Below are 57671 nucleotides of genomic sequence, written 5' to 3' on the forward strand. Positions count from 1 at the left end.
TTTCAGATTCCCGCGACTAGTGCGGTCCAGATTGTGGTCCATGCATTGGGAAAATTGCGATGATGCAACGATTGCTGACATTGGTTTTGGTTCCATTTATCGCCAGTTTGATGCTTTGCCACGCCGTGCAGGCGCAGGCCCAGACCGGCGGGCCGACGCCGTCGCCGCCCGGGGCTGCTGTTTACTTCATCGGGTTGAAAGATGGCGACACGCTGCCAACCAAGGCGACCCTGCATTTCGGGCTGCATGGAATGGGCGTGGCGCCGGCGGGTTCCGACCGCGCCAATAGCGGTCACCATCATCTGATCATTGACGCGCCGACGCCGCCACTGAATGCCGAAATTCCAAACGACTTCCAGCACCTGCATTTCGGCGCGGGACAAACTGAGGCAGAGATTTCACTGACGCCCGGCGAGCACACCTTGCAGCTCGTGTTCGGCGACAAGAATCACGTTCCGCATTCGCCGCCGGTGGTCTCCGAGCGGATTAAGGTCAAGGTGACTGACCAGACCACCCCCGCGGCGGCCCAAGCCGCTCCTGCGACGGTTCAAGCTCCGGCCGGCGGACGTCACCCGTCACCGAAGGATGCCAAAGTTTATTTCATCTATCCAAAGAACGGGTCCTATATTTCTCCGAACCCAGTGATCCGTTTTGGCCTGTTGAATATGGGCGTGGCTCCGGCGGGCTACGACAAGCCCAACACTGGCCATCATCATTTGCTCGTCGATGCCGAGCTGCCTCCGCTCGACCAGCCGATCCCTAACGACTTCAACCACCTGCACTTCGGTGCCGGCCAGACCGAAGCGAAGATCACCCTTCCGGTCGGCCAACACAAGCTGCGCCTGCTGTTCGCCGATTTCGCCCACGTGCCGCACGATCCGCCGGTGTACTCCGACGTCATCAACGTCACCGTGACGGAGAGCGGCCAGCCACCGAGAAAGCGCTCCAAGTACCGCCATCGCTCATGGCGGAGTTATGGATATTGATGCAGCGATGAAACTGCGCCACCTCTTGATCTGCGGCCTCTGCCTTGTCGGCGCAACGTTCGCCAATGCGGCAGCAGCGGAGCGTCGCGTGGCGCTGGTGGTCGGAAATTCCGCCTATAAAAACGCGTCCACGCTGTCCAACACCATCAACGACTCAAATGCGATCGCCGCGTTGTTCAAATCGATCGGCTTTGAAGTCGTTATTTCGCGCAACGATCTTGGCGTCGTCGAGTTCAAGCGCACCGTGCGGGAATTCCTCATCACGGCGGAGAACGCCGATATGGCGGTGGTCTACTACGCCGGCCACGGCCTTGAGATCGGCGGCACCAATTATCTTATCCCGGTGGATGCGCGGCTGAGCCGCGATTACGACGTCGACGACGAGGCTATCGCGCTCGACCGCATCATCTGGGCGCTGCAGCCGGTGCGCCGCCTGCGCTTGATCCTGCTTGACGCCTGCCGTGACAACCCCTTTGCAGCCAAGCTGCGCTCAGCGGGCCGCACACCGGCCAGGGGCGGACTCGCAAAGCTTGATGAAGTCGGGGCCGATACGCTGGTGGCCTACGCCGCAAAAGCCGGCTCGATTTCCTACGACGGCGACGGCGTCAACAGTCCCTATGCAATTGCGCTGCTGAAGTACCTTGCCGAGCCCGGTGTCGACATTCGGATCGCACTTGGTCGTGTCCGCGATGCGGTGATCGCCATGACTGGCGGACGTCAGGAGCCGTTCATCTATGGCTCCCTCGGCGGCGCGACCATCTCCTTGGTGTCACCGTCGGACGCACCAAAAGTCGCGCCGGCGCCGCCCGTCGCGGCTGCGCCAGCGCCACCGGCGGGTGTGCCGACCCTGCCGAAGCCGCCCATGGTCAGTCCAGCGCCGGTACCGCCAACCACGCCGCCAGCCGTAAACGCAGAGCTCTCAAAGCCGCCGCCTCCGGCGCCGGCGGCCTCCCAGATCACGGACCCATGTGTCCGCGACGAAGCGAGGCTGGCGCGTCTGCGCGCCAACCCCACGCCAGAAGAAATCATCAACTTCCAACGTGAGGTCGCATGCAGTCGGCTGCGCCCCCAAGTGCAGCGCTTGTTCGAAAGCTACGTCGGCGATGCTGCTCTGCCTGACGGGACTTCGGCGCCGCAAACGGCTCCGAAACAGCAGGCGCAGAATGAGCCTACTCGTTCCGAAGACACTTGCACACGTGACATGGCGCGTCTGCTGAGCGTGCGTGCTGAACCTACGCTCGAGGCGATCACCAGGTTTGAGAAAGAATTGGGCTGCGAGCGGCTCCGCTCCCAGCTCCGCCGACTGCGCGAGAGCGTCGCACCTTGATCTTGACTGAATCGCTTCGGTTCCTAGCCCGGAAGAATCCTCCTCCTAAGCGCGCAAATCCGCCGCGACCCAATCCGCGAGCACCTGCGAGCGGTTAAAGTTCAGGCCTTGTGATGAACGGTCTGCAGGCCATAGACCGGCGTCGGGATGCCCTCGGAGCGTGCCTTCAACTGCAGAGAAAGGAATTGCGAGTAGTGGCGCGACTGATGCAGATTACCGCCGTGGAACCATAAGCCTTCCTGCTGTGTCGGCTTCCACATGTTGCGCTGTTCGCCTTCCCATGGGCCGGGGTCCTTGGTCGTGCTCGACCCGAGCCCCCAGACCTTGCCGACCTTGTCGGCCATGTCCCGGCTGATGAGGTCGGCAACAAAGCCGTTCATCGAGGTGTAGCCGGTCGCATAGACGATCACATCGGCGGGCAGTTCCTTGCCATCGTCGAGCCTGACACCGTTAGGCGTGATTTCCTCGACCTGACCTGCAGCCAGCTTGACCTTGCCATCGATGATGAGCTGCGAGGCGCCAACATCGATGTAATAGCCGGAGCCACGCCGCAGATATTTCATGAACAGCCCGGACTCATCGTCGCCGAAATCGAGCCGAAAACCGGCTTTCGTTAGCCCCGCATAAAATTCGGCGTCGTCCTCGCGGATCTTGTCGTAGACCGGCTTTTGAAGCCCAGCCAGGATCCTGTAGGGCAGCGAGGCGAAAATCAGATCAGCCTTCGCCGTGGTCATGCCGCCGCGGACGGCACGCTCGGAATAGAGATCCGCTATCGATGCCATCAGCGAATCCGAGCGCACGATATGGGTGGTCGAGCGCTGCACCATGGTCACGTCGACGCCGGCCTCGTACAGCGCGGCGCAGATGTCATGCGCCGAATTGTTCGAGCCGATTACAACTACCTTTTTCCCCTTGCAACGGTCGGCACCTGGATGACGCGAGGAATGGTGTTGCTCGCCCTTGAAAGTGTCCATGCCTCTGAACTGCGGCATGTTCGGCTTGGCCGACATACCGGTCGCAAACACGAGCTGCTTTGGCTTCAGCGTGATTTCCTTGCCATTCCGCTCGACCGCGACGGTCCATTCCTTGTGGGCGTCGTCCCAGTCGGCGTGCTTGACCGTGGTACCGGTCCAGTAGTTCAGCTCCATGACCTTGGTGTACATCTCCAGCCAGTCGCCGATCTTGTCCTTCGGCGAAAATACCGGCCAGTTCTTCGGGAAGTCGATGTATGGCAAATGATCATACCAGACCGGGTCATGCAGGCAGAGCGACTTGTAGCGGTTGCGCCAGGAATCGCCGGCACGCTCGTTCTTCTCGACGATGATGGTAGGCACACCAAGCTGGCGCAACCGGGCTCCGAGCGCGATGCCTCCTTGGCCGCCGCCTATGATGAGCACGTAGGGCTGGGTCTTGATGCCGAGTTGCTCGGTTTCCTCGTCGCGCAACTCTTTCCACGTTTTGGCGCCAGGATTGAAGCCGTGCCGGGCGCCGAGCGGCCGTGTGAAGCCCGCCTTTTCCTCGTGACCTTTCAGCTCGACCATCGTCGTCAGCAGCGTCCAGATCTGGCCGTTCTGGAGGCGGACCAAGCCGTAGCCGCGTGCGACTTCAGTCTCGAACGAGATCCAGCACTCGGTTACGCCGCCGGCTTCAGTCGCGCTTTCCCCATCGGCGATTTTCCAGTTGCTCGGCTTTGTGCGCGCGAGGCAAGAGCTGAGCATCTCCCGCACCTGATCGCGGCCTTCCATGGTCTTTATGTTCCATGTAAAGGCAACGAGGTCGCGCCAGTAGCATTCCGAAGCGAACATCGCTACGGCCGCGTCGAGATCACTTGCCGCAAGAGCCGCTTCGAATTTGTCAAGAAAGACCTGGACGCGCGCGTTGAGCGTAGTGTCGAGCATGACTTTCTCCCGGCGGGGTCGATTTCAATCCTTCTGCAAATTGCCGAAACTACCATATCCGAACTATCGAACGAATCCACACTCGCGCGGCCCGATTTCCCGGGCAACCCCATTGGCGCGCGGTGCCCTCAATCCTTGCTACCGAAGATAGTACCTGCTTGTGTCCCCTAAAAGCGGGCTATTGGTCGTTCACTGAACTTGACTTGCGCTTTGCGCCAAGAGGGTGCTGCAAAGAAAGCGTGGCCCGCCAAGTTCAAGAGGTTGGTTCGTCTTGCCGGGAACGCGCCAAGATGAACGGTCGTGGCGTGGGGACGGCGTGTGCCGAGGATGTGGCTTTTGCGGCCGCAACGATTCCACAAATGATGGTGATGTTCGGTTGGAAAGACACGAAAATGCCGTCGACCAACATCGAAGGACGGCCGCGAGCGGCACGGATTCGACGGCATGAACGAGCCGATCGCTCAACTGCAGAACATCGCCGATTTGGCAATGTCGGAAGATAAAGAACAGAATAGTAACTTCTGAGAGCAATTGGCAAAAGAAATCCTGAGATTTCAACGCCCAAGCGTGAAAATGGTGCGCTCGGAGGGCGGTCGCATTTGGTGTGATTTCAACGGGTTACGAAGGTGGCGACGAGTTTAGGTGCATTTCACCCACAAAAGTACCTTTTCTTCTCTACACCTAGTCCCACGGATCCTCGCGACACCCAGAGCGGGCAATAGATGCTGTGGAAGAACCCGCCCTATGGCAGGTCAGTAACCCGACGGCTCGTAGCGTCATAGTTGTCGATTTTCGCAAGCTCAATCTTAACTCGATAGCCTAACTGGCCGACACCAAGGCAGCTGCGGAAGAGTTTTCTAAGCTCGCGCTGAATTGCGGAACTATCAAAGCCATGCCGCTGCGGTCCGGGACGCGTGAAAATCCATGAAAGGACGGACGATAGCAGGGATCGGCCAGCTACGGCGCGTTCAGGCGGCTTGCCGTCGACATTAAGCGGGCCCAGCCACGACCGCGTACCATCCATCGCTATTGAGCGAGTATTCCAGAATTCTCGCGCCACGAAAAACCGCGTCGAAGGAAGCAATTCCGCAGGAGGTCTTCTGCTCCTGCACTTTCTTGAATGCTTCCCCGACGAACGCGGACGCCTCCCGCCCGCCTTCATCAGTATCATCCACCTGCCCATAGGCAACAGCGTTTATCGTGAATAGATCGATTGCGATTTCTTCCCTTCTTTCTGCGCTCTCCAGTGCTTTGTCGGAAAAGAATTGGTCATCGTGATCTTGATCGATCTGCATGGCCAACCTGACCCTCGTCACATCCTTCCCGTTCGTTACGATCTCGAGAAATCCCCGTCGTCCACTTTTCAGGCGACCGACAAAACACTCTCCAGCAGGACAATTGACAGCATCTTCGAACACGAACAATCGTCCCATGACATCAACCAACTCATCCTTCTTGATGCCAAGGCTCGTCCCTTGTACCAATGATGCGGGAGGGCGCATCTTGAGAGGGTCATTGCTCTTCACCGCATCTAAGATCTCGATAGCCTGATTGTAGTATTCTCCCCGCCATTCTTTGAACTGGGCTTGCTGCGAAGCAGGGTCGGACTTTTTGTCGAATGAGAGCACGTCGGCCAGTTCGGAAAATGCCTCAGATCGAAGAAAGTTGTGAGGATGGGACTCGTCGGAAGCAGATTTCCCTACTTTCTTGACAAGGTCTGAAAATTCCGATGCGGTGATCGGAAATAGATCCGTACTGACAGCCGCCTTCATCAGAAATGGATTGATGAAGTTTAGATACTCCTCATCTCTCACGACCATCTGTTCGCGTATTGCGTCAGCCCCTTCTTTGTCTGAGAGTGAACTCACGATAGCGTCGAATTTCTGCCTGACTTCCTTCAAGTGCGACTTCCATTGATCGCATGGAAAATGATCGAAAATCACTCCTAGGTCCGCAGCTCCGAGGGACCGAATACCCTCCGTCGCTTCGGCTAGGATGCTCAATGCGAGGTAATCAGACAAACCAGCTAGGCCAGCGGCTTGAGCCAGTCTGGATTTTCCTTTGCCCTTCTCGATGTATCGTTTGAATAAATCGATCGCGACGCGGTCGGCCGCCTCTTCCCTGGATCTTACGGAAGGCCCAAACAAAAGTTTCGAAACCCACTCCGATAGGAACCCTCCAAGATCTCCGCCGGTCAAATGCGCGCTTTCATGCAAGAATATAACTGCGAGCGTAGACCTGTATGCTTCCTCGGAATCGCTATGCGGGCCTGTCGATTTCCACCCGTCCAAGAGCTTCTTCATGCCAAGCTCGTAGCCTTCTTTGGTACTCAGCTTATCGCCAAATAGAGCAAGCAACCAAGATCGCCTCAACATGTTCGCCATGGCGCTGGCGTAGACTTGAGGCGCCTCGTGCAACGGATTTTCGATATTGCGATAAAGCACCGAAAACAAAATGCCATTTTGCTCGGAAGTCTGACCGCCTAAAGATGACAGCAGCAACTGTTCCAGAAGGTACTCATCCACGAGGATGGTATCCGGAGGAAGTGCTATGATGTTGTGACGCACCGCGCTCACGCATTCGCTAAGGCGCCCCTTCGGCAAGCTGTTGAGCTCAAGATCGCCAAAGTCACTTGGTTTCAAAATGTATACGTTCACCGATTTCGGGTCATGCGGTTGGTTGACGATATAGCGGCCAGGGAGGATCGTGACCGACAATATCTCCGGCAGTATCGCCTCGAGCATTGGCTTGTACGAATCGGCTAGGAGATTTCGCTGGCGAAGAAATTCGAATATTCCGTCGCAATTTAAGGCCCAGGCAGTTGAGGGGCTCAGCAACCAAAGCAATATGATCAAGCATCGAATGGAAGCCATGCCGACCTCACGTTTTGAGGAGAGTCTTCCAGAAAAAGCCGTTCTGAAACGAGGTAATCAGTATGAAGAAGGTATCGTTGGACGAACGAATGGTTTCGTAAAACAGCGCTATGAGAACGGGAGAGATGACAAGAGCGAGGAGCGTCTTCCCAGGCGCGAGCGCGGCGACGAAGATCGCCGCGTAGGATGTTGGTGGGTGGTCCATCGTCACGACTTCGTAGATGGAACGCGCGAGGACGCCAAGGAATGTCGAAACGGTCACAACCAAGGGGACCACCCAAGGCGCTATCTGCGAAACGGGTTCTGCCCCCAATACAATCCTGTAGCGAAACTCAAGCACAATAAGAACAATAAACGCCACTAGCACAGTCAATATTGCGAATATGACGCGAGTATTGCGTGATGTCAGCATCGGAAATACCTTGTGATGATCCCGCCGAAGGATAGTTGGCTTCGAAGGCTAGTTGCAACACCCATCGGCGAAGTTGCCCGTTGGACGTGTCTTTCTGATCCGATTGCCGGACTTGGCTAGATCTTACGGCCCGTTACGGCTTCTGCCGTCAGCCAACCGCACCAGCGCGAAATCGCCTTCTCATCAAATATCCCGAGACTGGCGGTACAGCATAAAGTGGCCGTGGGGACGCTACCGCGTCCCTGATTTGATTGGCCGCCTGAAGGCGGCCTTAGCGCCACATATTCAGTTGGTCGAGACGAGTCTCCGAACGCACAGTTTCGCTCCTCCCGTCACGCCAGTTACATTGAAGACGCTTAATGGCGCTGCCTTCACGCGCCCGACAAAATCCATGCGAACCTGAAGGATGCAATCCGGCTCGACGGCGCCTCGTCCACACAACCTTTGGATAGAAACGCTGTTGCGAGACCGTATAGCGCTCACGCGTGACAGACCGCCGATTTGTACGCTGGGTGCCGCGGACCGAGAGCCGCTAACTAGCCGCGCGCGCGCCGCAGCGCAGCTTCCAATCGCATCTTTTCTTTATCCCAGCTTGTTTCTTCGGCCCGCGATCTCTTCTCAAGAGCCTCGACCTCGGCTTGGATGACCGCAGCCCGTTTCGCGTGCTGCCGCTCGGCCTTGTCCAACGCAGCCTGCGCCTTGTCGACCGCCTGCTGACGACGTTCACGCTCCTTCTGCCTGGCCGCCTCCCCTCTTGCTCGTTCAAGCTCGCGACGCCTCCGTTCCCGGTCCTGGTCAAGAGCGGTCTGTCGCTCTGCAGCCTTGTCAACGGGGCGAGAGGAAGGCTTCTTCGCCTTGGAGCCTTCCAACTTGCGGGCAGCTTTCGTTGGTCTGCCGTCGCCAAGATCGGTGGGCAGCTCGGCATGTTCTTTGAAAAATCCGTCGGATCCGACCGGGCGCCTGAGCACCACGCCGGGCCTTGCCATGGTCGCGGTGACGACGTCCGGATCATCGCTTTCCTTCGCCGCGCCTTGATGAAAGAGATTGCTGTCTGCACCCCACGCTTCGAGCGCAGCCCTCATAGAAGGAGCCGCTATCGCCAGATCGAAGAAACCGAGCGACGTCCGGTAGGTTTTCAGCTTTCTCGCCATGACGCGCACCCTGCCCACCGACGTGACCGCACGATTCCGTCGTTTCGTCTACGCCGCAAGCAGGGATTTCCCAAACCAGGTGAACAGCGCGGCCGGTTCGACGACGGGACCGAGGTTTGCTATCCGTCAAAGCCAGCCGCAGACGACGAAGCAGCCGCCGTCCGTCGTCACTTGTGACAACACCTAAGCCGACTTCCGCTGGGGTTTCGCCGCCGGCCTCTTCGCCACGGCCTCTTTCGCCGGCTTCTTGCCTGCGATCGGCATAAGCATTTCCTTCTGCCCGGCCGCCGCCTTGCGCGGCTTTTTGCTTGGCTTCCTGGGTGCCTCTGTAGCGGCCCCCCCTTCTCTTCCAATGCTCTTGCGCAGCGCGTCCATCAGGTCGACGACGTTCTCGCCTCGAGGGCGCGCCTTCGCGATGATGGGTTTGCCCGCGCGCTTCTGGTTGATGAGATCGATGAGGGCGGTTTCGTACTGGTCTTCGAACTTGTCCGGCTCGAAATGGCCTGCCTTCTGATTGACGATGTGCCTAGCCAGGTCGAGCATGTCCTTGGTGACTTTGACGTCCTGTATATCGTCGAAATACTCGTCGGCCGACCGGACTTCGTAGGGATAGCGCAGCAAGGTCCCCATCAGACCCTTGTCCAGCGGCTCCAGCGCGATGATGTGCTCGCGATTGGTCAGCACCACGCGACCGATTGCGACCTTGTTCATTTCGCGGATGGTTTCGCGGATAACGGCGAAGGCGTCGTGCCCGACTTTGCCATCTGGAGTCAGGTAGTAAGGGCGGATCAGGTAGCGTGGGTCGATCTCGCTGCGGTCGACGAACTCGTCAATCTCGATCGTTCGCGTCGATTCCAGCGCGACGTTTTCGAGTTCCTCCTTCGTCACCTCGATGAATGTGTCGGTGTCGACCTTGTAGCCCTTGACGATGTCCTCGTTGTCGACCTCCTCGCCGGTATCTGCGTCCACCTTGGCGTATTTGATGCGGTGGCCGGTCTTTCGGTTGAGTTGGTTGAACGAGACCTTTTCGGATTCCGACGTGGCCGGGTAGAGCGCTACCGGACAGGTGACGAGGGAAAGACGCAGGAAGCCTTTCCAGTTAGCGCGGGGGGCCATCGCGGGGAACTCCATTACTCGTACCGGATTCAAGACGAACGACCCGGCCTGGTTCCGACACGGCGCCCTTCCAAACAGGACGATTTTTTCACAGCTAGGGTCCGTGCGGACTCGACATTTGTTCTTGTTATGTTCTAATTCGGAATGACCGATCGACCCGCGAGCTGGCGCATCCCCACCCCAAAGCAGATGGAAAAGCTGGCCGCCGAAGCTGCCCGTAGACCGGCCCCCTCCTCTGCGCCTCCGGATGCGCCGCTCCCGGCGGAATATTGGGAATCAGTCCTGAAAGACCCGCGCGCCGACGAGAGCGGAGTCCGGAAGCAACAGCGACGTCTTTGCGAGATTCAACGCCATGTCCTGCGCATCTCATGCCGCCGGTGCGAAAGGACCGTGGAAATCCAGAAGGCCGATGCAGTCCGATTGTATGGTGGCAACGCGGTCTGGAAGGACGTAGCGCAGCGGTTGCTCGACAACACCTGCCAGCAGCGCACCGGCAGGCATGAAGAAGACGGGTGCTGGCCGGCATTCGAGACGCCCTAGCCTGTTCCGGATCGCGATCCGGTCTTTTTTGCGCCTGGATGTCTGGATGGGCCCGAAGTATCACCCCACGCCGCTGTCGGGCGGCGATCGCAAGGCTCTGTCGAAGGAGCTCGGCAAGGCGCGCGCGATGGCCACCATCCTGGCCGCCCAATCGGCGGAGATGCGGGCCAAGGGCGAGACCATGATCCAGCAGGCTGACAAGCTGCTTTGCGAAAGCTGGAATGAGCGGATGTGGAGCGATGGCGAACCGATCGATCCGTCACCCACCATCGACCAGGCCGTGAATGGAGGCTTCCCTTGGCTCGAGATCAGGTGCACGCGCTGCAAGACGCCAAGCGACGTCGACCTCGCGGTGATGAAGCACCCGCCAACCACCTTCGTGCACGATCTCGCCAGCCGGCTGCGCTGCCGCAAATGCGCGAAGGCGGGCCGGCGTCCATCCGCGACTCTGCTACAGTTGGCTTGGCAACCTCGCCACCCCAAAACCGAAGCCTGATTGATGTGCAATCTCTATTCGATCACGACAAATCAAGCTGCCATTAGCGCGCTATTCCGCGTCGTGAACCGATACGTCGGCAATCTTGCACCCATGCCCGGCGTGTTTCCCGACTACAAGGCACCGATCGTGCGCAACGGAGCCGAAGGCCGCGAGCTCGCCACGGCGCGGTGGGGGATGCCATCGTCATCAAAGGCGCTGATGGACGCCACCAAGAAACGAGCCGAGAAGCTGCAGGCCAAGGGCAAGACGGTCGATTTCAAGGAACTGCTCAGCATGGAGCCGGATGGAGGCACGACCAACATCCGGAACGTGAAGAGCAAACACTGGGCGCGCTGGCTCGGCGTCGAAAACCGCTGTGTGGTGCCGTTCAACTCTTTCAGCGAGTTCAACAAGGCCGAAGGCGGCGACATCTGGTTCGCGCTCGACGAGTCGCGCCCCCTCGCCTGTTTCGCTGGGATATGGACCAACTGGACCTCTGTCCGGAAGGTCAAGGAGGGCGAGACCACCAACGACATCTTCGCGTTCCTGACGACGGAGCCGAACGCCGAAGTTGGCGCCATCCACCCGAAGGCGATGCCGGTGATCCTGACGACGCTCGACGAGGTCGATACCTGGTTGACCACCCCTCCAGACCGGGCTCTGAAACTACAAAGGCCGCTTCCGGACGGGACGCTCCGGGTCGTCGCCCGGGGCGTCAAGGAGGACCCGGGACCGACGACGTGACCAAGGACATAGATGATTCGGCGGCGCCGCCCCCGGTCAATTAGATCGGCCCATTCGAACTCCTCGGCTGGCTCGAAATCCAGACGGGAAAGCGTCTGGACATGTCCACACCAAAGCGTCGAAATTAACCGTGGCGGCTCGCGCATTGCACGAAATTTGTTCATAGTGCGCGCAATCCTACGTACCTCGGGACCAAACAAGGGCTTATGAACATCCGATCCGACACAGCACATCGGCCGGTCGCCTTACGACGCGCCATCTACTTGGACCATCACGCGACGACACCCGTCGATCGCCGGGTGGCCGACGTGATGGTCCGGGTGATGACCGAGCAATTCGGCAATCCCAATGATCGCGGTCACGTATACGGCGACGAAGCGCGACGGATTATCGATCGGGCACGCGTTGCCGTCGGCGAACTCTTCAACGCCCCCGCGAATCAGGTCTTCTTCGCCGGCAGCGCGACGACCGCGGTAAACAGGCTGCTCGACCGCCTTGCAGCGCCGGACCGACCGCGTCCGATGAGGGTCGCCACGACGACCATCGAACATCATGGCGTTCTTGACGCGCTCGCTCGGCTGGAGAGGACGGGTCGGTGCGAGATCCGCTGGCTCGAGGTGGACCAGCAAGCGCGGATCACCCCTGCGCAGATAGAGACGGCACTGACCGACGGGTGCGATCTGCTGTGCGTCATGGCGGCAAATAACGAGGTCGGATCCGTCAATCCGATCCGGGCGATCGCGAGGCTGGCCGCCGACCGGAATGTTCCCCTCCTCGTCGACGCGTCCCAGGCCGCGGCCCACGTTCCCATCGACGTTTCGGACTGGGAGATCGGTTACCTGCTTGTGTCCGCCCATAAGATGTACGGCCCAAAGGGTATCGCGGCGGTCGTGACCAGCGCCGAACGCGAGGCCGCCTTGCGCGGCATGGAATCCGAAGAAGGTACTCCGAACGTCCCTGCAATTGCCGGTTTCGCCGAGGCGTGCCGGCTGTGCGCGCTGGAAATGGCAGCGGAGAGCGCTCGGCTTGGATTGCTCCGCGACAAGCTCGAAGCTGTTCTCCGCCGGGACGTCGATGGCCTCATCGTCAACGGTGATGCGTCAAACCGGCTGCCGCACAATCTGCACGTATCCGTGCCCGGCGTTCCCAACGAAGCGGTCGTCGCGCGCTTGTTTCGTTCGGTGGCGCTCTCTACCGGGTCGGCATGCCGATCGGGGACCGACCTGCCGTCCCACGTCCTCCAAGCGATGCGGCTACCTCAGGACGTCATCGAGGGCGCACTCAGAATTGGACTTGGTCGGGCGACTTCAGAGGAAGAGATCGAGGAGGCAGCCGTGCTCATCACCGCCGCCGTTTCGGCCGTCCGGCTCGCCATGCGGGGAGAAGCACCACGATGACGCGTTCAACGGGCGCCGCCGCGCGCAAGCCGAAACACGAGGTGGATACGCCGGCTCAATTCCGTTTCTCTGGCCACGAGACGTTCGCGTGCAGGTTCGCTTGGCTGCCGAAGGCCTGCCAAATGCTCCGGCAGGAGCCGGAACTCTGGTCGAGCGACGAAGATGCTATGGTGAGGCTCGGGCTGGGTAAGAACATGGTCCGCTCTCTCAGATTCTGGGCAGCGGCCATGGGCGTCGTCACGCCGGGAACGGGACGGACGCCGGCGATCACGGAATTCGGCGCAAAGGTCTTCGCGCCCAACGGATACGATCCCTACATCGAGCATTCGTCCACGCCTTGGCTGCTTCACTGGGCGTTGGCCTCGAACACGGCGATGCCGCTGTTCTCGTGGCACACGCTCTTCAACCGCTGGCCCTATCCCGAATTCAGCAGAAGCGACGTTCTCAAGACGCTTGCTCGGGAGAGCCGGATTCTAGGCTACGACCATTCAGAGATCACGCTGTCGCAGCATTTTGACGTGCTGCTCCATACCTATCTGCCTTCGCGGGCCAACGTAAACCTCGAAGACTCGCTGGACGGACCTCTGACAGATCTACGCCTACTCGAACATGTGGGCGATCGAAAGGGCGACGGGGGCCGACGCGAGCCGATCTATTCGTTCAGAAGAGGCCGAAAGCCTGAAGTGTCCGACGCAGTGTTTGATTTCGCGCTGCACGACTTCTGGCGGCGTCGGCACGACCAGGAATCGACCCTCTCCTTGCGCGAAATTTGCGTCGGAGATGGCAGCCCTGGACGCATCTTTCTTCTAAGCGAGGACGACGTGCGTCAGCGTCTCGAGCAGAACGTCGGCGGCACGTTCGAGTACCTACCTTCCGCAATCAGCGGCAGGATCGTCCTGTCGGCCGACCGTCCCATTTTCTCCGACCTGCTCGGTCGGGCCTATTCGAAAGCACGATCCTGATGCCGCAAGCCGATACAAGGATCCGGGAAATCTTCAAGACGCCGGGAAGATTCCTGCGCTCGACCAATCTCGAGCGCGATTTCAACGATCTGCGCGCATTAGATTCCTACGCGCTTACGCAGTTTGTGATCGACGCCTTCGAGCGCATCGCGGAAGGCGCATCCGACGGATCGGGTCGGCGGGCCTGGCGCATCACGGGCGACTACGGCGTCGGAAAGTCCTCGTTTGCGCTGTTTCTGGCGCGCCATCTCGCGGACCCCAAATCGCGGGCGACCGCAAACATGCTGAAGCAGGCCGGCGTGGCCAGGCCGGGAAAATACCGCCCCTTCATCCCGGTCCTTGTGACCGGTGATAGGGAGGGTCTGGCAGGCTCCATATCTCGGGGAATCCGTGCAGCGTTTTCGAGCGCAGGCCGGGGTAGGCCTTCGAAAGCTGTCGTGACTCTTCTATCCGCAAGCGAGAAGGCGGCCAGATTGGGGACGGTCGCCTCTTTGAAGACTGTCTTGGATATGGCCTCGGCGGTCGCGGACCAACGTGGATGCGGCCTGCTCCTGGTTCTCGACGAAATGGGGAAATTCCTCGAGCACGCGGCGAACCATCCCGAAACTGAGGACATCTTCTTGCTTCAAGTGCTCGCGGAGCGTGCGGTCAGGAGCGGCGGATCTCCGTTCATGATCGTGGGACTGCTGCATCAGGGGTTCCAAGCATACGCGGAGCGCCTTCCCTTCGCCCAGAAGCACGAATGGGAAAAGATAGCCGGAAGGTTCGAAGAAGTCGTATTCGACCAACCGCTGGTCCACACCGCCACCCTTACTGCCCACGCGCTCGGGATTGGAGTGGGCTCTCTTCCGAAAGCGGTCACTCTCGAAGCAAAGCGCATCTTGAGCGCATCCAAGGCACTCGGCTGGCTCGGGCGGACTTCCATCGTCGATAGTGCTTCGATCTATCCGCTGCATCCGATGGTGCTACCGGTTCTGGTGCGCTTCTTCGCGCGCTTCGGTCAGCACGAGCGTTCGCTTTTCAGTTTCCTGCTTTCGAACGAACCGTTTGGACTGCAGGCGTTCGCCGACTCGTCGGTGTCGACGGACAATTGGTATCGACTCCATCACTTTTTCGACTACGTCCGCGCGGTATTCGGACATCGCCTGAGCGGAGAGAGCTACAGAAGTTCCTGGCTGCGCCTCATTGAGATCGTCGACCGCGCTCACGAACTCTCAATGCAGGAGTTGTTCGCGATAAAGACGGTCGCTGTGCTCAACCTTCTCGACACTGATGACCTCGCCGCGTCAGGCGAAGCGTTAGCGGTCTCACTTGGATTGGATGAGAAGCAGACATCGTCCCTGCTGAAGGGGCTTGGGGATCGGGGCCTTCTATTCCGCAGGGGCCAGGGCGGCGATTACCGACTTTGGGGATCCTCAAGCGTCGATCTTCGGGCCGCCTTTCAGGAGGCACTTGCGGCTATCGGAGAGCAAGGCGACTTCGCGGCGGGCGTCTCTCAGTATCTCGACAAACGGCCGATCGCCGCGCGTAGGCACTATCTGACCACCGGTACTCTGCGCTATTTCGATGTCCACTATATCGGTGCCGCGTCCGTCGAGGCTGCTGCCGCCAGGAATCCGGATGCGGATGGCTCGGTCATCGTTGTTCTGGCAGAGAACGAAGGCGAACGTTCTTTGGCGAACATCGCCGCACAGCGATCCGCCCGTCCAGACGTCATCGTCCTGGTTTCTGACGTCTTATCAGGTTTGACGCCCGATCTTCGCGATGCGCAGGCCTGGCAGCATGTGATCGCTAATACCGCGGAGCTTTCGGACGATCCCTTTTCGCTGGCAGAAGCCGACAGACAGTTGAAGCGCTGCGCTGCCAAGCTATCCATGGGCCTGGAGGAAGCGATTGGACTAAGATCGACACTCTCACGGGCGTCGACTATCCATCGATGCGGCGGAAAGCCAGCACTGCCCTCGGATCGGCGCCTGGCGCCGCTGCTCTCTGACGTCTGCGACGAATTGTATGCGCAGGCGCCAATCGTCATGAACGAGCTTCTCAACCGCAATTCCTTGAGCTCCGCCGCCTCCGCGGCACGCATGAGGCTCATTGAGGGCATCTTCGTGTCTCCGCAACTACCGTTGTTGGGGATCGACGAGGTGCGCGCGCCGCCTGAAAAATCGATGTACCTGTCGGTCCTAGCGGCGGGCAGAGTGCACAGGACCAAAGGATCGCGTTCGTTTATTGAGGATCCTCCGAAGGAGGACGACCCGCTTCGACTGCGTCCGTCATTGGGCCGACTCATGGGTCGGCTCGAGGATTCCAAGGGTGCTCGCATATCCGTCGAGAGCCTGTTCTCGGAACTGCGCGCCGCTCCCTTCGGCATCCGAGACGGCGTCATACCGTTGCTGCTCGCGATCGTCGTCAGCACCCATGCGCACGAGATCGCGTCATACGAAAACGGCACCTTCCTTCACAATTTCGGACCGGCCGACTTCCTCCGTCTCATCAAGCAACCAGAAAGCTTCGAACTCCAACTTTGTCGTGTCGCGGGCGTCCGCGCGGAGGTGTTCCGCCTGCTGCTCGAATGCTTCGCGACAGAAACCCCGACGGATCGGCAGTCGGATCTGCTAGACGTCGTCGCCCCTCTTTGCAAGTTCGCTGCGAACCTTCCCGAATACACTCGCCGCTCCACTTCGCTCGACGCCGAATCCGGTCGCGTCCGCGATGCCCTTCTGAAGAGCACCGATCCTTCGCGCCTGTTGTTTCACGAACTTCCGGAAGCGTGCGGCATTCGACCGTTCGACATCGATGGACGACGGGATCGCGCCAGGACGGAAGCGTTCGTGACGGCCCTGCACGACGCCACGCAGCGGCTCCGAGACGCATATCCCACTCTGCTGACGGACATCGTCGCGGACGTCGGTCGGGCGCTCGATGCCGGCGGTGGCAGCATGGACCGCACCAAGTTGGCTAGCCGAGGCTCACGCGTCGCCCTTGCTGCAAAGGAGCCGCGGCTCCGAGCGCTGGCCCAGAAACTGCGCGACCCCGGCCTATCGGAAGACGGTTGGATCGAATCGATCGCAAGCTTCGTCGCCAGCAAGCCGCCCGCTAGGTGGACGAACCAGGATGTAGAGAAGTGGAGAGCAGACATCGGTGCGCTCGGCCGTACCTTCCTTGGAGTCGAGGCCGCGGCCTTCTCCGCGGGCTCCGAGCCGGTCCCCAGTGCCGTCAGGCTCGGTCTCACTCGCGCCGACGGAGCGGAGCGAGCGCGCGTCGTCGACGTCGCGGCGGCCGAGGGACCGGAGGCGGCACCACTTATCGTCGAAATCGACGCGATTTTGGCAAAGTCCAAGAATGCGCGCGTCGCGATCCTTTATAGACTCCTCTGGGAAGCGCTTGGTGGAAATAGCGACGTGGAGGCAGATGCCGTCGAAGATCAACGAGGCAAGAGCGGATGAAATTAGGATCCGAACGGAAAGTAAATCAAGTTTGTCGACACTCCCGGCTAGGCGCAAAGTATTGCGATGGCCGCGCCACCATAAGCGGGTCTGCCTTCGCGTGACATCCGCACGCAATCACATTTTGGAAGCGTAGGAAGCATTTTGGCCTTTCGGGTTGCCGCAAGAACGATCTTGGAATTGGGAGCCGAGCTCATAAGCTCGGACTCCGTGGCGATCTACGAGATCGTCAAGAACGCAATCGACGCACAATCTCCAGACGGAGTTTCGCTCGAGCTTTGTATTACTCTTCCTCATAATCACTATGTCGATATCCTTGCCGACCTCGACGCCGCTATAGCTAAGAAGGCCGAAGACGAGGCCACAAGAATATTAGCATCCATCGACGCGGCGATACTTAATTCAGCGCCGCCCGACCGGAGGCAGTCCTTCCTAAAGGAACTGGAGGGAGCGACCACGCTCGCGGAGATCAAGGAAGGGCTTCGGAAAGGCTACGAGAGCAACAACTGGATCGAATTCCGCGACTCCGGTCACGGCATGTCGAAAAAGGACCTTCTCGAAGCATATCTATTGATTGGTACACCCGCACGGCGCACGCAGGTCACCTCGGCGCTCGGAAGGGGACAGCAATCGCCCTATCTAGGAGAAAAGGGCGTCGGGCGATTGTCGGCCATGCGCCTCGGATCCAAGCTCAAGGTAACGACGGCACGCGCCGAAGACACCAATATGAATATTCTCGAGGTCGATTGGACGGACTTCGAGGACGACAGCAAGCTATTGGAGGACATTCCTGTCGCCCCTCGGGCTGGCCCCAAAAAGCTAGAGCCGTCTTATCAAGGAACGACAATTCATGTGTCGAACCTTCAGGGCGGCTGGTCTCCCAAGCGGATTCAGGAAATTGCGACGCTCGAGCTGTCGCGGTTGTGGGATCCCTTTACCGCCAGAAAACGCCGTTTTCGTGTCGCCATTTTCTTCAACGGAGAACGCATCGACATCCCTCGGCTGGACCGAGCTATTCTCGAGCTCGCGCATGCCACCCTGAAGGGAAAGTATAAGGTTCAGAATGGCAAGGCGTCTCTCGTGCTCGAAATGTGGTGCGGTGACCTAGGAAAGGGAAACAAGCCCGAAACGCGCATCGATGAACTGGAGAACATAGATCTCAGGTCGATAACACGCGACGACGTGGAAGTGTCCAAGACCGCTCTCGCTACGGTGGGGTCGTTCGATTTCGATCTGTATTGGTTTAACCGTCAAAGGCTGAAAAAGGTCGACACCATCGGCGACCGCAATCACGTGTTGGCTCTTCAGAAGCAATGGTCGGGAATTATGCTTTTCCGCGACGGTTACAGGGTTTTTCCTTACGGAAACGATCAGGACGATTGGCTCGGGCTCGACCGACGCGCTCTCGCTTCACCAGGCTACAAGCTGAACAAGGCCCAGTTCATCGGTAGGGTCGCGATTTCAAGAAGCGGCAACCGGATGCTCGTCGATCAGACCAATCGGGAGGGACTGAAGGACTGCGACGAAAAGTCGGTCCTGATAGAAGCGCTGTATTTCGCGATTAATGACCGGCTCCGCAAATTTCTGGACGAGATAATTGAACGTCAAAAGAACGTTCAAATCGACTTCGAACAGGCCGAGAAGCGTGTTGACCGGCTTGAAGAGCGAGCCACGAAATCGCTGAAGGAAATGCAGAGGCGGTTCGGCTCGGAAAAATCTAGACTTGAGGAATTAAAAGAAATCTTCGAGGAGATGCAGAAGTACTTCCTCGACGCAAAAGCCCGAGCCGAGCAGATCGAGGATGAACGGGACCGCATGATCCAACTGGCCGGCATTGGCCTGATGCTGGAATCGATAGCCCATGAGCTGGCGCGGTCAACCGAGTTCACGCTGAAGATACTGGAGGATGCTGACTCCAAGAAATTGCCGGAAGACGTCCATTCCGTGTTCAATACGCTACGCTCGGAAATGAAGACGATGAACCGGCGTCTGAGGGTATTGGATCCGCTTAGTATTTCGGGGCGTCAGAGAAAGGAGAACTTCGATTTCGTAGCTCTCGTCAGGGACGTGCTTGCTGGTCATGGGCGCCAGTTTGAACGTCACAAGATCGAGGCGACGGTTCTCACCAAGCATAGATCGGTAATTGTTCACGGCGTGAAGGGCATGTTTGTTCAGATCCTCGAGAATCTGATCAACAACTCGGTGTATTGGATGGATCTGCGAGCAGAGGAAGAGCCGAAATATCAGGCCAAGATCGAGATAAAGGTCGGAAACGCCGAGACTCTAATGGAGTACACCGATAATGGTCCCGGCATCCAACCAAGCATGAGAGACGAGGTCTTCAAGGCTTTCTTTTCTACCAAGGGAAAGAGCCGCCGTCAGGGACTCGGCCTCTATATCGCGCGGGATTGCGCGGTCCATCACGGCGGGTCTCTCTACCTCTCCGAGGATCGCACGGTTCATCGTGGGAGACTCAACACTTTCGTCCTCGAACTGCCTCCGGAGAAAAAATGATCACAGAGGTGAAGGTGCTGCTCGACAACCTCAATTTTTCCAAGGCTGCGATCGTCGATGATGCATACGACGACCTTCCGGAGGTCAGCAGCTTGAACGAACGTGCTTGGGCGCGGTTCTTCGATGACATTAGCGACAATGAAGAGTCGTTGTTGCGCGCCGCCTTCGGTGAGGCCGAGTACGACCAGGCTGATCCCGACGCGCTGCGTCGCGATCCTCGCTTCGTCACGACCGCTTGGCAGCAGCGTGGCCAATTGGGTCGAGCGGCGGGGGAACTTTTCCAGGATTTCGAAAGGGACCGATCTTCGAAACGAAGCGTTCTTGAGCCTCTAGAGGCTCTCATCAGCAACGATCTCAAGCTGTCTTGCACCATGCTTGGCTCAAAGCAGGATGATGCCATCGGCGATGCTGAGATCGTGTTTCTCGATCTTTTCCTCGGCGCTACGGAAGACGAGGCCGCAGTCGAACGCGGCATTCGTAGAGTGCGAGAGGTTATCGAAAGGCGCAGAACGAAACCTCCGCTCGTGTTTTTGATGTCTGCGAGTTCGCGTTTGGACGAACTCGCGCCGAAGGTGCGCGACGAAGCGGAATTGCTCGGGTGTCAGTTCCGCACTATTCGGAAGTCCGAACTTGCAAATGGCAGTACCGCGCTCGAGCGGCTCTATGACCTTGCCGTATGTTATCCAGATTCCCAACGCTTGAACCACTTCGTTTCGGAGTGGGCTTCCGCCCTCAAGAAGTCCCAGGAGAGCTTTCTCAAAACGATACGTGCACTCGATCTTCCCGACTATGCCAACACGCAGGCGTTGACGTTGGACGCCGAAGGCGAGCCGGTGGGGGACTACGTTATCGATCTGTACGATCTGTTCCTTCACAAGGTTATCGAAGGACAATCGGGGCTGATCAGGGCAGCTAAAGATTTGAACAACATCAAGTGGGACGAGTATCCTCCGGCGCAATTCATGCCCAGCGATAGCTTGATGGAAATGATGGATGGGGCCTTGTTCTACGATGAGGAACGAACTCGCATCGAGACCGAGATCGCAGGAGACCCGCAGTTCGTGCGCTTCGGGGACGTTTTCCTTTCGTTTGCGCCCCCACCGATAGCGGCAGCCGTCGCTCCGGTTGGTACACCTGACTCGGCAAAAGAGCAGGCAGGGACAGTGCCTCCGCCCGCTGGAGGAGCGGAAGCCGTACAGGGACCGCCTAGCCCTTCGCGTTACGTGTATATGGTCATATCGCAGTCTTGCGACCTCGTCCGGGGAGGAGCTGATCGGGTGTTACTGCTTAGAGGGGTGGCCAATCCACTCAGTTGGCGTCAGCATAGCAACGCATTTTCTAAACCCAGAACTCCGGTCATGAGCGTCGGTGACCTGCGGTACGTGATCGACTGGGATATTCTTTCGCCTGAAACGTGGTTGCTCAACGACCTGCCCAACAAGCTTGCCTCTGAAGTCACGCTAATTCGTCGGTTCAGGTTGCCTTTTGCTTCACAATTGCAGCAATTGTTCCTTGGTAATCTTGGTCGAATCGGAACGCTCCCGGCCGTTCCCTCCCGTTATCCTGCGGCGTTGTCGATTTTCCTCAAAACAAGTGAAGGTAAGGCCAAGCTCGTCCACCAGTGCCCGATGCATAGCGGCGAAGCGGTCTGCCTGGTCGGGCGATCAAAGAAGGAACTCAAGGAGTGGCTCCTTTTGTCTGCGCAGGCTCGCAAGAACTTGCGCGACATTTTTGCGGATTGCAAGAAATCAAACCCACCCAAGAACGCGCAGAAATTTCTCGACGCGGTTGACGATCCATCGTTCTACAGGGCCTTAACGGCAGGGCTTGAGATGAGGAGGAACGGCGTGGAACGTCCGTTCAAAAACAAGCCGTTCGATTTCATCAAGGTATCTACCAAAGGCGAAACGAAGGAGGACGACGTCATGAACAACGACGTCGTTCTTATTATCGAAGTCGAGCTCGAGTAACGAATCCCCCGCCAGGCGCGTTCGCGCTTTGGACTACGGAATTGAAGACAGAACGCAGATGACCAATCCAAGGCACATTCTCAGCCTATCCGGTGGTAAGGACAGCGCGGCTCTAGCCGTATATATGCGCGATAGGGTTCCGGAGATGGAGTACATCTTCCACGATACTGAGAAGGAACTGCCGGAAACCTATGAATACCTCGGTCGGCTCGAGGCGATTCTCGGGAAGTCGATCGCCCGGACTTCGCCCACAGATAGTTTCGATCATTGGCTTTCGGTCTACGGCGGAATGCTTCCGTCCAACCACCGACGCTGGTGTACGCGGATGCTCAAGCTCAAGCCGTTCGAGAACTACGTCGGCGACGATCCAGTGCTGAACTACGTCGGCCTGCGTGCAGACGAGGCCCGCACTGGCTACATCTCGACGAAAGCAAATATCACGGCTGTCTATCCGTTCCGCGAAGACGGCCTCGTGCTGGCTGACATCCACCGTATCCTGGAAGAATCTGGCCTTGGCATGCCCACGTACACCGAATGGGGTAGGAGTCGGTCGGGATGTTACTTTTGCTTCTATCAACAGAAGATCGAATGGGTCAGGCTGAAGGAGAAGTACCCAGAGCTCTACGAGCGAGCGAAGGAGTACGAGGCCGCTAGCCTAAAACAAGGTGTCGACTTCACGTGGTGTTCGTCGGAGTCCTTGGCTGAGCTCGAACGGCCCGAACGCATGGCCGCGATCAAGGCAAATCGGGCAGCTTACGAGGAAAGGCAGCGCCGAAAGCGCGGCAACCGGAGTTTAGCGGAGACGATTGGCGGTCTTGTAGCTGACGACGCGCGGGAAGACGACGGCTGCTTAATTTGCTCTCTTTAGTATTTAATAGACCGTCGCTCGTTATCGGCGGTGGACGTGTCAGCCGCTTCGTCGGAACGTCAGCTTCCTCCAGACGACGCCTTTACGGTTGAAGCTATCGCTGTCCGTGACGTCGTTAGTGGGTAGGATGCCGTGCGCGGCGAACGTCGCAGCGAGTAGACCTATATTGGTGTCATGAAACCCACGGTCGGGCTCGCCGGTGGCTGATCGTATAGTCAGATTGACGATCCCGCCCTGTCCAGTCAGACGTGCGACCGTCGCAGCGGCTTCGGCCTGCCTGTTCTCCGGAACGTGCATCCATACCGCGCTGAGCAGCACTAAGTCGTACGTCGTGCCGAGGCTTCCTATCTTGTCGAGTTTCGGCAGGCCGTCCTTTATCCATCGGATTCGAAGGCTGCGGTGTATTCGCTTGGCGCCGGCAAGCATGGCGGCGGATGGGTCCACTGCTATCACCCGCCAACCCTGCCCCGCCAGCCACGCGGCATCTCGGCCCGAACCGCAGCCTATGTCGAGGGCACTTCCGGTCAGTCCGCTGAGTAATCCGAGTAGATCCGCGTGGACGGCTTCGAAGCCGACCTGCTCGTATTTCTGCAGCAGGATTTCCGAGCGCTCCTCGTAATAGCGTTCGGCGACCGCGGTGCTGGCAGCTTCAGGCAGGCACATGACAGGCCGGACCGAACTTTGAAAACAGTGTCATACCGAACGCTGCAAGGCTCAGGAGGAAGGACAACAACAGAAGGACCGAGAACATGATGATCATCGTATATTTGCCGGCGTTTCGCGATCGCCCCTGGAATTCGGTGATCCGTCCGAGCAGAGGTTCCATGACTCCGCGCCTGAGTCGCCACAGCACGACCACGAAGCACACGTTGGCGCACCCGGCGAGCAAGAAGAGCGCTGCCTGGAGGAAGTGGTCGTCGATCTTGCCCGCGCCAAACCAGAGGCCGCCGGTCAGCGTCGAGACGATGACGGGTATCTGCCATAGGAATCCGTTCAGGGACCGGAATTCCTGGCAGTCCTGCTCGAAAATCACCTTGGCCCGCTGAAAGTTCCGCTCGGCGGCGGCTTGTGTGGCATCGTCCGTATCGGTCATAGAAACTCCGGCGAATCATTGCTGCTTCCCTGGCGGAAGCCTGCCCATCCTAGCCGAACCATGGTTCCTCCGGCGCAAGATTCGCCCCGTCAGAAGGTCAGCGCCACTGTGAGGGACGACAGGCGTCCCGAGTGTCCATCAGCTTCGAATGCTATTCCGTCGTAAACACTATTCGGGCAGATCATTCGTAACGACACGCCGTCCTCGTCCTTGGCGCACTGCCTGATGCACCACACCCGAGCCAGGCTCAACCAGGGTAGTCACCTTTGCATCCTCTACGCCGCGCACGACATCCATCACCGGGCGCCCATCTGCTTTAGCAGCGCGTAACTGGTCAAGGAACGCACCAGCGTCCAGCCCTTTGCGTTCAATGATGTGCGTGGCGCTTAGCATGTCGCCGCCGTCGCCTTGTGCCAGCAGCTTCTCGACCACATCTTCCTTGAAGACCATATCCATGCCTTCGCCGCCGGCGTAGTTGCGCTTGATCTTTCCGGGCGCCAACCGCGCCGCTTCCATTGTCAAAATATCCGAATGGTGCAGCGGCAGATGGTAGTCGCTGTAGTCGATGAAGCGCTTTCCGTCGATCCGCATCTGGAAATGATAGTGCGCCCGCCGCGATTCTTCCGTATTGCCGTGACCGTCATAGTCGCTTTTCCCGCAGGAGATTGCCCACTCAAAATCCTTGTACTTGGTTGTGACCTCCACGAGCTTCCCGGTGCCTTCATCCGCCATATTGTTTATGTTTTTTGCAAACGCTTCCTGATTGGCGACGCGACGTATGAAAAGTTCGATCTGCGCCAGCGAGTAACGTTCCGCGATCCTCGGGAAATCGTCCTTCTCAAACCCTTCAGGCTTTAGCAGCCAGTGCAGGCAGGGCGCGTCTTTCGTATAGGACGACAACGCATTCTTGCAGGTCGGGCACGTGCCCTCTGCGAATGTTACGGCGAAGGCGTCGGCCACCTTCTGCGCGTGCGGCTGTGCACGCCGATGGTTTGCTTCAATAACGCTTTGCGGAAGAAGTCGCAGGTAACTTGCGTACTGCGCGCCTGCCATCTTGGATTCCTGGCTCATCGGCAACTGTCCTTCGCAGGAAGACAAAATGATTAGGTAGGCTGAACTACAGAGTTGCGCAATGTGGCAATGAAAAAAGCAGCAAATTTAGAAAGGCTTGCGCCATCTCATCGAAAAGCGGTGCGCTCCAACAGACCCGAAATCCTGCCCCATTTTCGAAGCTCAACCGGTGAGGCGGGCACAGCAAGCTTGCGAACGGCCGAGTTGCTTAAAACTCGCGCGCCGCTGTCCATGCACAAAGCCCCAAGCTGAATGAGCGCTGCAGAACATTGCGCGCGGGCAACGTAGGCGTCGCGCGCAGCTACGCGGTGCTACGCTATAGCCGCAGGGCGGACGTCCGCGCGCGCCAACGCTTGCTCTTCGAGCTCCGAACCAGCGGCAACACTACATTTGGTACGTCATGGTCGATCGAGGTGCGGATTAAGTGCTGATGCTGCTTCGATTTTTAAGATGTCTCGGTCCAATCCATCATTGCACAGGGTTCGGGCCCGGGAAGGACGGCTGCTTACGACCACGGGGCGGAAGGTGTTTTGGCGCAATATCCAGCGAGTAGCTGAAGGACTTGCGCTCTGTCATGACGCAGGCATCGTGCATGGCGCTGTCGGCGCGTGATTTCGTACGCCTGCCGCGCTCGTCCGGTTACGATGACGCCAGCACGACCTCACGGAGCGCTGTCAGAGATGGCACAAAAAAGTATCCACCTCCGCTGGGTGCGACGAACGCCGTTTGCGCCTTGACCTCCCCGGACTGGAGCTGCGCGCCGAACAGATGACAACGCCGGACCCCGTCAGGCGCAGCGGCATTCTGACCAACGATCATGTCATGTCCGCCAGGACCACGCGGACGCGATCCGTTGTTGATCCATCGCGCCTGGAGAAACTCAAACTGGTCCTCGATCGATGATTGAATCGAGAGAAACAACAGGCCGCGATCCCCTTCGAGCGGATCGGGGCCGCCGTCGCCATATCGGTCTGCGAGGCTTTCGCCGAAGGCAACCCCAACGCGCAACAGACGCCGCGTCTGCGAAGCGTTGCCTCCTCCCATGTCGGAGCCGCTGTCGCGCGTATTGACCTTGCGAATATGCGCGCCCGCGGGGCAAACGATCCCGACCGGATCTGCCTGCGCGTCCGCAAACGGTGACGGGCCACCCGCACGAGCCGGCGTGTCATTGTCGAAGCGGAAATCGTTGTTGGCCATGTCGTCCGCGCCGAGATCGGGATTGTCCTTGTCCGGCGTCCTGAGAACGGGAGCTCCGCTTGGCCAGCGCCCAACTAGCCGTGAGGCGAGCGCCTCATCCGTCAGGCCCTCGAAGCCGGAGGTTTTCGAAAGGCGCGCGGCTTCGCGCCGCATTGTCTGCCAGAAGCCGGCGACATCCTGCCTCAGGCGCCGATAGACGAGGAAGCTGCCGTTTCTCATCCAGGGTTCGCAGGGCAGCGTCGGTCCGGGGAGAAGCGGATCGGCGCCGGAGACGGGATACCCGAGCAGAAATTCCCCCGGCCAGACCAGGTCCTGACCCGGATACCCGTAGAGCCACGCATCAGGAAGATCGGCGGCGTCAAGTTTGCGTTCGGTGACAAAGTCATCCGGCGCATGACTGGCGCGCCCACGAATTCCGGGCTGCGACACACCATCATCGAACCCGAAATGCTCATGTCCCTCTTGATCGGCGCGAACGTCGCCGTTCTGGATCGCTACGTTCGCTCCCAGCCCCACGAGATCTCCCGCGATGCGCTGCGCTAGGGAACGAACGTCAGCCTGATGGTCACCAGCGACCACGAACATTGCATCGAGTTCGTTTCCGGGGCCGCCGACGACCCAATTGGCCGCTGCGGCCGGATCGTCCGGATCGACAGGGTCACCAAGGAGCGCCGACCGCGCGGCAAGCCCTCCGCGAAACGCTGGGCTCTTGAACTGACTTACCGCCGGCGTGAAACGCCCCAACCCTTGAGCGGTGAAGGCAAGTGCCACGAGCGGCGCGCGAGCCTCTCGCTTGGCGGCCCCAGCGGCGAACTGACGATGCTGCCTTCGATCCTCAAGCGTCTTCCTTCCCGACGCAATCGCCCTGGAGGAAACCATCGCGGCCAGATGCTCGCGAATTGCAACCAGTTGCGCAATCGCTTCGGGCAGCCCGATATAGACCAGGGCATGATGCGGTTTGAGAAAGCCGGGAGCCGCGATACCCTGGATGTCATCGAGTTCCAGTACGGGCTCTATCGGAGCCATTGCGCGTGGCTTCACGTTGGTGACCACCGGCTTCTTGTCGACGACGACTGCTCTCTTGGCCATCAGACGCCCCCATGCGCCCGGCGCGAATAGTTGAGACTTGCGACCACGGCAGGGCCGGCGCCGCGGCCGTCGTGGCTATGCGGCTCCGAAAAAGCCGGCATCAAACCCGGTGGAATGTTTGTGCCGATATCGATGGCACGCAGAAGCCGCGTGTCGGAACGCAGCACGCACGCTTGGCCGACGCATTCGATCCTGTCGTTGGACACGGTGCGCAGGTCAGTTGCGCCACCTACGAGCTTGACGGTGATGCATTCGGCGATTTGCCCGCCCCACCGCAACGGCACACCGCCGATCATGAGATCACTCAACGTGCGCCCCGTTTCGGGCGGCACCTCGACGACTAGCCGCTCGATTCGGCCGGGCTCGCCCCTCACGATGCGGATACATTCGGCAGGCGCAATCCCGTCCGGGAGCTCCCATCCCGTCAGGTCGATATCATCCATGTAAAGACCTACCGGGTTGACGAGCGTTACCATCGCTTTCAGTCGCGCGAGTGCATTGACGGTGGCCCCGATCGTAGGATCGCTGTTGCGGTTGGCGCCGCCATAGCGCGAGCAGCAGATGAGCTCGTCCGGCGATGTGACCGGCGTTCCGTCGCGGCGTTGGCGCAAGATCGTGGCGTCCGCACCCAGCCTGATCTCGGCCCCGATCGAATTCGGCGGGCAATTCAGATGCGCAATGCCGTGGGTCGTATTCCACTTATTGTTGGGGTTGTAGTCCCCCACCTGCAGGCCCCCAAACGGCACCTTGACCCGGAGGTCGTCGACCTCGACCGGCTTGCCGGTGAGCTCACGATAGAGGTGGGCGGCGTATTCTGGGTTGCCGGAAAAGCGATACGACACGCCGTCATCGATGTTGACGCTCCCACCGAAGATCGCGGTCCAGTATTCTGGCGGTTCGGACGTGAAGGTGACCCGCGCGACCCGTCCGGTGCCAGGATCGCGCTCGACGAACCATTCGCAATATTCATCGAGCGGCCGGAACCAGACCTTGGTTTTTGCCAGCATCAGCCGCTGCGCCGGCAGCGCGCTATCGTAGGGTTTATGATAGGCATCATAAGGCGACAGCGGCCACAGGCTGTCAGCCTCCTGGAGCGCGCGGTCACGCCCGAATTTCAGAACCAAGGTTTTGGGAAACGCATTCCAGACGATCGGCTGCTCAACGAGCGTCGTCTTGGCATCGTATTGCTTGGGATCGAAGAACTGGACCGTGCCGGGCTTTGCTTCGTCCGATGAAAGAATAGCTTTCTGGACGTCGATCGAGGATTTGAAACAGAGGCTGACAAACTCGTCCCATTGCTGGCGCCCGCCGGGGACGTGGTCAAGATCGGTCAGATACGCGGGCGGATCGAACCTGCGCAAAATTGACATGCGTGCTCCTCCGCTAGGTGCGGGACATTACCCCATCAGAAACAATGATCCGCCGCTGCGGGCGTTGCGCCAGTAATCTGTCCGTAGCCTCAAACGCGTCATCCGAAATCCATGACCGCTGGCGCTCTCTCCCCGGGCCGGTCAGCACAAATACGTCGACAAATATATTATGGTCACGCGCCAAGGAGCGCTGGACTACCCCCGCTCGGCTGCTAGAGCCATTCCCATCGATCAGCTATAAGTTGCACACGTCGCTGCCGTTGACAACCGCTTTCCTTTTGAAAAGCCAGAGATGTTCAACGTTTACCCCGGTGGCGCCATCGCCTATTCGCGTCGAGGAGAGCGCAGCTTTTCTGAGACGCGATCCAACGTCGTCCATCACGGAGACACCATGGCTCGTTCACTCTACGCCCGGCTCGACCAGCGCTTTGGCACCAAGCCGCCAGCCTTTCAGCGCCAACGCGACCTGCAGAACAGGATCGCGAACTTCGCGCAGACATTCGACGCGAATATTATGTTTGCTCCTGAACGGGCAGACAAGAAGACGCGCGTTGCCGTCGTCGGTGCGGGGTTCGCCGGTCTCATGGCCGGCCATACCCTGTCGCGCTCCTGCACCGTCCAGGTTTTCGAGGCGCGAGATCGCCTCGGCGGCCGTGTGTGGACTCAATTTCACACATCATCTCACCGCGTGATCGAAGCCGGCGCCGAGTTGATCGGATACAATCACTTGACCTGGCTGCAGCTTGCCAAGCAGTTCGGCCTGGGATTGAGCGTGCTCACCACGGAAGAAGCGTTCACGTCACTCAACCTGGATATGCCGCTGTCGCTGGACGGCCAGGTGCTCTCGCCGAAAGAGACCAAGCAAGTCTACGACGAGATGGAGCCGGTGATCGCGAAGATCTGCGCAGAAGCGAGAAAGCTGGCCGATCCTTATAAATGCTGGGATACCCCGCACGCGCACGACCTCGACCGGACGAGCCTGGCGGACTGGATCGAGAAGCAGGATTGCAGCAGGCTTGCGAAGAGGGCGCTGGAGGCCCAGTTCGCCAACACCAACGGCGCCCCCACCAACCGCCAGAGCCTGCTCGCCAACCTCGCCGCTATTCGCGGCGGCGGGCTTCATGGCAAGCCCGACGACTACTTTACCCAGTCCGAGACCGTTAAATGCGAGCAAGGCAATCAAACGCTCGCATTCAAGCTGGCGGAGAGCATCGAGGCCGCAGGTGGTCATGTCGCAACCAATACGCCGATAGCACGGATCGATATCCGGGACGATAAAGTTGTCCTCACGTCCGCAGCCGGCGACGCGCTTGAATTCGATCATGTCGTATTCGCCATCCCGCCGAGCCTGTGGCCAACTGCGTCATCCCCTTCGGACATCACGATCGCCCCGGCTATTCCGTCCGACTGTCACATGTCGATGGGCCTCGCGATCAAGTACCTGAGCGAGCTCAAGGGGCGTTTCTGGTTCGGTGCGGGCCTGTCGCCGAACGGCATGTCAGATGCGATCGGGATGACCTGGGACGGCACGGATAATCAGATTCAAATGACGGATCAGACCGTGGAGCTCAGTCTCTTCGCCGGGGGAGACGCCGCCCAGGAGGCGGTACGGCTGCTTGGCCAATCAGGCCAGGCCGCGCTGCATGCGCACTACGGGCGCGAGCTTGAAAAGCTCTTTGCCGGGTATTCCGAAAATTTGACCAGCGATCCCACATTGATCTGCTGGCCCGCCGAACGTTGGACTGGGGCCGGCTATTCATGCCCCGCTCCCGGCGAAGTCACTCGCATCGGCCCGTTCCTCAATCGACCGTTCAATGGACGGCTAGTTTTTGCAGGTGAGCACTGCTGCCTGCCGTTTTTCGGCTACATGGAGGGTGCCTTGCAATCGGGGCTGGCCGCGGCATCGGCCATCACACGGAACGAGGGCCTCGTCTAAGCCACGCACGGCGCACGGCTTGGTTGCCGCATAAAAAAGGGCATGTCACAGCCGTAGCCGCGCGTCAGGCTTCTACCCCTTGCAGTTACTGCAAGGCTATTTCGCCAGACGTCATGATGTGCTGCTCGACAAAGGCCATCAGGCCCGGCCGATCCCTGGCCACATGATGTTCCAGCATTTTTTGATTTTCATTCTGCGTGCTAACCGGGAACGTCTGATCGGCCCAGGCGAGCCGCCAATAGCGATTGAGACTGCTGCGGCGCGACTCTGTGAAGTTAGACAGCCTTCCTACAATAGTCATTGTTCGACAGCTGTTTTCCAGGCAAATTGGCAGAGAGCCAAAATCGATGCACCTTTACCTTGATGACACCAAAGATCCCCGGATTTAACCGGCCTCACTTCTGTCTAGAAGACGATAGCCTGAAGGAAAATCATATCCAACCGTCGCGTAGGTTTTGAACTGCTGCCAAAACGTTGCTCCCAAGTAAGAGCCCTCGTATAGCACGCCCGCTGACGGCGTGCTGTCCAAGAGCTTAGCGTATCAGGGGCAACTTCCCTTCGTGCTCCAGAATCGGCTTGGCCCCCATCTCGATCCGCAAAACCGATTCTGGCGCGGTTCTATTGCCCCGGACGTAGGGCAGTATGAGGCTGCACCAATCAACCCACAAAGAATACTGGCGAGCTGCGGCTTGCTGTGGAGGTAGTCCCCGTTTCCCGCAGAGTGTCTCTGAGCTACCGATCCTGGAATAGAACGACGGGGTCAATGCCAAGAGCCTCTGAAATTTGCTCCAGAGCGTCAACGGTCGGCGAATTTTCCTCGCGCTCGATCATTCCAATGTAGTTGCGATTCAAGCCGGCGCGATCAGCCAATTCCTCTTGGGAAAGGCCGCTCTTCCGTCGTTGACGTCGAAGATTTTGGGCTACCACCCGCCGCAACTTCATGCGGCAAGACGGCCTCAAACGCCACTTGATCTCCACCTAGTATACTAGGTATTGTTCGCGCCTCCCTGGGAATGTTTTAGATGACCAATGTGCGAGCCCCGTTGCCTAAACCGTTTGCCGAGCGGGTCTCACTCACCGACGGGCGGATCCTCCGCATCGGTTATCGGGCTCACGGGGTTGAGTCCATCTTGGCAAGCATTGAACTCCCCGTTGAAGTACTTGAACAGGAAATCGTAGGCGGCCTAGAGCTGGTCACTACGATTAGTCCTTCCGGCGAAATAGTGTCTCAAGTCTTCGGGTCATCCGGATTGGCTTTGGAGGGTCCCCGCTCGATCATCTCAATCGATCGGCTGGTTTCACAGACCGTCGATAGGGATAGTCTGCGTCTAGAGGAACTACCGGCAAGCGAACTAAAAGGGCTCTTGAGATCGCTTGAGGCATCCATTGAACATGTAAGGACTGCACTCACTCAGAGGACATAGCTCCGCCTATGGGCCTCCTATCAATCACCAGATGATGATTTCGCACCATCGGCCTTCTTCTTTTCTTTCTTGAAGGCTACGTCCCCCTCGAGGAATGCCTCGAGCATGAACGGTATCAGCTCAGCTACTTCTTCCTTGCTGCCGTAGGTCTCTGCATAAAAATCAGCATATTCTCGCAGCCGCTGGGCAAGTCCCGGCGTGAATACAACGCCCATCTTCACCGGCGTTCGATCCGGCAACCGCGCAAGCTTCATCCCTCACCTGCCCTTCGCTACCGTCTGAACGTCCTGGTACGGCTTCAGAACCAAGTCTTTCGAAACGATCACCCGTAGCGGCCAGCCCGGCCGCACCGTGATCGTCGGCTGCACGTCGAGCTCGCGCTCCACCAGACGCTGCCCCGCACGGTTGGTCGTTTGCTGCGTGCTCTCCCGCAACGCTTTCACGAGATCGCTCTCGTCGTTGCCGATCGATAGCTGTGTCCCCACCCCGATCAGGGTCGCCAAGGCGACGCCCTTGAGCAACTGCCAGGTATGGAAATCCACCTGGTCCTCGAGCCCGGCATAGCCTGCAACATCTGTAGCCGGAAGGTTCTCGATCACGATCGAATTGCCGTTCGGCAGGATAAGTCGCGTCCAGACTACAAGCGCCCGCTTCTGGCCAAACGCGACGACGCTATCGTATTTGCCCATGAGCCGGGTCCCCTGCGGGATCAGGAGATGCTCACCCGTAACCGTATCGTAGACGTTCTCGGTGACCTGGCCGATGGTCGCCCCGGGCAAGTCCGAATTCAGTCCCGTGACGAGGCTCGCAGGGATGATCGATCCTGCCATCACTGAATAAGTGGATGGCGCGGGTTTAAGCGCGTGGGGATTGGTGGTTTCCGTGTCGGCCTTCGCGCCCGCGAACGCGAGCTTTCGCGCCTGCGACGAGGGAATGATTTCGCTGGAGCGGTCGATCATTGCCTGCGCCGTCTTTGCAAGCTCCGCAGCAGACGGTCCCGTGTCGGGCGTTGAAGGCCGGAACGCGGATGACGAAGCGGCCGGCACTTCGGCCGTAGCTGCCTGCTTGCGCTTGTCCTGTTTCTCCGACAGGCGGACGAACAAGCCCGACTCCTTTGCCTGCTGAGCGACCCGGGTCTGGCGTATCCGCTCGGCCCGTTCGGCATCTTCCTCCGGATTGGTCCGAAAACCCGTGTCCGAAGCCACGCCGGCCTTCTTCTCGTTTTCGGCAAAGGCCCGGCCGATGTCCCCAGGCGACGGCGGTCCGAGCCGCGGCGTCGATGGCGGCAATTCCTCATAGGACTTTGGCAGCTTGCTCAAGCCCTCGGCCGTCTGCTTGCGGTCGGTATTGTAAAGCTCTGTCCGCTCAGACTGCTTGAAGGAGTGCGGTCGGAGGGCAACGAGTATTGCTCCGCCAACAAACAGCGCCGCGACGGCGCAGCCGATCATGAGAGCGCGCCTATTGAGGCGTCGAACGGGCCGCGGACGTGCGCGCAGCTCCAGCGGCTCCGGATCCTGATCCAATCCTGTCCTCATGAGGCGCTCCCGGTGCTGAAGACCTGCGACACCGGTCGCGCGTCGATACGAATGATCCGGACGATTCGCTGCGGATCTTCGCCAAGGCGAAGCTCGGCGGCACCGAACATTCGATCGACGATGTAGTAGGAACCGCGGACCCGGTAGTTGACGAGGTTCGGCCGACCATCAGCTCCGGCGACGAACAAGGGCGGCGCCTCCCCTTGCGACAGGCCGGACGGCATCTGGATATAGACTTTGCGCCCGTCGTCGAAGGCCCGGAGCGGCCGCCACGGCGGATCGTCGCCTTCAATGCGATATCGGAAGTTCAGGCTGTCGAGCCGCACACCGCGATCAACGACCCGCTCCTCGCCTTCCTGAGCCGCAACGTTCTGCTTGTGGAGGGCGACCAGCGTATCGGTCGGATAGGTCCAAGAGATGGACGCCATATAAGTCTGCTTGGTCGAGACGAGCTCGAGGTGATAGGCCCGCCGATCGGTCAAGACCACGAGGTTGGTCTGAATATCCGGTAGCGTCGGCTTGACCAGGATGTGTACCCGCCGGGAGCTTCCCTGCCCGCTCGAGGTATCGCCGACCACCCAGCGAACCGTATCGCCCGTGGATACGTCGATCAGCTCCTCGCCCGGTTGAAGCGCGATGGTCGAGACCTTTTCTGGACTGGCATAGAGCCGGTAGAGCGCGCCCTCCGTCCAGGGATACACTTGGATGGCGTTGATATATCCGGCGCGCGTGGGCTCCATGCGCGCCGCCTTGTTCGCCTTCGCGATCGCCTGCTCCGGCGGCAGTTTTTCTTCCTTAGCCCCCTTCGCCGGAAGGGGCTTCAACTGGCCCGGCAACGGAAGGATCTTGGGGGTTTCAACGATTTGTACCGGGGCTGGCGGATCGGCCTCAGGAAGCCCCTTCTCAAAAACCATCTCATCATAGGGCGCTTCGAGATTGAGCTTGGTGGCGCATCCGGCAAGCCCAAGCGACATGGCAAGCACACTGGCTGACGCGAGCTTGGTGAGGGCGGTAGAATTCATTTGGTGTCTCCAATGAGGTCGCGCGACCAGTTGAGCGAATGGACGTAGAGGCCGAGAGGGTTCTTACGCAGCGTTTCGGCATCCGCGGGTGGCTTGAGGACGGTCGTGACGAGACCCGTGAAGCGCTCGGTCTTTGCGATTGCGCCGTTCTCGTAGGTGTTCTCTTTCCAACGGATCTCGAAGCTGTCGCCGGACGCGCGGACCACGGACGTGACTTCGGCAGTCACGGTCTTGGAGCCGATCTTTGTGAACGGATCGGCTTCACGCGCGTAGTCGTTCAAGGCTTGCGCGCCGCGGTCGGTAACGAAGTCGTAGGCACGCAGCCAGTTCGCCCGGACGATGACCGGATCGATCGACAGCGAGCGAACGTTCTCGATGAACCGCGCAAGAAAATGTGCGATTTGCGCGTCTGACGGCTGGTAGGCTTCAAGCGCCGGCCCGACTGCTCGGACTTCGCCGAGCCGGTCGACCTCGACCACAAAGGGGACGACGCCTGACCGGCCGATCTGGGTAAAGATCGTCAATCCAAGGACACTCGACAGGCCGATGGCTGCCAGCGCTGCGAGCCGCCAGTTGCTGGCCTGCACACGGGCGGCCCCTAGCCGCTCGTCCCAGACCTGAGCTGCCTTCTGATAGGGTGTGACCGGCTCTGGCGTCTCGCCATAGCGAACGGACACGCGCTGAAAGGGGTGACCTACCATATCCTATTCCTCCCCCAGTTTGGGACCCGAAGAATGCCCGCCTTTGTCACCCTCCTTCAGGGTGTGAGCAGCGACTTGTGCCGCTTCCCTTGCGTGTCCCCGTCCCGACGGCGCCGCCGCACGCCCGGCGCCCGACGCAGCCGCTCCGTTCGTTGCACCGCCAATGCTCGCGCTTGAGAGCTGATCCACGGTTGAGGCCCGGGTTGATGCGCCGGCAGCCGAAGACGCCCCGGTGAGCGATGCTGCTGAGCGAACCGCCGTCATTGAACCGCCCGCCGCAACGCGTAAGCCTCCCGCGGCCGCCGCGCCGCCGCCGATCGCGATAGCTGCTGCGCCCGCCACCGTTCCCGCGGCTGCACCGGCGCCAAGCTGCGGCGCGCCTGAGACCAATCCCGCCGCGATCCCCGGGCCGAAGATGCCAAGGCCAAACAGCGAAAGGGCCGCAAGCAGCAAGCTCATGGCCGAAACGATATCGACCGGCCGCGTCAACGTGCTCGCGAGTTGACCGAAGATGGTCGAGCCGATTCCGATGATGATCGAGAGAACCATCACCTTCACCCCCGAGGCGACCACGTTGCCGAGCGTCTTTTCCGCCAGGAATGCGGTCTTGCCCCACAAGGCGAACGGCACAAGGATGAAGCTTGCGAGCGTCGTCAGCTTGAACTCGATCAGCGTGACGAAGAGCTGCACCGAGAGGACGAAGAAGGCGAGCACGATCAGGATCCAGCAGAACAGCAGGATCAGGATCGTCGGCAGGTTGGTCAGGACATCAAAGCCTGAGAATTGGCCTGTCTCCTCAAGAAGAGGATGAGCGGCAGTAAACCCGGCGGAGGCGACAAAGCCTGGCCGAGCCAGGTCGGCGGCACTCAGCGCTCCGCCCGATGCCTTCAGACCGATGCTCGAGAACGACGCAAATACAATATCTGCGAGGCTCTTGAAGTTACCGATGATGAACGCAAAGGCGCCGACATAGAGCACCTTCTTGGCGAGCGTGACGAGGATGTGGTCGTCGGCGCGCATACTCCAGGCAAGTCCGGCAAGCGTCAGGTCGATGCCGATCAGGGTGGAGCTCAGGAAGGAGACATCGCCCGACAGCAGACCAAATCCAGAGTCGATGTAGCGCGAGAACGTCTCGGTGAAGCGGTCAATGACGGAGAGATCAGCCATGGCGCCCTCACCTACTTGCCGCTGGTGTAGGCATGGCCATCGCCGATGAAGCGCGTAAAGCGCTCCTTCGCGGCGGCCGACGACGCTTGCTGTTCGGCCGCACGCAACGTGTCCGCGCGCGCTTGGGTCGCCAGAAGTGCCTGGGTCTGCAATGACTGCTTGATCTGGAGACCGAGCAGCTCGTTGCCGGACTGTTGGGCCTGCAGCGAGCCGACCGCAGCGGACGAATTTGCCATCAGCGTTCGAAGCGTCTGGCCGTCCTGATCCAAGCCGCTGACAATGGCCGATTGAACTGTGAGCGACTGTTTCAGTCCGTCATAGCTATTGTCCCAACGCGACGTCGCATCCTGCACCATCTTGTCCGACGATACGGCTGCCGCGTACTGGCGAGGATAAAAGCGCTCAAAATCTTGCTGGGTCTTCTGAACATCGAATGAGATGTTCTTCGCCTGACCGATCAGACTGTTCATCTGATTGATCGTCGATGTGAGCTGACCGACGACGCTTGTGGGCAGGCTCGTAAGGTTCTTGGCCTGATTGAGCAGCGACTGCGCCTGGTTTTGCAGGCTCCTGACCTGATTATTGATTTGCTCGAGCGTGCGAGCAGCCGTCAGAAGATTCTGGCTGTAGTTCGATGGATCGAAGACGACGACTTGCGCTCCGAGCCGTCGAGATCCATTCAGAGCAATGACGAGAGAGAGTGCTACAATTGCGGTCGCCTTTAGCGTCTGGCGTGCGACAGGCGTGCCGAAGATCTTCAGCATGGATAGCTCCTTAAACGCTGGGATTGGGGTCAGGCTTTCTGCGCCTGTTCGAAGGTGCTGATCAGGTTGGCGGCCCAGTGCAGGTCTCGCTCAGTGAGATAGCGCTTGGCAAAGTGATGGGGACCGGAGCGAGACAGAATTGCATCGATGGTCCGTTGATCCTCAGGCGAGGACGCTGCGACGAGCGCAAGCGCCACTGGACCGAGCCCTAGCTCGAACAGACGGTTACCGGCGCGGGACTGCAGGTAGTAGTCGCGCTTGGGGAATGCTTCGGCGATCAGGCGAACTTGCGTGTCGTTCAAGCCGAACCGGCGATAAGTCTCGGTCTGGGTCGGCTCCAGCGCACGGGGATTCGGGAGGAATATCCGGCTTGGACAGGATTCGATGATCGCAGGAGCGATCTGGCTGTCAGCGATATCTGCGAGTGACTGGGTCGCGAAGATGACAGCGACATTCTTCTTCCGCAGCGTCTTCAGCCATTCGCGAATCCGGCTCGCGAACAGCGGGTCATCCAGAAACACCCAGGCTTCATCCAGCACCAGCAAGGTTGGCCGCCCGTCGAAGCGGTTTTCAAGGGTGTGGAAGAGATAGGTCAGCACCGGCGCCACCAGGCCTGGCAACGCCATCAGTTCTTCCATCTCGAAGGTCAGCACGTCCGCACCGGAAAGACGGTCGGCGTCTGCGTCCAGGAAGCGGCCGTACGGTCCTTCCAGTGTGTAGGGCTGCAATGCCTGTCGCAGGGCGTCGCGGGCAAGCAGCGCCACGAGCCCGGTCATCGTCCGCTGCGAGACGGGCGCAGACCCGAGGCTCCTGAGCGCCGACCAGAGCGTCTCCTTGACGTCGGGTGTCACGGTCACGCGCTCATGGGCGAGCACACCGCAGAGCCAGTCCAGCGCCCACAGTCTCGCCCCCTCCTCCGCCACATCCTTGAGCGGCTGAAAGGCGATACCGCCCTTGGCACCTAGCTCATACCAGGAGCCCGACAACGCGAGCGTGGTGACCCGTGCCGACCGGCCCTTGTCAAACGTGATCAATTGGGCGTTTGGGTAGCGGCGGAATTGAAGCGCGAGCATTGACAGCAGGACCGACTTGCCCGCTCCCGTAGGACCGACAATGATTGTATGCCCGACGTCGCCGGCGTGGAGCGACAGCCGGAACGGAGTCGCTCCCTTGGTCTTGGCGACTAGAAGCGGCGGGCCATCAAGGTGCTCGCACCGCTCCGGTCCAGCCCATACCGCCGACAACGGGCACATATGGGCGAGGTTCAGCGTGTGAACGATCGGCTGGCGAATGTTGGCATAGGCTTGGCCCGGCAGACCGCCGAGCCAGGCTTCTACAGCGTTGACGCTCTCGCGGATGGCTGTGAAGCCACGGCTATTGATCACCCGCTCGACGGCGCGGATCTTCTCGTCCGCTTGATGCGAGTCCTCGTCGCTGACGGTGACAGTCGTGGTGATATAGCCGAAGGCAACCAGATCGTCGCCAAGCTCGGAGAGCGCCGCGTCGGCGTCGAGAGCCTTGTTGCTGGCGTCAGTGTCGAGCAGCGCCGCCTGCTCGTTGAACATGACCTCTTTGAGGATCGCTGCAAGCGACTTCCGCTTGGCAAACCACTGCCGCCGGTAACGCGACAGCGTCGCGTTTGCCTGCGTGCGATCCAGCGGAATGAACCGGGTCGCCCAGCGGTAGGCGACGCCAAGCCGGTTCAGTTCGTCAAGCAAGCCGGGAAAGGTGACGTGCGGAAACCCAAGGACGGTCAACGCGCGCAGATGGCTCCGCCCGATCGCCGGTGACAATCCCCCGGTCAACGGCTCGTCGCTCAGGAAACAATCGAGATAGGCCGGAATCTTGGGAACGCTGACGGGATGACGCTTGGTCGAGACGCAGCTATGGAGATAGGTCAATGTCTCCGCATCGTTGAGAGGCCAGATCTCCGGTAGAACCGACGAAAGCAAATCGATCGCCCGGTCGGTTTCCTGGATGAACCTTTGGAGATGATCGCGATACCCCGGCTCGTCGCTGCCAAATCTTCGTTGGGTCTTAGTCTCGCTCTCACGAACGTCGCCCTGTGCTGCATTCTCGCTTCGATCAGCATCGGCGGTCGATTGATCCCGACGAATGCGCCGACCTCTTCTGGTCGCGCGATCCTTCTCCGTCGGACGTTCGAGGAACAAGCCCTCGAGGCGCGAGATCCGCTCGGCCGGCGGCAAGTACATCAGTGTCAGATGCAGCACACTCTCGAAATGCTGCCCGCCAGGGCGTGACGGATCCTCCCATGCCACCCCAGCGGCGCCTTCAAAAGCGGCCCTCCGCTCTTCATCCACGAGCCAGGACACCGCATCGGGGAATTCCGATCTCGGATATTCGGATGCTGGGATGCGCGTGGCGTCAAAGAAGAGAGCCCAGCCTGAGCCGAAGCGCTTCAGAACGTTATTGACGCGGGAGGTGACGCTCATCAGCTCGGCCTCGGTCGCACTGTCGAGGTCCGGTCCGCGGTAGCGTATCGTCCGCTGGAAGCTGCCATCCTTGTTCAGGATGACGCCCGGGGCGACCAGACATGCCCATGGCAACCAATCGGCCAGCCGATAGGCGTTGCCGCGGAATTCTCTCAGGTTCAGCATGCGAGCCGGCCCTTGTGTTTGGTGTGACGGATGGCGACTTCGACGAAGGCCGGGTCGCGTTTGGCGAGCCACACGGCGGCGCTGTGTCCGATGACCCAAAGCACGAGGCCTGCGAGCCAAAGGCGCAGGCCGAGCGCCAGCACGGCCGAGAGGGTCCCGATCAGGATGGCGGCGGCACGCGGGGCGCCGCCGATCAGGATGGGTTCTGTCAACGAGCGGTGGAGCACGAGTTCAAAACCATCGGGGCGCATCAGATCAGCGCTCCGCCACCGAACGAGAAGAACGAAAGGAAGAAGGAACTCGCAGCGAAGGCGATCGAGAGGCCAAATACGACCTGGACCATCTTGCGGAATCCACCGGAAGTGTCGCCGAAGGCCAGCGATATGCCGGTGACCGTGATGATGATGACGGCAACGATCTTGGCGACGGGCCCCTGCACGGATTCCAGGACACGTTCGAGCGGTGCTTCCCACGGCATGCCCGAACCCGCGGCGTGTGCCGCCGTGACGCTGAGGAGCACGCAAGCCGAGGCCACGCTGAGCTCGACCCAAGGCAATCCGCCGATCGAACGGAAGCCGCGAAGGCGCGAACGCACGTTTAGACGCAGTCGAATGGACATATTACAGTCTCCTTCAGGTCAGGGGTGATGGGACGTGTTTGGAAGTCCAGGCGGGGTCTCGAGCAGGTAGTCCCCTGACGGATCGAGGCCTTTGAGCTCGGCGACAGTCTCGATGCGCCGGGCCGGCCCTCGCCCCTTGATGAAGACGATCAGGTCGATCGCTTCGGCAATGAGCCGACGCGGCACGGTTGCGACCGCTTCCTGAATGAGCTGCTCGATCCGATAGAGCGCCGCTCGTGCCGAGTTGGCGTGAACTGTGGCAATTCCGCCGGGATGACCTGTATTCCACGCCTTCAGCATGTCGAGGGCTTCAGCACCTCTGACCTCTCCGACGACGATGCGGTCGGGCCGCAAGCGCAGTGTAGAGCGGACGAGATCGGCAAGGCTCGCCACGCCCGGCTTGGTCCGGAGCGTCACGGCATCCTTTGCATCGCAACGCAGCTCACGGGTGTCTTCGATGATGACAACCCGCTCTTCGAGGCCAGCGATTTCCGCAAGAAGCGCATTGGCAAGCGTCGTCTTGCCCGACCCGGTGCCGCCGGCGATCAGGATGCTGCGCGCCTCGGTGACTGCGGCGGTCAGCACCTTTGCCATCAATGGCGAGGCAATCTGCGCCTTGACGTAGTCGGACAGGCGGAACGTGGTCGTTGCGGGCTTTCGGATCGCAAAGCATGGCGCGAGCGAAACCGGCGGCAAGACGCCTTCAAAGCGCTCACCCGTTTCGGGGAGTTCTGCCGAGACGATCGGAGACGAACTGCTCGCTTCAGCCCGCACATGGCTGGCAACAAGCCGGATGATCCGCTCTGACTCCTGCGGCGTCAAAACGACGCCGGTATCAGCGCGGCCCGTCCCGTGCCGATCAAGCCAAAGCCTCCCATCGGGATTGACCATGACCTCGACGACATCAGGCTCTTCCAGAGCCAAGGCGATTGCAGGTCCCATCGCGGTCAGCAGCATGCCCCGGCGTCGTTCGCGGGTCTCTGGCGAGAGGAGATCAGACATTGCCGACCTCCTCTCGCCCTGCCGGAGAATGCTCCGGCGGCTCACCCGTCGCGCTCGGCGCGCGGGATCCGGTATCGCTGGGTTGGGCAGCGCCCAGAGGGGCGCCCTCCTCGAGGTTCCGCATGAAGAGGTCCGGCTTCGAGGCGCTGACGCGGTCCATGACGTCAGCGACAAGCCGGCCACCGGAGGCGACGCGTTTGCCGACCTGGGCAACAAACATCTCGAACCGCTCGCGGCCCAGCGCACGTGCTGCGTCCTGATCTTGCGACGGCAGCGGCGGGGTGATGGTCAGGTAGTAGCGGATGAAGAGCGCGATGGTCTCCGCCAGGACGCCGAGGTCGCGGTCGGCTCGTTCCAGTTGCCGGCTCATCCGGTCCAGCCTTCGGATCAGCGCCGCATCGCCGCTGGTGTCACGCTCGGGGTTGAGAAAGCGATCCAGCGCAGCATCGACAATGGCCGATTTGTTGGCTCCGGGGCGCTTCGCTGCGAGCTCTAGCCGCTGCGCCACACTTTCAGAGACATAGGCAGACAGTTTCGGTTTCATCGGAAATGCTCTTCAGAACGAGGGAAGAAGATCGTCGTCGTCGCGGGTGACGGCGTGGGCTCGGCGTACGGTGCTGGATGCGCTTGCTGCCTGCTGCATCTGGCTGCGGTCGGCTGCGACGTCGGACTCGTCGTCGAGCAATCGCTCCTCGAAGACGCGAGGCTCGTTCACAGCGGGGGCGGCTTCGTCGAACAACGCCAATTGCTGCTTGAGGCCGCCTTCCTCGCCGCCCGTCTCAATGAGCTCGCGATATGGCAGGGTCGCGAGGCGAAGGTCGGTGGTGCGCACTTCGCCGCGCCAATCGTCAGTGCGGGCCGGCGGCCGGTCATACGCGTCGTCCGCCAAGGATGGTGGCTTGCGCAGACGGTTGACGAAGTTTGCGTCCTCATAGTGCCGCAGCTTGATCGCCCGGACCGGTGCAAGGCCCGACACCAGCACGATGGCCTGGTCGGGCGGCAGCTGCATCACTTCGCCCGGCGTCAGCAAAGGACGCGCGGTCTCCTGACGACTGACCATGACATGGCCAAGCCAGGGAGCCAGCCGATGACCGGCATAGTTGCGCTGTGCGCGTAGTTCCGTTGCGGTGCCGAGGGCGTCTGAAATCCGCTTGGCGGTGCGCTCGTCATTGGCGGCGAAGGCAATGCGGACGTGACAATTGTCCAGGATCGCGTTGTTCTCGCCATAAGCCTTTGCGATCTGGTTGAGCGACTGTGCGATCAGGTAGGCGCGGATGCCGTAGCCCGCCATGAACGCGAGCGCGCTTTCGAAGAAATCGAGTCGGCCGAGCGCGGGAAACTCATCCAGCATCATCAGGAGCTGGCGATGCTTGGGGTCACCTGCCTTGGTATTCAGCGTCTCGGTCAGCCGACGACCGATCTGGTTGAGGATCAGCCTGATCAGCGGCTTGGTGCGGCTGATGTCCGATGGCGGAACGACGAGATAGAGCGTGACCGGCTTGTCGGCGCTCACGAGGTCGGCGATGCGCCAGTCGCAGCTTTCGGTGTTTCGGCTGACGACGGGATCGCGATAAAGCCCGAGAAAGCTCACTGCGGTCGACAGAACGCCCGAGCGTTCGTTTTCGGACTTATTTAGAAGCTCTCGTGCGGTCGCGGCGACGACGGGGTGCACTTTCGGCTCCGCCTCAGTGCCGAGGTGATTGGTTGCCAGCATGATCCTGAGCGTCTTCTCAAAGGACTGCGCAGGGTCGGCCAGGATCTCGGTGACGCGGGTGAGCGTCTTCTTCTCTTCCGCATAAAGAACATGAAGGATGACACCGACCAGCAGCGAATGGCTGGTCTTTTCCCAATGGGTACGACGTTCGAGCGCGCCTTCGGGATCGACCAGGATGTCGGCGATGTTCTGGACATCGCGGACTTCGGCCGCCCCTTTACGCACCTCAAGCAGCGGATTGTAGCGGGCGCTCCGTGAATCCGTGGGGTTGAACAAGAGGCAATGCGAGAACGTCGAACGCCAACCGGAGGTCAATTCCCAGTTTTCGCCCTTGATGTCGTGCACCACCGCCGACGAGGTCCACGACAGCAATGTCGGCAACACCAGTCCGACGCCCTTGCCCGATCGGGTCGGCGCAAAGCACATGACGTGTTCCGGTCCATCGTGGCGCAGATAGTTGTTCTCGAGGCGCCCCAGGAAAACGCCCTTGGACGCGAACAGGCCGGCCGTCTTGATCTCCTTTGCCGTAGCCCACCGTGCCGAGCCGTAAGTCGTCACGAACTGGCTTTGGCGCGCGCGCCACACCGAGTTGACGATCGCAAACAGCGCGCCTGCGATGCCGCCGGCGGCAGCGATAGCTCCGCCTTCCTCGAATATCTCGGGCGCATAGGCTTCGTACGCGAACCACCACTCGAACAATCGCCAAGGCAGATAGACGCGATAGCCGACGATCAGGAACCAGGGTTCACCGAGGCGCTGCTGATAGCCGAGAGCTGCGGCGGTCCATTGCGTCGCGCCCCAAGTCGACACCACAACGATGCCGAACACGACGGCGATCTGACCGACATAGATTTTCGCTGGAAACATCCGGCTCGCCCCACTCACTCACCCCTCGTGAGCGGCGCGATGAAAGGGGCCAATGCGCGTTGCGTTCAATCGAAATAAAAATCGCTTCCGGGAAGCGAGAGCAATTTCGATCAGGCGTGCGAAGGTGAGAAGGATCTGCATCCAGTCTCGGCGAGGATGATCCAGCGCTTCAACAGAAGGTGAGCTACTGGCTTAAACTGGATGACCCTTGATGCGCTCAGGAGCGTGCGCGACGCAGGTAGCGGAGATCAGCGACTGAACCCGCCAAATGGCCAATTCATGGGCCGGACGCGCCGATTCGGCCTCAAATTCAGGGTTAATATTCGTTATACTCATCTCGCAAAGTGAGTATAAGCAGGCTGGACGCTAGGTTCCGCGCCCATTATACTCAATCCGCGAACTGAGTATAAACGCGGAACCGACTATGCCAGCCCCTTCCCTGGTTGCCCAGACGACCTATGCTGAGCTCTTGGAGCGCTCCGCCAATGCCGCTTTCCAGGAGGCCTTCGCTGACAACGGCTCGTTCACGGCCAAGAGCATCAATGGCCGCAAGTATTGGTACTTCCAGACCGGCACCGGCGCCGAGCGGTCGCAGCGCTATGTCGGGCCGGAGACGCCGGAGCTGGTCGAGCGCATTGCGCACCACCAGGAAGTTCGCGAAGACGAGCGCGAGCGCCGGGCGCTTGTGTCCACCCTCGTCCGCTCGTTCAGCTTTCCTCGCCCCATTCCCGAGATCGGCGACGTCATCGCGGCGCTTGCCAAGGCCGGCGTGTTCCGCCTTCGCGGCGTGCTCGTTGGAACGATCGCCTACCAAACCTATGCTGCCATGCTTGGCGTTCGCCTCTCCGCCGGCTCGCTCCAGACGGGCGACGTCGACATTGCTCAGTTCAAGAATGTCTCGGTGGCGGTCGAGGACTCCACGCCGCCCGTTCTGGAAGTGCTGAAGGAAGTCGACAAAACCTTTCGTCCCGTTCCTCACGTATCTGATGGCCGGCGCGTCACCAGCTATGCGGCCAAGGGCGGCTTGCGCGTCGACTTTCTCACGCCGCATCGGGGCAAGGAGACTGCTCGCCCCCAAAAGCTACCTGCCCTGAACACGGACGCCCAGCCGCTGCGCTTCCTGGATTTCCTGATCCGCGATCCCGAGCCCGCGGTCATCCTGCATGGTGCCGGCGTCTCCGTGCACGTGCCGGCTCCGGCACGCTATGCCGTCCACAAACTCATCATCTCCCGCAGGCGCCCGGAGGGGCTTGCAAAGCGCGACAAGGACCTGCAGCAGTCCGAGGCCTTGCTTGCGGCCCTGGCCGACAAGCGGCCCCAAGAGCTGAAATCGGCCTGGGAGGAAGCTCACGATCGCGGTCCCAAATGGCGCCAGTTGATGCTCGAAGGGCTCGCTTTACTTTCGGCCTCCGTTCGGGACGCGGTGCTCAAGACCATTGGCGCGCCTCGCTCGATCATTCCGGGCCTCGATCTTTCCTTCGACAATCCCCCTGCTCGCTATGACTTCAGCCGCGACGTCGTGACGTTCCAGGGAAAGGAGCTCGGCGGAACGGTCAATTGCGCAGTCAGCCGCGAAGCGCTGGACGACCATTTTGGTGCCGATGGTCTCGGGCAAGAGGGCCGAGTGGAAGCATTCCTCAAGAACCGGTCGAGGATCGAGGAGATCGCTCACGCCAAATATCTCTCCTCGCCGGTCGACGAGCCCGGCGCCGTCCTGGTCAAGACATCCGACGTCGACAGTTTCTCGACGCGACGAGCGCCCAAACGGAAGTGAGTCTCCCCTCACCGTCCAATCCCGCGCTTGATGCCGATCGACCAGGATATGCCCTCTCCGCCGACCTGACCGGTGACCAATTGCCCGCGCGCTCGCTCCAGCACCGGGCGCCACGGCACCAGCACGAACTCGTGCGATCGCTCGATGAGGGCGAACCTCCCGCTGTTCAGCGTCAGCATGCGCCGATAGACGCCGTCGATCTTGTCGCCGGTCTTGGCATCGACATGTGCAAGGCCGGTGCGCGCAGATATATCGGCCGCTGTCCGCGCCAGCTCGCGCGCCTCGAGCGTCTCGAGCATATTCCGCGCGAAGCGCATCTGACCACCCTCCTCTCGCGCCAGCCCCTGCTCGATCAGCCACTGCCGCCTTGCTCGCAACGCGGTGTCGACTTCGGCGCCAAAGCCGGTTGACGCGAGCTCATCGCGCTCCTTCCCAACGAGCTTGCGATCAAGCCAGGTCGCGCCGAGTGCCTGCGGCAAATCTTCAAGCCTTTGCCATGACAGCACCGCGACCCGCACAGGATTGCGCGATTGCTGGAGTTTCTCGTATCGAAGCGCCCGGTCCAGATAATCCCGCCCCACGCTCCAACTGCCATCGGCAAGACGGCTGACCGTCCCTTCGCGCCGCATCGCCTCCAGACGACGGACGTGGGCTCCGACAAATTCGCCCGATGCTTGCGGGTCGAATTCCCGATGCAGACGGTCACTGTAGATGCCGCCATGGCCCGCAGCGATCTCCGCAATCGTCCGATCGATCGCGCGCGGTTCCGCGCCGCGCGACCTGAGCTCCAGAATCGTGTTCCGGGCGGGCGGATCTTCGTTGGCACCGATGGCACCAATCTCGGCATAGTGCGTCCGTCCGTCCACCCCATCGATCACGACATAGCGGCGCTCCGTCAGTTCGTCCGCAAACCCCTCGCCAACGACCCGCCCCACCAGGCGATGAGCGCTTCGTTCCGGATCAAAGATCGTGTAGTCGCCAGCCGCCCGCGAAATCCCTGCCGCGGCCATCTCGCGGTGCATGGTCTTGATGATGTCGCCTCGTTCCCCCATCCGTCTGAGCCGGGGCTCCAACTCGGAGTTGATCTGCCACCGGCCGGGCTCGCTCTCCTCGGCCAAGCCCATGCGCTCCAAGGTTCGCAGCCGCCCGATGCGCGCCGTTTGCCAGGCAGGCTCCCGTCCAGACAGCGCCCCCAATTCAAGAACTCCGCCCGGAGCATCTCGCAGGATGCTCCGGTCGAGCCGCGTCAGCCGCTCGACCGTGACCTCCTGCTGAAGCTTGCGCGCGACCTCGATCTCTGTTTCAGGGCCGAGCTCTCGCGTGATGAGCTCCGCTGCCCGCGACCGAAAGCCATGAGCGATATAGTCGCGTGCGATGACGAGGTCGTTTCCATCGCAATCCTTACCGCGCAGGACGATGTGCGTATGAGGATGGCCGGTGTTGAAATGATCGGCGGCGACCCAGTCGAGCCTGGTTTCGAGGTCCTGCTCCATCTGCCGCATGAGGTCGCGGACGAAGGGTTTCAGGTCGGTGAGCTCCGCGCTGTCCTCCGGCGCGACGATGAACCGGAACTGGTGGCGATCACCGGCGCTGCGTTCCGCAAAAGTCTTGCCATCGGCGTGGTCATCGCCGGCGTCATAAAGCTCCCCTGGCTCGCCCTCGCGTGTGACGCCGTCGCGCTGGACATATCGCAGGTGAGCTCGGACACCACCCGTGTCGCCCGACTTGATCCGCACGATCCGTGCCTTGACCACGACACGACGTTGGCCCGGGCTTCGTCCGCGCTCGGCCAGCACAGTTCCTTGCGCGCGGCCGCGGCCGATGCGGCCGCCAGAAAACGACGAACCGGCGCGCGCACTGGCGCCAGCCTTGGCCGCCTCCTGCCGGACGCGTCGAAGATAGCTCGTCGTTCTCCTGGCTCTGCGGTTGCCGATCCGCCCAAGCTTCACTTCGAATTCGTCGTCGATTTCTCGCATGGCCCTGCATCCGACGTTTGAATGAGCCCGCGATATGTGAAGCCGAGGCGTGTCCGCCAAGACGCAGACGCAATTACGCAGGAAGGCCATTGCGTTGGATCGAACGTGGTGACAGCGACGATCCAGCTAGCGCCAAATCTTGGATGTGCAGACAACGGCTTAGGCGCTCCATAGCGCCAGTGCTTTTATCTTGCCCTCCCGCTTCCCGGCTGGTTCCCAGGGCCCAACTTCCAAGCCAACAGACCTCGGTACTCGCGGCGATTTGCGATAGCGATCGTTACCCGAAGGGCCGAGACACCCGTAGGGTGGCTCGGTGAGGAGCGAAGCGACGAGTAGAGCGCGGGCCGAAGGCATCGCCCGTATGCCATCAGCACGTTATTATCGCACTCCTCAGCGAACGAATCCCGGCGCTTCTACGGACTAAGAATAAGCCGGCCCCTCTCGAAACGCCCAACATTGGACAAGCAGCAGGGGCAACAGTGATCTATTGTAGGGATATGGTCCGGTACTTAACCGCGACGTGATGGAGATATAGAGTTGACGCAGTCTTCCGGAAATGGAGCGGACGCCGAGTTGCTCGCCGAAGCCCTGGCCGCGCTTAGCGAGTTGGTCTCGCGCGCGCAGGAAGCGACCGACGCGTCGTTCGACGACGGCCATTCGGTTGATACATGGAAGAGCGAAGAATTCCGCGCCGCGATAGAGCGTGCCGAAGTAGTGATCGCGAAAGCGAAGGCTCCAAAAGCTGTTGCCGAGGCTAAATAGGAGTTGGTTCGGCCGACGCCTCTTCAGCAAATACCCGGACCGAGAGCGTTAAGCTCTCCAAGAAATCACGGTCGACCTGCGCAACAGCGCGCTGAAATTTGTCGCGTGCCCGGACGTCGGGCGAACGAAACAGGGATGCGGCCCTGTCTCGCTCAGATGGTTGTCATGCAGCCGAATTCGCCTGAGCAACCGCTAGCGCTTGGAGCGCAAAGGCCCAAGTTCAGCAAACAAGTCCGCCTGGATGGGACGCCCGTCAAACCGAATTCCAGCCTTCGCTTTGGCCTCGACCTCGGCAATTATCGCGTCTTGCCGCTCCACTGGCACACCCTTTTCGCTCCACAACGCGCGCAATTCGGCCTCTGGATCGGTTGGCATTTGAGGCTTGTTGCGAGGCATCTCCTCGAAGTTGGCGCAGACGATTTCGACATTGGGCGCGATGCCCTTCCATGCGTCACGATAGTAGGAACAGTCTACCCCGCAGCCCGCTTCGAGCTGAATTCCGGTCTGCTCGGCGAATTTGAGATAGTCTGCGCTTTTGCGTTCGCGGTAGCACTGGACGCCACTATATTGAAACGGCGCAGACGTCTGCGGGATGATGAACGTCCCATAATCCGCCATGTCGGATGCGATATCGATCAGGTGAAACTCAAACGAACGCCCGGTGTAGCGCGGTCCGCCTGCGATCCTGGGAGTGGCGCCGAACGGGGGATTTGCGATCGCGCAACCGAAACGACCCAGGCTTGAGAAGTCCAGATCGAACACGTCAGCACAAATCCATTTGGCCTCCGGCAGCACCTTGCGACCGACTTCGATATAAGAAGGATTGCGCTCGATACAGACGATTTCTTGCTGCGGCTCATCACGGCCACGTGCGTAGTATGCCCTCCAATAGACGTGAAATGCGAGCGCACCGATCCCAGCGCAAAGGTCGACAATCCGGCCGCCGCAAGCATCAATTGCGAAATCTCTGGCAAGCCCGAACGGGGTGAAGAACGCGCCAGCCGATCCGTTGATATGGGTTGCGCCCTCGTGCCAGTTCTCGAGCACAAACACACGCTCATCGTATGTAAGGACGTCTTTCTTAAGCAGTTCAACAGCCGCAGCATGTGCCTTGGCCTCTGGCTTCGTAAGCTTTGCCATCGTGATGTCTCGCTTGTAGGCCCTCGAATGGGCGCTGGATGATCGGCGCGGCGCGCATGGCCTTCCGCCATGCCGCCTGCCCGTCGGCGAGACCGGGGTTTCGGGGGCAAGACCTTGTTTCGGCGCCGGCGTAGCGGCGCGAATCCGATGGTGCGCAACGCGGTTGCACCGAGCCGCGAAGCGCGACGTGCGACCGACTTGCTGCACCTGAGGACGAAAGAAGGTCTTGCAGGGGTGAAGGGGCAGCGCCCCTCAAGTCCCCCCTTTCAAGAGAAAAGCGCCTTTTCGCAGCCAAGGCTGCGTGAGCTGTTGCGAGCTCAAATCGTCTGATCAACAACGCTGTGGTCCGAAGGGGCCGTCCCCGGAGGCTCTGTCAGCCCTGGAAGAACTCGCCTGCCAGCGTTACGCGCGATGCTCGCGATCACGGCTTGAGCCGGGCGAAAAAACGACGGGCGCCGCCTTGCTTCAGACGCGCGCCCGTCGTCGCCGGCGGTTCACATGTCCGGATTCCAGGTCCAGAGCGGCCGTGCCACGCCCAGAATGTCGCAGCGAAGAACCGGTCCGAAGTACCGGGAGTCGAACGAGTGCGGGTGCGGCTGCAGCAGGAAATACTCTCCCTCGACGAGCCTCATGCAGCCGTTCCAGGACGGGAGCGGCGCTCCCCGTTTGTCCTTCTCCAGCACCTCGGCAACGACCTTGCCGTTAATGGAGATGGCGTCGATCGGCTCCTTCGTGCGACAGACTTCATCTCCACCGAGACCTTCGACCCGCTTCAGAAGCGGCACCGGCGTCGGCAGGATGCTGTGCGCGATGATCAGAAGTTCGATTGCGGCGGTCGGCTTGTAGACAGCGAGTTCACCGCGTCCCGGCAATCGCTGATCCAGATAGTAGAAGCCTAGCTGCGCGCTGCCCGAGGCATTGTAGATGAGGAGCGGCACCGCGGGCGCGGAGGACATCAGAAGCATGATGATGCCGGCGCACATGGCCGAAAGCGTCGTGGCCTGGCGCCACAGTCTTGCGCGATCAATTCTCATCGGAGGTCGACCTCCGCTTGTTGGCCTTCGACCATTCGACGAGGTCTTCGATGTGGTAGCGGACATAGCGCCCGTGCTTGCGGTATTCAGGCCCTCTGCCGTGGACCCGCATTTTCTCCAGCGTGTTCTTGGTGAGGCGCAGCCAGGCGGCTGCCTCCACCGTGTTGAGGAACGGCTTGTCCGGTTCCTTGTCGTCAGTTTTCGCCATCAGTCCAACTTCCCCTTTCGCACCTCGCACAACCACGAGATGCAAGAGCAAGCGTCGTCACATCAGGCGAGGTTTGGGGAGTGGCGAAGACGTTGACCGTCGTTCCGACATCCCGCGCGAGCCAAGCTCGTCAAGCAAGGATGGCGCGACCGGTTGCCGCGATTAGGACAGCATTCTCTCAGGCGAGCGCTTCGACGGAAGAATGTTCTAGCCGAGGAGGCTCAGGTAGCCGCCTTTCATCAATTCATTGCCTTTGGCGACAAGTCGCCGCACGCGGTCCTTCAAAAACTGACTGGGACCGTGCCAGTCCTCGGCGACCTTGTTTTCGCCGAACAGAGCGATCGCGATCTGGCGATAGGTTCTTCCTATCAGGCTTTCATCAAGTGCGATCAGGGCCTGATGCAGACGCTCGTTGCTTGCGCACATTAGAACCTGTCCAAGCTGAGGGGCAGGTTCAGTGAGACGCTGAAGGCGATTGAGGAGTTCGGCATGAGTTGCGATATCACCGAGATCGTGCAGCTCGAAGACAGGCGCAAACGGCGCGGTCAGCAGCTGGAGGCCACGGATTTCGAGGGGGACATGAAGGCCCCTGCCCCTGAGCAGCACCCGTGAAATGCCATCGGTGCCGATCACGGCGCATCGGTCGGCGTTGAAGTCGGAAAGGCGATACACCTTCTCGTCGTCATGCCCGCTCGGCGTCCTCGCGTTCAACCGCACCACGCGCTTGAGCGCGTTTGCATGCCAGAATACCGGCGCCTTGTCCGGCCCGAGCGCGGGATGGGCGAAGGCATGAAGACCCCATTTCTCCGCGCGTGGAAACCGCCGCGGCAGGCGCAGAAGCTGGGTACCGTCGTTGAGCGTCACACACGACAAATGCCTTGGCACGGCGCGTCGCCACTCGGCGACGTAGTCCCTGTTCCGGCGCAAGAACTCCCACGCCCAGCCGCAGCCATCGCGGCACACGGGGTCGCGGGAAGCAGCTTGATGCCGGGAGTACCGGCACGACGCGGTCACCAGATCGTTCAACGGGCCACACCTCGCGTTTATTCTGGCTGCGTTTCAACCCCAAATTGTGGCAAGAGAACGGCCCCCGCAAGCGGCGCTTGCGAGGGCCGGTCGGCGTCAGTCGGCAGGATTCCAGATCAGGGCGAACACGCTGTCGTCGTCCTGGCCGGCGGCGCGGCCGAGATTGGCGTAGAGCTTGCGCGGACCGAACTCGGGCGCCGCCAGCGACAGGCTCACATACTCCTTGCGGCTGTTCTCGCCGCGGCGGATCCAGCCTGCGCCGATCTCAACGCCCTGGGTGAAGACGCGGAAGTCGGGATGGGTCTCGGCGCTCTTGTCCCGGTTCGGGATGATGTCGATGTCGGCGCGGATCGAGACAGTCTTGAGCTGGCCCTTGTAGCTGCCGTTGTCGTTCTTGGTGACGTATCCGATGGCGGTCATGGTCTTATCCTCTTTGTTGTTCGCGAGGAGCCGATCCCCTCGCGATGGCGAGACCGTGATGGGAAGCGAAACGCCTTCGAACCCGCGAGCTTTCGCGGGGCGGAGCGCATGCGGAGCACCTGAGCTGACGGCTTTTTTGGAGCGAAGCGGCCGCGAGGAGCCGGACTTGTCCGGCGGGGAAAAAAGCCGGCGGCGATGGTTTTGGCAGGCGGAGCGCTTCCCATAGGTCTCTTCGCCACGCGCAGGAGATCGGACCCGCTAACAACAAAGAGGGCAAGACCCGGCCGATCGGCCGGCAGAAGATGCGACAACAGCTCCAAGGGCCAGCTCAAGACTGTCTCGATCTTGGCCAGAGATTGCCGGATCGATCGGGGCAAGAACGCCGGGACCCATCCCGACTTCCGCGTCTTTATCCGGAGTCTCGAGATCGGCTGGAGCCTGGATTCAGGCGGGGGTAGCAGCGGCAAGGGAGCGTGTGAGCCTGTCGCTGGCGGCGCCAGAGTTCGGTCCGCGCAAGCTCTATGCCAATCTCGGTTGCGACGTTGACGGAGACAGCGCTTTGCGAGTTTGCCAGCCTGGGAAGCCTGCGGACTGATGCCGATCGGCCTTTGAGCGCGCTTGCGGGGGCCGTTCTCTTGCCCAGGCCACGCATTCGCCGAGAGGAGAAAAGACTCGAACAATCGAAGGCGGACGCGTTGAATGTCTGGAATGTCAATTTTGCAATTCGGTGTTACATTTTTTCTTGCGTGTGCCGATTCTGACGGTTCGCGCAATTGAGTGGTTTATCTTTGCAAACATTGACGGAGGGCTCATGGCCAAGAAGGCGAAGAAGGCAGCTAAGAAGACCACCGCGAAAAAAGCCAAGAAGAAAAAGAAGTAGGCCTTTCGCTGACCAGCCTCGTTCCTACCTGGATATCTCTACCGCGCCTTTGACTCTGCGCGAGGTCGATTGAGCCAATTTGGTGGGAACGGGTCGCGCTAATGGCTAAGCCGGATCGGAAGCGCCGCTTCGCGCAACACGGTCCGGCTTTTCATTTTGCCGTCAGGTCTAGGGGGATGCTGACAGGTCCGATGCGGGTCTGCGAACCTTGCGTTTCCCTGGAAGTCTCAATCGGTCAATTGAGCGCGCTCACCATGCTCGGCAGGACCCTCGACAGCAACACCGCGGTGGACGTCAGGGCCGATAGACAGACAGCCGCCTGAGCGAGGCAGATGCGCCTGAGCTTCACCGAATGCGGCTCGGGAAATCCCCTGAACGGGCTTACCATCGTCGGCTCCATGATGCGGAGGCAGCATTGGCTTGGAGTCGAGCTATAGGATGAGTCGCGGCCGTGCCGGCTGGCTATATTTGCAGGCCCACAGATTGACTCCGAGGCGACTCGGCACAGGCAAAATAGGGGCGCGAGGCAAGTCCTCGCGCCCGAATCGAACCGATTAAACTCAGGTAAACAAAGTGTTAACGCTCTCCGCCGTGCGGGCGATTTCGAAAGCCTTGGTGGGGTCGTAGTGGCTTGGCGGAAACGCCATGTAGCGCGGCACGAAGCCCTCCACGCGCTCCCGTCCCTCGCCGTTCAGGCAGTCGCGAATGATCTTCTTCTGCACCTTGCCGGTCTCGGAGACATTGCCGTCAGCCGTCACCTGGCCCGCGAGTTCAGCGAGCAGCGCATTGATCGCGGCGCGGTCCTTAAGCAGGTCGAGGAAAGCGTCGTCCAGTCTCCACCACCGCGTGACGTCGGGCTTGATCACGAGGCCCGCGGCCTCCGTCAGCGCCGATCCTGCGGCAAGCGTCTCGGCCATCGCGAGCGCGATGACCTTGAGCACTGCATCGTCGGGCAGCGCCAGCAGCCGAGCGAACAGGCTTGCCCCTGTATTGGCATCGCCATTGCCCCGTGTGAGGGTGCTGTAATAGCTCTTCTCGATCTGGAGCAGGTCAAGCACCGCGTCGCGCTCGGCCGTGAGCGCGGCCTGCGCGGGGCTGCCGGCAAGGCTTTCCGCGGTCGTCTCCTTGTCAGCGCGCTGCGGATCGGGCTTGACGCTCCAGAGCGGAGAGCCGGCGATCATGTGGGCGGCAGCAAGGCGCAGCGCGATGGCCGGATAAGCGAGCAACTCGGCGCGGACGATGGCATGTCGGTGCAGTGCCAGATAGTTCTCGGCGGCCTTGGTCAGCTCGGCCTTTGCGGTGGACGTCCCACGCTCGCCATCGCCTCCCCGGCGGTTTTCATCGGCGGTGTGCGCGTTCTCGTAGGCCCGGTAGCCTTGATGGACCTCGGCCTCGCCATTGACTCGGACCTCGATGAAGGCCTCACCGCCCTCCTCCAGCTCGGCCTCGTCATATTGCCATGCCGGGAAGCGCGTTCCCTTGTCGAGCACGGTGACCGTCCACCCTTGTCCCGCTAGCTCATCCCGCAGGTTAGCTATAGCTGCATTCTGCAAGGCCCAGAAGGCGTCGGCATCGGCGAAGTAGCTGACGTCGCCGAAGAGGTCCGCGATCATATCGCCCTTGTACGCATCGAGCGGAAACTTCGCCACGCTGGTTGCGATTTGGTCGGTGCCGAACAGCCATTGCCTGAGATCGCGGCCTCGTGGGGCGCCTTCGTCGCTTGCCGGGTCCTTCTCGGCCGCAAATGCTGTGACCCAGTCCTTCTGCTGGCGCCGCGTGGCGGAGGCGAGCAGTTGCAGCTCCTCGGCTTCGATCTCGCCGTCGCGGTAGGCGTCCTTGATGGCGCTGTGGAGCGAAGCGAGCGCAAGGCGCTGTTTGACATAGCGTTCGGTCTGGCCGAACGTCCGCGCGATCTCGGCGACGCTACGCCCCTGTTTGAGGAGCTTGGCGAAGGCCTCGTATTCCTCAAGTTCATCCATGCCGGCGCGCGCCACGTTCTCGATCAAGGATGCTTCCATGGCGTCCGCATCGCTGTCGCCGACGGCGACCGCGCAGGGCAGCAAGACCTCGCAGGTCGCGACACCCTGCTCTTCGGCGACCTTGCTTGCGGCAAAGTAGCGGCGCCGGCCCGCGACGATCTCGAACGTCTCGCCGTGAGGCCGGACCAGCAAGGGCTGGAGGACGCCGCGCGCGCGGATCGACGGGAGGATATCGGAGATGTCGGGGGCTTTCCGGCTGTGACGGACGTTGACGCTTGCGATCTTGAGATCGCTCAGGGCGATGTTGCGCAGTTCCATTTTGGTTTCCTTTCGTTTGCAGAGACGGGCTCGGCTGGTTGCGTGGGGGCCTCGTCGAGAGCCCGATGTCGAGAGGCGTTGGGGGTGTCGGCTTGCGAGCCGCGGCGGCTGACCGAGCCGCTGGCGCGGACGCGGCGCGGAGAACGTCGGCCGCAGCTAACCTGCGGCCCTCATCTCGCCCGTGGGCATTGGCGTGTGCTGGTCATCGAATCGAGCCAACTCGGCCTCGTGTTCGTGCCCGGCGGCGGCGATGTCGTCGCCGAACGCAAGCAGGAAATCGGCGGCCTTGCTCGCCTTGCTGGCGGCGCGGAAGATCGCGCGGTTATCCTCGCGAAGCACGTTCAGCCATGAGCCCAAATAATCGGCGTGGCAGACGGAGGGTCTGATGGATAGGGCAGCGCAAACGAACGCTGCAGTCAGTTCGGCGACCAGTTCTTCATTGGCATAGGGCTTTGAGCCAAAGCTGCCGGAGAGGTCGCGGTTCAAGCGGCGCGGATGGCCGGTCCAGTGCCCAAGCTCGTGAAACAGCGTTCGGTAATAGTTGATCTGCTCGAAAAAAGCCGGTTGCGGCGGGATATGGACGGTATCGTCCGATGGTTGGTAGAACGCCTTGGCGCCGCCGATGCGGACATCGGCGAGCGTCGCGGCGGCCAGCGCCTCGGCGTGCGGCACGATCTCGCGCTCGGGCAACGGCGGCCGCGCGACGATGCAGTGATCCGGCAGGTTGTCGCATTGATCGACGTTGAAGACAGTATAGCGGCGGAGAAAAGGAACGGACGCCTCTTCCTTTGCCGGCTGGTCGGGACTGGCGCTGGTAGCGCCGCCCTGATCGCGCTTGGGAACGAAGCGATCGGCATAACAAACGGTGACGCCGTGTTCGCCTTTGCGCACGGTGCCGCCGAGGCTGGACGCTTGGCGGAAGGTGAGCCACCGTTGGGAGGCAAAGCCGCATTCAAACAGCCGGCCCCAGAGGATCAGGACGTTTATCCCGGAATAAGCCTTGCCTGTTGCCGCATTCCGAGGCAGTGCGAAAGCCTGATTGCCGCCCCCACTCCCCCAAGGTCGGGCCCATGGAAAGACGCCCGCCTCAAGATCAGCGATGATGTGGGCTGTGATCTCCTCGTAGAGACTTGCTTTCGGCTTGGTCGCGTTGTTGTCCGATGAACGCTTGGGCATGACAATCTCCGTTCCTTCTCTTCCGCGCCCTGCCCCCGGAAGGCGGGGTGGGCGGCGAAAAGCGACCGGGCAGCCCCGAACTCTGAGGCGGGACGCACCGGAACGGCCGGAGCGACAGCGGAGGACCGCGCTACGGAAGCAATCGTCATTTCGAACTGTGAGGAAGCGCGGTTGCGACTCGCCGGTTCGGGGCTATACGGGAGCGCCGCCCACCGCGCCTGCCGGGGGCAACAAAATGCGCCGGCCGCTTGCGGCCGGCTCAATAAGGAGCTGTTGTTTCGTCCTGTCGGACTGGTCGCGATGCTGGGCGACTTATTCGTTAGAACGCGTGAGCGCGAGCGTCAATTCAAGCGCGGTGTCTCCGCCAGGGATCGAAGCCGAAGGCCGAGACCGCGAAGCGGGCTCGGTTCACGAGAGCCCGGCCCGCAAGCAACGCTTGCGGGAGGCGGCCTACGAGAGCAGGTCCTGAACCTTCCGGCTCACAATTTCATCACCTTTCGACGCGGCCCATTCCAGCAAGGCCTGGCGGACCGTAGTTGCGAGAATTCCATGATGCGCAAGCCGCGCGAGAACAAGGGCTCGATCAGATTCATGGCGGGCAATCGACAGATCCGAGAGCACTCGCATCTCATAGCCGTGTTTAGCTCCCTGCAAAGCCGAAACCAGCACCTCTTCATCCAGAAACGTACCGCCCAGGAAAACAACGCCAACGTCCAAATGCGCCAGTCGCTCGGCAAGTCGCGCATCGCGCCACATCGATAAGATGTCGACATCGAGATGATCGATCGCCGAGGCAATCTGGTTGGGCAGGAATGCCTGTTCGTACTCACCAATCGCTATTTGCGGAATTGCAAAAAATTCCTGACAGGCAGGGAGCAAGGACATGTTGGCGCGGCGCCACCCGGCGAACGCCTCCACAGCGTTCGGAGCGGCTCCCCGCGTAACGTTCAGCAAGAGGATGCAACTATGACGGGGATCGGCCAACATGACGCACGTCCTCCGCCGCAAACGCGCCGCCGATCATGCCGCCCTGCGCTCGGCACTGGGAATGACAAGCACGGGTCCCTCGAGGCCAGCTTGGTGGTACATGGCTTCGAGCGCGCTGTC

General features: G+C 60.5%; 49 protein-coding genes (1 of these 49 running past the window's edge). 15 read left to right on the forward strand and 34 right to left on the reverse strand.

Annotated elements, in window-relative coordinates:
• Positions 1 to 59: 59 nt before the first annotated feature.
• Positions 60 to 986: a DUF4399 domain-containing protein gene (locus Q3C01_RS32185; RefSeq protein ID WP_458149294.1), complete on the forward strand. Its 927-nt coding sequence runs from the start codon at positions 60 to 62 to the stop codon at positions 984 to 986.
• Between the two features lie 7 nt (positions 987 to 993).
• Positions 994 to 2313, forward strand: a complete 1320-nt coding sequence (locus Q3C01_RS32190) for a caspase family protein (protein WP_458149295.1) — start codon at positions 994 to 996, stop codon at positions 2311 to 2313.
• A gap of 101 nt (positions 2314 to 2414) precedes the next feature.
• Here Q3C01_RS32190 and Q3C01_RS32195 read toward each other — a convergent pair whose 3' ends face one another.
• Positions 2415 to 4211: a flavin-containing monooxygenase gene (locus Q3C01_RS32195; RefSeq protein WP_458149296.1), complete on the reverse strand. Its 1797-nt coding sequence runs from the start codon at positions 4209 to 4211 to the stop codon at positions 2415 to 2417.
• Positions 4212 to 5200: 989 nt separating this feature from the next.
• Complete coding sequence (locus tag Q3C01_RS32200; protein ID WP_458149297.1) at positions 5201 to 6928, reverse strand: hypothetical protein; 1728 nt, start codon at positions 6926 to 6928, stop codon at positions 5201 to 5203.
• Between Q3C01_RS32200 and Q3C01_RS32205 the strand changes: the two genes are divergently transcribed.
• The gene (locus Q3C01_RS32205; protein WP_458149298.1) at positions 6918 to 7448 is read left to right on the forward strand and encodes a hypothetical protein; all 531 of its coding nucleotides are present in this window, start codon (positions 6918 to 6920) and stop codon (positions 7446 to 7448) included. The two genes, Q3C01_RS32200 and Q3C01_RS32205, sit on opposite strands and share 11 nt — an antisense overlap.
• Positions 7449 to 8032: 584 nt before the next feature.
• Here Q3C01_RS32205 and Q3C01_RS32210 read toward each other — a convergent pair.
• Together Q3C01_RS32210 and ku are read right to left on the reverse strand one after the other, a co-directional pair.
• On the reverse strand, positions 8033 to 8647 hold the full coding sequence (locus Q3C01_RS32210; protein ID WP_458149299.1) for a cell envelope biogenesis protein TolA: 615 nt from the start codon (positions 8645 to 8647) through the stop codon (positions 8033 to 8035).
• A 183-nt stretch (positions 8648 to 8830) separates the two neighbouring features.
• Entirely contained in the window at positions 8831 to 9763 is a 933-nt protein-coding gene (gene ku, locus Q3C01_RS32215) for a non-homologous end joining protein Ku (protein ID WP_458149342.1), read from the reverse strand.
• 144 nt (positions 9764 to 9907) lie between these two features.
• Here ku and Q3C01_RS32220 point away from each other — a divergent pair, with 144 nt between their 5' ends.
• The 9 genes from Q3C01_RS32220 to Q3C01_RS32260 all read left to right on the forward strand — a co-directional run bounded on the left by Q3C01_RS32220 (position 9908) and on the right by Q3C01_RS32260 (position 22682).
• The gene (locus Q3C01_RS32220) at positions 9908 to 10303 is read left to right on the forward strand and encodes a hypothetical protein (RefSeq protein WP_458149300.1); all 396 of its coding nucleotides are present in this window, start codon (positions 9908 to 9910) and stop codon (positions 10301 to 10303) included.
• Positions 10304 to 10349: 46 nt separating this feature from the next.
• Positions 10350 to 10799, forward strand: coding sequence for a hypothetical protein (locus tag Q3C01_RS32225; protein WP_458149301.1), 450 nt, complete (start codon positions 10350 to 10352; stop codon positions 10797 to 10799).
• 3 nt (positions 10800 to 10802) lie between these two features.
• The gene (locus tag Q3C01_RS32230) at positions 10803 to 11525 is read left to right on the forward strand and encodes an SOS response-associated peptidase (RefSeq protein WP_458149302.1); all 723 of its coding nucleotides are present in this window, start codon (positions 10803 to 10805) and stop codon (positions 11523 to 11525) included.
• Positions 11526 to 11731: 206 nt separating this feature from the next.
• Entirely contained in the window at positions 11732 to 12922 is a 1191-nt protein-coding gene (locus tag Q3C01_RS32235) for a cysteine desulfurase family protein (RefSeq protein WP_458149303.1), read from the forward strand.
• Positions 12919 to 13884, forward strand: a complete 966-nt coding sequence (locus Q3C01_RS32240) for a DUF4007 family protein (protein WP_458149304.1) — start codon at positions 12919 to 12921, stop codon at positions 13882 to 13884. Before Q3C01_RS32235 ends, Q3C01_RS32240 begins: the two co-directional genes overlap by 4 nt.
• Positions 13885 to 14387: 503 nt before the next feature.
• The gene (locus tag Q3C01_RS32245; RefSeq protein WP_458149305.1) at positions 14388 to 17330 is read left to right on the forward strand and encodes a hypothetical protein; all 2943 of its coding nucleotides are present in this window, start codon (positions 14388 to 14390) and stop codon (positions 17328 to 17330) included.
• A 210-nt stretch (positions 17331 to 17540) separates the two neighbouring features.
• Entirely contained in the window at positions 17541 to 19844 is a 2304-nt protein-coding gene (locus tag Q3C01_RS32250; protein ID WP_458149306.1) for a sensor histidine kinase, read from the forward strand.
• A complete protein-coding gene (locus Q3C01_RS32255) occupies positions 19841 to 21814 on the forward strand; it encodes a hypothetical protein (RefSeq protein WP_458149307.1) in 1974 nt (657 codons plus the stop codon). Before Q3C01_RS32250 ends, Q3C01_RS32255 begins: the two co-directional genes overlap by 4 nt.
• A gap of 58 nt (positions 21815 to 21872) precedes the next feature.
• Positions 21873 to 22682, forward strand: coding sequence for a phosphoadenosine phosphosulfate reductase domain-containing protein (locus tag Q3C01_RS32260; protein WP_458149308.1), 810 nt, complete (start codon positions 21873 to 21875; stop codon positions 22680 to 22682).
• Between the two features lie 39 nt (positions 22683 to 22721).
• On the opposite strand, the gene Q3C01_RS32265 is transcribed toward Q3C01_RS32260, so the two are convergent.
• From Q3C01_RS32265 to Q3C01_RS32285, 5 genes are all read right to left on the reverse strand, one after another.
• Positions 22722 to 23345, reverse strand: a complete 624-nt coding sequence (locus Q3C01_RS32265) for a class I SAM-dependent methyltransferase (protein WP_458149309.1) — start codon at positions 23343 to 23345, stop codon at positions 22722 to 22724.
• Positions 23332 to 23775, reverse strand: coding sequence for a hypothetical protein (locus tag Q3C01_RS32270; RefSeq protein WP_458149310.1), 444 nt, complete (start codon positions 23773 to 23775; stop codon positions 23332 to 23334). The genes Q3C01_RS32265 and Q3C01_RS32270 overlap by 14 nt, the downstream gene beginning before the upstream one ends.
• A 168-nt stretch (positions 23776 to 23943) precedes the next feature.
• Entirely contained in the window at positions 23944 to 24846 is a 903-nt protein-coding gene (locus Q3C01_RS32275) for a hypothetical protein (protein WP_458149311.1), read from the reverse strand.
• A gap of 639 nt (positions 24847 to 25485) precedes the next feature.
• On the reverse strand, positions 25486 to 27132 hold the full coding sequence (locus tag Q3C01_RS32280) for a Dyp-type peroxidase (RefSeq protein ID WP_458149312.1): 1647 nt from the start codon (positions 27130 to 27132) through the stop codon (positions 25486 to 25488).
• Positions 27132 to 28502 (reverse strand): hypothetical protein, encoded by a 1371-nt coding sequence (locus Q3C01_RS32285; protein WP_458149313.1) that lies wholly within the window; start codon positions 28500 to 28502, stop codon positions 27132 to 27134. Before Q3C01_RS32285 ends, Q3C01_RS32280 begins: the two co-directional genes overlap by 1 nt.
• 292 nt (positions 28503 to 28794) lie before the next feature.
• On the opposite strand from Q3C01_RS32285, the gene Q3C01_RS32290 reads away from it, so the two are divergent.
• Entirely contained in the window at positions 28795 to 30438 is a 1644-nt protein-coding gene (locus Q3C01_RS32290; protein WP_458149314.1) for a flavin monoamine oxidase family protein, read from the forward strand.
• A gap of 85 nt (positions 30439 to 30523) precedes the next feature.
• Here the strand turns inward: Q3C01_RS32290 and Q3C01_RS32295 are convergent, their stop codons facing one another.
• The 14 genes from Q3C01_RS32295 to Q3C01_RS32360 all read right to left on the reverse strand — a co-directional run bounded on the left by Q3C01_RS32295 (position 30524) and on the right by Q3C01_RS32360 (position 43871).
• Entirely contained in the window at positions 30524 to 30739 is a 216-nt protein-coding gene (locus tag Q3C01_RS32295; protein ID WP_458149315.1) for a hypothetical protein, read from the reverse strand.
• Positions 30740 to 31170: 431 nt separating this feature from the next.
• On the reverse strand, positions 31171 to 31380 hold the full coding sequence (locus Q3C01_RS32300; RefSeq protein ID WP_130229222.1) for a helix-turn-helix domain-containing protein: 210 nt from the start codon (positions 31378 to 31380) through the stop codon (positions 31171 to 31173).
• Positions 31381 to 31882: 502 nt separating this feature from the next.
• Positions 31883 to 32116 (reverse strand): DUF2274 domain-containing protein, encoded by a 234-nt coding sequence (locus tag Q3C01_RS32305; protein WP_458149316.1) that lies wholly within the window; start codon positions 32114 to 32116, stop codon positions 31883 to 31885.
• A gap of 3 nt (positions 32117 to 32119) precedes the next feature.
• Positions 32120 to 33397 (reverse strand): TraB/TrbI/VirB10 family type IV secretion system protein, encoded by a 1278-nt coding sequence (locus Q3C01_RS32310; RefSeq protein WP_458149317.1) that lies wholly within the window; start codon positions 33395 to 33397, stop codon positions 32120 to 32122.
• Positions 33394 to 34419 carry a P-type conjugative transfer protein TrbG gene (gene trbG / locus Q3C01_RS32315; RefSeq protein WP_458149318.1) on the reverse strand — a complete coding sequence of 342 codons (1026 nt, stop codon included), beginning with the start codon at positions 34417 to 34419 and terminating at the stop codon, positions 33394 to 33396. Before trbG ends, Q3C01_RS32310 begins: the two co-directional genes overlap by 4 nt.
• Positions 34416 to 35120 (reverse strand): conjugal transfer protein TrbF, encoded by a 705-nt coding sequence (gene trbF / locus Q3C01_RS32320; protein WP_458149319.1) that lies wholly within the window; start codon positions 35118 to 35120, stop codon positions 34416 to 34418. Before trbF ends, trbG begins: the two co-directional genes overlap by 4 nt.
• A 3-nt stretch (positions 35121 to 35123) precedes the next feature.
• Complete coding sequence (trbL, locus tag Q3C01_RS32325) at positions 35124 to 36287, reverse strand: P-type conjugative transfer protein TrbL (RefSeq protein ID WP_458149321.1); 1164 nt, start codon at positions 36285 to 36287, stop codon at positions 35124 to 35126.
• An 11-nt stretch (positions 36288 to 36298) separates the two neighbouring features.
• Positions 36299 to 37051, reverse strand: a complete 753-nt coding sequence (trbJ, locus tag Q3C01_RS32330; protein ID WP_458149322.1) for a P-type conjugative transfer protein TrbJ — start codon at positions 37049 to 37051, stop codon at positions 36299 to 36301.
• Positions 37052 to 37080: 29 nt separating this feature from the next.
• Positions 37081 to 39669 carry a conjugal transfer protein TrbE gene (gene trbE, locus Q3C01_RS32335; protein ID WP_458149323.1) on the reverse strand — a complete coding sequence of 863 codons (2589 nt, stop codon included), beginning with the start codon at positions 39667 to 39669 and terminating at the stop codon, positions 37081 to 37083.
• Entirely contained in the window at positions 39663 to 39920 is a 258-nt protein-coding gene (locus Q3C01_RS32340; RefSeq protein ID WP_171711385.1) for a VirB3 family type IV secretion system protein, read from the reverse strand. Before Q3C01_RS32340 ends, trbE begins: the two co-directional genes overlap by 7 nt.
• The gene (locus Q3C01_RS32345) at positions 39920 to 40288 is read right to left on the reverse strand and encodes a TrbC/VirB2 family type IV secretion system protein (protein WP_458149324.1); all 369 of its coding nucleotides are present in this window, start codon (positions 40286 to 40288) and stop codon (positions 39920 to 39922) included. Before Q3C01_RS32345 ends, Q3C01_RS32340 begins: the two co-directional genes overlap by 1 nt.
• A gap of 18 nt (positions 40289 to 40306) precedes the next feature.
• Positions 40307 to 41290, reverse strand: a complete 984-nt coding sequence (gene trbB / locus Q3C01_RS32350; RefSeq protein WP_458149325.1) for a P-type conjugative transfer ATPase TrbB — start codon at positions 41288 to 41290, stop codon at positions 40307 to 40309.
• Entirely contained in the window at positions 41283 to 41834 is a 552-nt protein-coding gene (locus tag Q3C01_RS32355; RefSeq protein WP_458149326.1) for a CopG family transcriptional regulator, read from the reverse strand. The genes trbB and Q3C01_RS32355 overlap by 8 nt, the downstream gene beginning before the upstream one ends.
• Before the next feature lie 12 nt (positions 41835 to 41846).
• A complete protein-coding gene (locus Q3C01_RS32360) occupies positions 41847 to 43871 on the reverse strand; it encodes a conjugal transfer protein TraG (protein ID WP_458149327.1) in 2025 nt (674 codons plus the stop codon).
• Positions 43872 to 44295: 424 nt separating this feature from the next.
• Here Q3C01_RS32360 and Q3C01_RS32365 point away from each other — a divergent pair, with 424 nt between their 5' ends.
• Positions 44296 to 45645 carry a GSU2403 family nucleotidyltransferase fold protein gene (locus Q3C01_RS32365; protein ID WP_458149328.1) on the forward strand — a complete coding sequence of 450 codons (1350 nt, stop codon included), beginning with the start codon at positions 44296 to 44298 and terminating at the stop codon, positions 45643 to 45645.
• A gap of 8 nt (positions 45646 to 45653) precedes the next feature.
• On the opposite strand, the gene rlxS is transcribed toward Q3C01_RS32365, so the two are convergent.
• Positions 45654 to 47621 carry a relaxase/mobilization nuclease RlxS gene (gene rlxS / locus Q3C01_RS32370; RefSeq protein WP_458149329.1) on the reverse strand — a complete coding sequence of 656 codons (1968 nt, stop codon included), beginning with the start codon at positions 47619 to 47621 and terminating at the stop codon, positions 45654 to 45656.
• Between the two features lie 537 nt (positions 47622 to 48158).
• Between rlxS and Q3C01_RS32375 the strand changes: the two genes are divergently transcribed.
• A complete protein-coding gene (locus Q3C01_RS32375) occupies positions 48159 to 48383 on the forward strand; it encodes a hypothetical protein (RefSeq protein ID WP_458149330.1) in 225 nt (74 codons plus the stop codon).
• Between the two features lie 192 nt (positions 48384 to 48575).
• On the opposite strand, the gene Q3C01_RS32380 is transcribed toward Q3C01_RS32375, so the two are convergent.
• From Q3C01_RS32380 to Q3C01_RS32425, 10 genes are all read right to left on the reverse strand, one after another.
• A complete protein-coding gene (locus Q3C01_RS32380) occupies positions 48576 to 49523 on the reverse strand; it encodes a class I SAM-dependent methyltransferase (protein ID WP_458149331.1) in 948 nt (315 codons plus the stop codon).
• 494 nt (positions 49524 to 50017) lie between these two features.
• Positions 50018 to 50557, reverse strand: a complete 540-nt coding sequence (locus tag Q3C01_RS32385) for a S26 family signal peptidase (RefSeq protein WP_458149332.1) — start codon at positions 50555 to 50557, stop codon at positions 50018 to 50020.
• Positions 50547 to 50765 (reverse strand): helix-turn-helix domain-containing protein, encoded by a 219-nt coding sequence (locus tag Q3C01_RS32390; RefSeq protein WP_458149333.1) that lies wholly within the window; start codon positions 50763 to 50765, stop codon positions 50547 to 50549. The genes Q3C01_RS32385 and Q3C01_RS32390 overlap by 11 nt, the downstream gene beginning before the upstream one ends.
• A gap of 207 nt (positions 50766 to 50972) precedes the next feature.
• Positions 50973 to 51779, reverse strand: a complete 807-nt coding sequence (locus Q3C01_RS32395; RefSeq protein WP_458149343.1) for a DNA -binding domain-containing protein — start codon at positions 51777 to 51779, stop codon at positions 50973 to 50975.
• Positions 51780 to 51887: 108 nt separating this feature from the next.
• Positions 51888 to 52211 carry a DUF736 domain-containing protein gene (locus tag Q3C01_RS32400; RefSeq protein WP_027582044.1) on the reverse strand — a complete coding sequence of 108 codons (324 nt, stop codon included), beginning with the start codon at positions 52209 to 52211 and terminating at the stop codon, positions 51888 to 51890.
• 1115 nt (positions 52212 to 53326) lie between these two features.
• A complete protein-coding gene (locus Q3C01_RS32405) occupies positions 53327 to 53479 on the reverse strand; it encodes a hypothetical protein (RefSeq protein WP_458149334.1) in 153 nt (50 codons plus the stop codon).
• Between the two features lie 172 nt (positions 53480 to 53651).
• The gene (locus Q3C01_RS32410) at positions 53652 to 55388 is read right to left on the reverse strand and encodes a ParB/RepB/Spo0J family partition protein (protein WP_458149335.1); all 1737 of its coding nucleotides are present in this window, start codon (positions 55386 to 55388) and stop codon (positions 53652 to 53654) included.
• Positions 55389 to 55544: 156 nt separating this feature from the next.
• Positions 55545 to 56564: an ArdC family protein gene (locus Q3C01_RS32415; RefSeq protein WP_458149336.1), complete on the reverse strand. Its 1020-nt coding sequence runs from the start codon at positions 56562 to 56564 to the stop codon at positions 55545 to 55547.
• A 450-nt stretch (positions 56565 to 57014) separates the two neighbouring features.
• Entirely contained in the window at positions 57015 to 57551 is a 537-nt protein-coding gene (locus Q3C01_RS32420) for a cysteine hydrolase family protein (protein ID WP_458149337.1), read from the reverse strand.
• 33 nt (positions 57552 to 57584) lie between these two features.
• A protein-coding gene (locus tag Q3C01_RS32425) for an acyl-homoserine-lactone synthase (protein WP_458149338.1) crosses the window boundary here: on the reverse strand, positions 57585 to 57671 show its 3' portion. It continues 552 nt past the right edge of the window; the window shows 87 of its 639 coding nt (coding positions 553-639); its start codon lies beyond the right edge, outside the window; its stop codon occupies positions 57585 to 57587.

The sequence above is a fragment of the Bradyrhizobium sp. UFLA05-109 genome (assembly GCF_054185165.1).

Excerpts from the sequence above, each read along its gene's own strand:
- Q3C01_RS32185 (WP_458149294.1), top strand. The coding sequence starts at position 60 with ATGATGCAACGATTGCTGACATTGGTTTTGGTTCCATTTATCGCCAGT.
- Q3C01_RS32190 (WP_458149295.1), top strand. The coding sequence starts at position 994 with ATGAAACTGCGCCACCTCTTGATCTGCGGCCTCTGCCTTGTCGGCGCA.
- Q3C01_RS32195 (WP_458149296.1), bottom strand. The coding sequence starts at position 4,211 with ATGCTCGACACTACGCTCAACGCGCGCGTCCAGGTCTTTCTTGACAAA.
- Q3C01_RS32210 (WP_458149299.1), bottom strand. The coding sequence starts at position 8,647 with ATGGCGAGAAAGCTGAAAACCTACCGGACGTCGCTCGGTTTCTTCGAT.
- ku (WP_458149342.1), bottom strand. The coding sequence starts at position 9,763 with ATGGCCCCCCGCGCTAACTGGAAAGGCTTCCTGCGTCTTTCCCTCGTC.
- Q3C01_RS32220 (WP_458149300.1), top strand. The coding sequence starts at position 9,908 with ATGACCGATCGACCCGCGAGCTGGCGCATCCCCACCCCAAAGCAGATG.
- Q3C01_RS32225 (WP_458149301.1), top strand. The coding sequence starts at position 10,350 with ATGGGCCCGAAGTATCACCCCACGCCGCTGTCGGGCGGCGATCGCAAG.
- Q3C01_RS32230 (WP_458149302.1), top strand. The coding sequence starts at position 10,803 with ATGTGCAATCTCTATTCGATCACGACAAATCAAGCTGCCATTAGCGCG.
- Q3C01_RS32235 (WP_458149303.1), top strand. The coding sequence starts at position 11,732 with ATGAACATCCGATCCGACACAGCACATCGGCCGGTCGCCTTACGACGC.
- Q3C01_RS32240 (WP_458149304.1), top strand. The coding sequence starts at position 12,919 with ATGACGCGTTCAACGGGCGCCGCCGCGCGCAAGCCGAAACACGAGGTG.
- Q3C01_RS32255 (WP_458149307.1), top strand. The coding sequence starts at position 19,841 with ATGATCACAGAGGTGAAGGTGCTGCTCGACAACCTCAATTTTTCCAAG.
- Q3C01_RS32260 (WP_458149308.1), top strand. The coding sequence starts at position 21,873 with ATGACCAATCCAAGGCACATTCTCAGCCTATCCGGTGGTAAGGACAGC.
- Q3C01_RS32265 (WP_458149309.1), bottom strand. The coding sequence starts at position 23,345 with ATGTGCCTGCCTGAAGCTGCCAGCACCGCGGTCGCCGAACGCTATTAC.
- Q3C01_RS32270 (WP_458149310.1), bottom strand. The coding sequence starts at position 23,775 with ATGACCGATACGGACGATGCCACACAAGCCGCCGCCGAGCGGAACTTT.
- Q3C01_RS32275 (WP_458149311.1), bottom strand. The coding sequence starts at position 24,846 with ATGAGCCAGGAATCCAAGATGGCAGGCGCGCAGTACGCAAGTTACCTG.
- Q3C01_RS32280 (WP_458149312.1), bottom strand. The coding sequence starts at position 27,132 with ATGGCCAAGAGAGCAGTCGTCGTCGACAAGAAGCCGGTGGTCACCAAC.
- Q3C01_RS32285 (WP_458149313.1), bottom strand. The coding sequence starts at position 28,502 with ATGTCAATTTTGCGCAGGTTCGATCCGCCCGCGTATCTGACCGATCTT.
- Q3C01_RS32290 (WP_458149314.1), top strand. The coding sequence starts at position 28,795 with ATGTTCAACGTTTACCCCGGTGGCGCCATCGCCTATTCGCGTCGAGGA.
- Q3C01_RS32295 (WP_458149315.1), bottom strand. The coding sequence starts at position 30,739 with ATGACTATTGTAGGAAGGCTGTCTAACTTCACAGAGTCGCGCCGCAGC.
- Q3C01_RS32300 (WP_130229222.1), bottom strand. The coding sequence starts at position 31,380 with ATGAAGTTGCGGCGGGTGGTAGCCCAAAATCTTCGACGTCAACGACGG.
- Q3C01_RS32305 (WP_458149316.1), bottom strand. The coding sequence starts at position 32,116 with ATGAAGCTTGCGCGGTTGCCGGATCGAACGCCGGTGAAGATGGGCGTT.
- Q3C01_RS32310 (WP_458149317.1), bottom strand. The coding sequence starts at position 33,397 with ATGAGGACAGGATTGGATCAGGATCCGGAGCCGCTGGAGCTGCGCGCA.
- trbG (WP_458149318.1), bottom strand. The coding sequence starts at position 34,419 with ATGAATTCTACCGCCCTCACCAAGCTCGCGTCAGCCAGTGTGCTTGCC.
- trbF (WP_458149319.1), bottom strand. The coding sequence starts at position 35,120 with ATGGTAGGTCACCCCTTTCAGCGCGTGTCCGTTCGCTATGGCGAGACG.
- trbL (WP_458149321.1), bottom strand. The coding sequence starts at position 36,287 with ATGGCTGATCTCTCCGTCATTGACCGCTTCACCGAGACGTTCTCGCGC.
- trbJ (WP_458149322.1), bottom strand. The coding sequence starts at position 37,051 with ATGCTGAAGATCTTCGGCACGCCTGTCGCACGCCAGACGCTAAAGGCG.
- trbE (WP_458149323.1), bottom strand. The coding sequence starts at position 39,669 with ATGCTGAACCTGAGAGAATTCCGCGGCAACGCCTATCGGCTGGCCGAT.
- Q3C01_RS32340 (WP_171711385.1), bottom strand. The coding sequence starts at position 39,920 with ATGCGCCCCGATGGTTTTGAACTCGTGCTCCACCGCTCGTTGACAGAA.
- Q3C01_RS32345 (WP_458149324.1), bottom strand. The coding sequence starts at position 40,288 with ATGTCCATTCGACTGCGTCTAAACGTGCGTTCGCGCCTTCGCGGCTTC.
- trbB (WP_458149325.1), bottom strand. The coding sequence starts at position 41,290 with ATGTCTGATCTCCTCTCGCCAGAGACCCGCGAACGACGCCGGGGCATG.
- Q3C01_RS32355 (WP_458149326.1), bottom strand. The coding sequence starts at position 41,834 with ATGAAACCGAAACTGTCTGCCTATGTCTCTGAAAGTGTGGCGCAGCGG.
- Q3C01_RS32360 (WP_458149327.1), bottom strand. The coding sequence starts at position 43,871 with ATGTTTCCAGCGAAAATCTATGTCGGTCAGATCGCCGTCGTGTTCGGC.
- Q3C01_RS32365 (WP_458149328.1), top strand. The coding sequence starts at position 44,296 with ATGCCAGCCCCTTCCCTGGTTGCCCAGACGACCTATGCTGAGCTCTTG.
- rlxS (WP_458149329.1), bottom strand. The coding sequence starts at position 47,621 with ATGCGAGAAATCGACGACGAATTCGAAGTGAAGCTTGGGCGGATCGGC.
- Q3C01_RS32380 (WP_458149331.1), bottom strand. The coding sequence starts at position 49,523 with ATGGCAAAGCTTACGAAGCCAGAGGCCAAGGCACATGCTGCGGCTGTT.
- Q3C01_RS32385 (WP_458149332.1), bottom strand. The coding sequence starts at position 50,557 with ATGAGAATTGATCGCGCAAGACTGTGGCGCCAGGCCACGACGCTTTCG.
- Q3C01_RS32390 (WP_458149333.1), bottom strand. The coding sequence starts at position 50,765 with ATGGCGAAAACTGACGACAAGGAACCGGACAAGCCGTTCCTCAACACG.
- Q3C01_RS32400 (WP_027582044.1), bottom strand. The coding sequence starts at position 52,211 with ATGACCGCCATCGGATACGTCACCAAGAACGACAACGGCAGCTACAAG.
- Q3C01_RS32405 (WP_458149334.1), bottom strand. The coding sequence starts at position 53,479 with ATGGTAAGCCCGTTCAGGGGATTTCCCGAGCCGCATTCGGTGAAGCTC.
- Q3C01_RS32410 (WP_458149335.1), bottom strand. The coding sequence starts at position 55,388 with ATGGAACTGCGCAACATCGCCCTGAGCGATCTCAAGATCGCAAGCGTC.
- Q3C01_RS32415 (WP_458149336.1), bottom strand. The coding sequence starts at position 56,564 with ATGCCCAAGCGTTCATCGGACAACAACGCGACCAAGCCGAAAGCAAGT.
- Q3C01_RS32420 (WP_458149337.1), bottom strand. The coding sequence starts at position 57,551 with ATGTTGGCCGATCCCCGTCATAGTTGCATCCTCTTGCTGAACGTTACG.